Origin of the sequence: Kaistia algarum, from assembly GCF_026343945.1 — a bacterium.
Classification (GTDB): domain Bacteria; phylum Pseudomonadota; class Alphaproteobacteria; order Rhizobiales; family Kaistiaceae; genus Kaistia; species Kaistia algarum.
In genome coordinates this window covers 1,181,982-1,237,584 of the sequence record NZ_JAPKNJ010000001.1, presented here as the reverse complement: position 1 = coordinate 1,237,584, position 55,603 = coordinate 1,181,982, and the positions used below count along the sequence as shown (strand labels likewise).

Below are 55,603 nucleotides of genomic sequence, written 5' to 3'. Positions count from 1 at the left end.
CGGCTTCCTGGTCGCCCGCCGGCAACAATAGGCTCGACGTGTTCGGCTCGGCCGGCATGGTTTCCAACGATATGAGCCTGCGCGGCCAGCAGCTCATCGCCATCGACGAGGCTGCAGGGTTCCGCGCCGCCGGCCTCCGCCACCAGCCGGTCCTGAACGGCCGTGTCACCGGCGCGCTCGCCGAAGAGGTCGCCGCCTTCCTGCGACTGATCCGCGACGGTGGCGAACCGATCGTCGGCCTCGACGACGCCGAGCGCGCCGTGCGCCTCACCGTCGCCGCCGAGGCGTCGCTCGCGAGCGGCCTGCCGGTCCGGCTGGACGGCTGAGATGGCGCGCTATGACGGCCCGGTCGTCGATGCGCACCATCATTTGTGGAGTGATGCGCCGGCAAAATATCCATGGCTTGCTGCCGAACCGGCCCTGGCGTGCCCCTTCATGGCGGATGACTATTTCGCAGCCGCCGCCCCGAACGATGTGGTCGCGACCGTCTGGATCGAGGCCTGCGCGAGCGATCCTTTGGCCGAGGCGAAGGCCGCGGCCGCGCTGCATGCCGCCGAACCCCGGCTGGCGACAGCGATCATCGCCCATGCACCGCTCGACGCATCCGACCTCCCGGAACGTCTGGACCGCCTCCAGGACGCCGCACAGACCTTGCGCGGCATCCGCGATATCGTTGCTGTGCGTCCGGGCCATTCGAGCTTCGCGCGCCACCCCGACCTGCTGCAACGCCCGGCCTTCGCCGCCGGTTTGCGTGAACTGGCGCGCCGCGGTCTTTCGTTCGACCTGATGCTGGAGCCCTGGCAGATGGACGGGGCGCTGGCGCTTGCCGCTGCCATTCCGGATCTTCCATTCATCATCGAGCACGCCGGAAGCCCGGATTTCTCGACAACGGAAGGAACGGCGCTCTGGCGAGATGCCATGCGCCGCGCGTCGGCCCTGCCCAATATCGCGGTGAAGATCTCGGCCCTACATTGCCGGATGCCCGGCTGGACGAACGCGGCGCTGGCGGAGCCGATCCTGTCGCTTGTGGAATGGTTCGGTGTCGACAGGCTGACCTTCGCCAGCGACTTTCCGGTCCACGACCGGACCGTGCCCTTCGCAGACGCTTATCAGACGTTTCGCGCAGCGGTTGCCGATCTCTCTGCGGATGGGCAGCGAGCGCTCTTCCACCAGACTGCACGGAACCTGTATCGACTGTAGCAGCGTGAGTGACGCTTCGGTCGGAAGGAACGAAACGCCGTCATACGATCGTGCCGCCATCGACCAGCATGTCCTGGCCGGTGATGTTGCGGGCCGCATCGGAGAGTAGGAACAGGACTGCGCCCGCTATGTCCTCCGCGGTGCTCATGCGGCCGAGCGCCGATGTCGCGGCGAAGCGCGCGACCCGCTCCTCGTAGGAAATACCTTCCAGCGCCGCTTCCTCGCCGAGCTGGCGCGTCAGGCGCGGACCCTCGACGCCGCCGGGCGAGACCATGTTGACGCGCACGCCTGCGGCTCCAGCCTCCAGCGCCGCCGATTTGGTGAGGCCGCGCAGCGTCCATTTGGTGGCGCCGTAGAGCGAGGCGTTGCGCACGCCCTTGAAGCCGAAAGTGCCGCCGATATTGACGATCGCGCCCATTTTACGCGCGATCAGTTCCGGCAGCATCGCCTTCATGACGAGGAAGGTGCCGAGCACATTGACGTCGAAGAGCTCGCGGAAATCCGCGGTCGTGTGCTCCCAGAGCTTCTTGCCGGTCGGCCCGGTGACCCCGGCGACATTGACCGCGCCGTAGAGACTTGGTCCGAATGTTTTCGAGGCTTCGGCTACGGCGGCCAGCACGTCGGCTTCGTTCGTAACGTCGGTGCGCAGGGCCAGCGCCTGCCGCCCGAGCTCGCGGATTTCCCCAGCGATCGCCTCGATCGGCGCCATGTCGCGGCCGATCAGCACGAGATCGCCACCGGCCGCCGCGATGGCGCGGGTGATCGCTCCGCCCATGCCCTTGGCTGGGCCGGTGACGAGGATGGCGCGGCCTTCAAGCGGCAGGGACATGATGTTGTTCTCTAGTTGCGCCAAGCGGTGAAGCGCTTCTCGACGGCCGTGGTCGCCGAGAAGATGAGAAAGGCGAGCAGCATCGAGACCACCACGGCGGCCCAGAGCAGGTCGTTCTTGCGATAGGACGCGGCATCGAGGATCAGCGTGCCAAGCCCCGGCGCGCCGGAGAGCCATTCGGCGAGCATGGCCGAGAGAATGGCGCTGGTCGCCGCGCTGCGGAGCCCGGCGAAGATGAAGGGCAGGGCAAAGGGGAAGCGCACCTTGAGGAAGGTCTTGGAAGCGCTGGCACCCAGCACATGCATCAGTTCCAGCGCATTCTTCCGCGTCGAGGAGAAGCCCTTCATGGCGTTCACCATGATCGGGAAGAACGAGACGATGACGACGACCGCGATCGCCGTGCCGATGCCGCGCCCGAACACCATGATCAGGATCGGCGCGATGGCGAGCACCGGCGCGGTGCGGAGGCCGATGACGATCGGCAGCACGGCATGGGTCGCCTTGTCCGAGGCAACGAAGAGCGCGGCGAGGCCGATGGCGATGACGAAGGCGACGGCGAGGCCGGCGGCGGCGTTCCGCAGCGTGAAGAAGACGGCAAGGCCGATCTTGCCGGCATTGGCCTCGAAGGCGGATAGCGCTGCCTCGGGTGGCGGCATGATGTAGGGCGGCACGGAAAACGCCATCACCGCAAGCTTCCAGAGGCCGATCAATATCGCGGCGAACAGGAGGGGACCGAGCGCCGAACGGAAGGCGCGGGCGGCGGGCCGGGCCTCGGCGAGCGCGATCTCAGCCATGGGCCGCCCCTCCGCCGATCGGAGCCTGCCTGCCTCCGATGACGATCCGCTCGGCCAGCGCGACCAGCCCATAGGCGGTCGTGGCGACGAGGCAGACGGCGACGATGGTCAGCCAGGCGAGCGGCACGTCGAAGGAGAACAGAGCATAGGTCATCATGATGCCAAGGCCGCGATCGGCGCTGACCCATTCGGCGATCAGCGCGCCGAGCACCGAGAGCGGCGCCGCGATCTTCAACGCCGAAAAAAGATAGGGAAGGGCGGAAGGGAAGGAGAGCTTCCAGAGTCGCTGCCAGCGGGAGGCGGCGAGGATGTGAAACAATTCGGCGACATTGCGATCGATTGCCTTGAAGCCCTGCACGACCCCGACGATAAGCGGAAACAGCGCCGCGATCGTCGCGATGACGATGCGCGAAGCAAGGCCGTTGCCGACCCAGACCATCAGGATCGGCGTGAGCGCGATCAGCGGTATCGAATCGACGACGATGGCGAGCTTCAGGATCGTCGTCTCGGATCGCCGCCACGAAACCGCGATGGCGCCGAGCGTCAGCGCGATCGCCGTAGCGAGCAAGAAGCCGAGCGCCGCCGAGAGCACAGTTGGCACCATGTGGTAGAAGAGGTCGGACCAGGAGCGCGTGAACGCCTCGGCGATCTCGGACGGCGCCGGCACGGTGATCGGCAGGAAGCCGGCCATCTTGACGATCTGCCAGACCAGAATGAGCCCGACGATGATCGCCGCCGGCGCCGCGATCGCCGAGACGCTGCGGCCCGGCCGTGTGCTGCCGGTCAGCGCCGCGCCCTCAGACATCGGCGGCCTCTGGCGCGTCCCTCAATTCATCGCCGAACAGTGCTGCGCGCACCGCATTTTCGAGCCGGTTGAAGGCAGACGTCTGCAGCATGGCGAGATGGCGCGGGCGCGGCAGATCGACATCGATGGTCGTTACCAGACGGCCGGGATGGGCGGCGAGCACGTGAACCTGATCGGCCATGAACACGGCCTCGCCGATCGTGTGCGTGACGAGGATCGCCGTCGTGCCGGTCTCCTCCCAGATGCGCAGGAGCTCCATATTCATACGCTGGCGCGTGATCTCGTCGAGCGCGCCGAAGGGTTCGTCGAGCAGCAGCACCTTGGGCCGCAGCGTCAAGGCGCGGGCGATCGAGACGCGCTGCTGCATGCCGCCGGAAAGCTGAGCCGGCTTGGCATTTTCAAAGCCGGAGAGGCCGACGAGGCGGATCAGATTCTCCGGGCGTGGCCCATCGCCGATCGGTCCGCCGGCGATCTCCAGCGGCAGGGAAATGTTATCGAGCACGCTGCGCCAGGGCAGCAGGCTCGCATCCTGGAAGACGAAGCCGATCTCATGCTTCAGACGCGCCTCGCCGGGCGGCTTGCCACCGATCGTGATCGCGCCGCTCGTCGGCGCCAATATGTCGGCGACGAGCCGCAGCAGCGTGGACTTGCCGCAGCCCGACGGCCCGATCAGAGCCGAGAAGCTGCCCGAGGGAAAAGTCAGCGAAATGTCGTCGATCGCCCGGACCGACTTGCGGTCGATCTCGAAATCCTTGGTGACATGGTCGAGGACGATGGCGGTCATGGCTCAACATTACTCCGGATGACCGTCGGCGGTCCTTAATCCGCTGAATCCTCCCGCAAAGGGATTCATCAGCAAGAGGAGGCCTGCCCCGTCGGGACAGAGCCTCCAACCCTCGTCCAGTCCTCCGTCATCCCGACGAAAGCCGGGATCCATGCAGCCTGAAGCGTTCAGATGTTTTGTGCCTCGGCTGAATGGATCCCGTGTCAGGCACGGGATGACGGCGGAGCATGGAGCGACGGCAGCACCTCGACGCTTTGCAGAGGAATCCTCAATGGGAGGCTCCTAACGCATCACTTCCCGTGGGCGGCGGCGATCAGCTTCTGCGTGACCACGTCCTCGACCTTGACCTGGCCTTCCTTCAGATCGCCGGCCTTGATCGAGAACTCGATGCCCTGCTGGAACACGGAGGGCTCGATCCACAGGAGGCCATGCGTCGCCGCGTCGCCGACCGGGATGAAGTCCTTGTAGACGCCGGCTTCCACCGTCTGTGCCTTCAGATCGAGGCCGCGCTGGCCATATTTGTCGACCATGAGCTTGGCCATGGCGTCGGGATTGTCGAGGAACCACTGCCAGCCCTTGATCTCGGCCTTGAGCCAGCGAGTGATCAGATCGGCCTTGGTGTCGATCGACTCGTCGGTAGCGTAGAGCACGCCGGCATAGCCCGGCAGGCCGAGGTCGTTCATATAGGCGACCTCGATGTCGACGCCGCGCGTCTTCAGCATCACGCCCTGGTTGGTGGCCCAGCCATAATAGCCGTCGACCTGGCCGGCCGCGAGCATGCCCGGATCCGTGCCGACGGGCACATAGTTGACCGAGGACGGGTCGAGACCGGCCGCCTTCATCAGCACGTCCATCTGCGGACGCGTGGCATTCGGCAGGGCGATCGTCTTGCCGGGGAAATCGGCCAGAGTCTTGATCGGCTTGGAGGCGAGCGACATGATCGCGCCCGGCGCCTTCTGCATGATCGCGGCGAAGGCCTTGACCGGCACGCCGCTGATGCGGGTGCGGATTACGCCCTCGACGTCGCTGTCGGAGGTCATCGCCTGGCCGCTCACGACGACGGCCGTGCCGTCCGTGCCGGGGCCGCCGGCGAGGAATTCGGCGTCGATGCCTTCGGCGGCGAAATAGCCCTGGTCGATCGCGGCGAAATGGCCGCCGAACTGGATCGACTTGATCCAGCCAAGCTGATGCACGAAGGCGTCGGCCGCATAGGCCCTCTTGGCCCCGAGCGACATGGCGCCGGGCGCGACGAAGACGCCAGCCAGCAGGCCGCCGCCGGCCTTCAGAAGCGAACGGCGGTTGAGCGCGGGCATGGCAAGCGAGGCAGTGTTCGCGACAAAGGGCAGTTTCTTTTCGGTCATGGCGAGCCTTTCTGGCGTCCCTTCTGGAAGTGACTACTGGCCAAGACAGCAATCTCTGTGCCAAAAGAAACGCGCCGAAAGCGGACTTTCTACAAAATGACGTTTTGCCGACAATTATCGGCAATGTTGGAAAAGTCGGCAGATGTCTCTTTTCTGGGCAGAATCATCATGTCGATAGGCGCCAATGGCATCGAGCATCACGTCGCTCTAGCGGGGCCGGCTGACGGCCCGCCTGTCCTGCTGGTCCATGGCCTTGGTTGGGACCATACGCTGTGGATCGGTCAGATCGAGACTCTGGCCGATCTCGGTTGGCGTGTCATCGCGCCCGACCTGCGGGGCATGGGGCTGACCGAGAAGCCGGAGGCACCCTATTCGATCGACCTCTATGCGCAGGATATGATCGCCGTCCTGGACGCGCTCGGCGTGGAGCGTTTCGCAATGGCCGGCTTTTCGCTGGGCGGCATCATCGCGGCCGCGATGCTGGGCCGCGTTCCGGAGCGGATCGCGGGAGCGGTCATCGCCTGCTGCGGCGTCCATTCGACGGCCGCAGGCGAGGTCGGCACCGAGGCGATGCTGGCGCGTGCCGAAGGTCTGGGTCCGCTAGCTTTCGCGGGCGAGCAGGCGGCGGCGATCTGGCATCCGGACTGGGCGGCGTCTCATCCTGCTGAGGTAGAGCGCTTCATCCACTGGCGTGCGGCTATGGATCAGGCAGCGCTTGTCCGCGCCTTCCGGTCCAGCTACGGCACCGACTATCGGCCGGTCCTCGACCGGACGCGCGTGCCCGTCCGTTTCATTGCTGCCGACAGCGATCCCTTCGCCTCGGTTGCGACGCTGCGGGACCTGCAGGCCCGAGTTGCGGGCTCCGATCTCGTTGTGATCGAGGAAGCGGGCCACATGGCACCCATCGAGCAGCGCGCGGCCTTTGACGCAGCGCTGGTGGATTTCCTCGATCGGGTGCCCGTCAGCGGGGCATAGGCGCCGGCGCCGTGCTGCCGCGTTCCAGCCATTCGCTGGCGAGCACGGTGCGCTCGGCGAGCGCGGCCTCGCCGGCTATGGCCTTCAGCAGCCCCTGCGCGGCCGTCGCGCCCATGCCGACCGTGGGCTGGCGGATGGTAGCAAGGCCGGGACCGCAGAATTCGCCGACCGCCGCGCCGTCGAAACCCATCACCGAAACCTCGTCGGGCACGGCGACGCCTGCCCGCCGGATCGTGTGCATGAAGGCGATGGCGATGTCGTCGCTGCAGCAGACCACGGCGGTAGGACGTTCGTCGAGGCCGAGAAATTCCGCCGCGGCGGCGCTGCCGCAGGCGAAGCCTTCGCGGAATTCATAGGACTGCCCGAAGCGCCGGACGGCAGCCTCGCCGAGGCCCGCCTCGTCCAGCGCCTCCACCAGACCGCCATAGCGCTCGACATCGTGGAAATTGCCGATCGGCCCGGCCACGTAATAAAAGTGGCGATGGCCAGTCGCGATAAGCCGGTGCGTCGCCTCGCGCATCGCCTCTCGCTCGTTCGTCACGACGCTGGGCACGCCCTTGCCGGTCAGATCGAGCAGCACCGAGACGATCGGGATGCCGGCGTCCGAGAGCGTGCGGTTGCCGTGGCGCGGGAGTTCGGAGGCGAGAATGATCGCGCCCCGTATCGTGCCGCCGAAAGCGAGGTCGAGAATGTGCCGTTCCGTTTCCTCGTCGCGATCGAGATTGGCGATGAGAAGATGGAATCCGGCCCTCGTCAGTTCGGTGTCGACGCCCTCCAGGACCTCGGAGACGGTCTGCGAGGCGCCATAGAACAGCGGGCCGGGCAGCACGACCATGACGATGTCGGATCGGCCGACGCGCAAATTCCGCGCCGCGGCGTTGGGGGTGTAGCCGAGCTGCTCGGCCGCCGCCGCAATGCGCTGGCGCGTTTCCTCATTGACCCTGCCCGGATTGGCGAGCGCGCGGCTCACCGTCGAGACGGCGACGCCGGCGAGGCGGGCGACGTCGCTCATCAACGGGCCGGCGCCCTCATGCGTTCCTGCCGTTCTCTTCTTCATGACCCCATTCCACGCGATTCGGCGGCTCGCCGAAACCGATATCGGAATTTTCTGGCAATCGATTGCCAAAACCCGTTGCACATTTTCCGGACTCGGCTAATCTAGGTGCATGGCAATCGATTGCCAACCCATAACGCATTGATTTTTAAATGATCCAGCCGAGGCCGGATCGCGGATGTCCGCTGCGCGGGCGCCGCCTGCATGGATGGAAGAGACGATGGTCGAGGCAAAGAAGCTGAAATTCGGCGTGGATCTGGTGACGTTTTTCCACCCCGATTTCTGGGGCGTCGACAGCTATGACGCGATCATCGCTCATGCGAAGGCCGAGCCGCGCGCGTTCTGGGACAAGATCCTCGACGCAATCCAGGCATCGGGCGTTACCGGCGTCGAGCCGACCTTCTCGCCGTTCAACTGGCGCGATGCGGTGAAGACCTATGGTTCCGTCGAGGCCTTCGCCGCCGAGCTTTCGAAGCGCGGCCTGTCGCTCGCCTCGGGCTTCTTTGCCGAGTTGGAGCATGGCGCCTCGATCGCTGATCCCGCCGTGCAGGCGAAGATCCTGGCGAGCGCCGGCGACTATGCCGCCTTCATCAAGGCCTGCGGCGGCGAGGCGATGGTCATCGGCCTGCCGATGCGCCAGACGCCGGGCGCCGAGCCCGTCCAGTTCGTTGATTGGAAGGCTGCGACGGAACTCGCTGATTTCCTGAACCGCCTCGGCGCGCTGACGGCGAAGCACGGCATCAAGCTGGCGCTCCATACCGAGGCGCATTCGATGTTCTGTTCGAGTCGCGACGTCGATCTGTTTATGCTGCTGACCGACCCGGCCTATGTCCATTTCTGCCCGGATACCGCCCATCTGATCGTTGCCGGCGCCGATCCGCTCAAGGTGATCGAGCGCCATCGCGAGCGCATGGTCATCGCGCACTGGAAGGATGCGATCGGGCCGATGCCGGCGGATACGCCGATCGACGAGAAGATCCACGAGCGCCACAGGCCCTATTTCTGTGGCTTCGGCATTGGCCGCGTCGATTGGCACGCTTTCGTGAAGCTGCTGCGCGACACGCAGTATGAAGGCTGGGCGATTCTCGAGCTCGACGCGGCCCCCGATCCGATCGCCGACATCGCCGACGGCCTTAAATTCATCCGTACGGCGTTGGCGCCGACCTACATCTGATCCCATCCGGAGGCGGCGCCTCCGCCGCCTCCTTCAGCAAGGCCCCGCAAGAGGGCCCCATCCTTGCAGAGGTGAATTCATGACGAGACTGACGAAAGCCCTTCTTTGCTGTTCCGCGCTGCTGATCGTGTCCTCGGTTCATGCCGACGACAAGCTGCCGGCCGAAGTGATGCATTCCTGGACCTCGGGCGGCGAAGCCGCCGCGGTCAAGGTCATTATCGACGAGTTCAACGCGCGCGGCGGTGAATGGTCCGACGCCTCGATCGCCGGCTTCGAGAGCGCCAATGCCGCCTATACGAGCCGCATCCTTTCCGGCAATCCGCCCACCGCCCGCAGCGTCATCTTCGGCCTCGACCAGCGCGAATTGATGGAGCAGGGCCTGCTCAACAATGTCGACGCGGTGGCGACGGCAGGCAAATGGCCGGACGCGGTTCCCGCCAATCTCTATGCGACGCTCGGCTATGACGGCCATATCTATCTCGCGCCGATCTCCATGCATGGCGAGAGCTGGATGTTCTATTCGAAGCCCGTCTTCGACAAGGTCGGCATCGCCGCCGAACCGGCGAGCTGGGACGAGTTCTTCGCTGACATGGACAAGATCAAGGCGGCGGGCCTCGTGCCGATCGCCTGGGGTGGCCAGGCCTGGCAGGAAGTGAAGGTCTTCAACGCGATTCTGCTGTCGCAGGTCGGCGTCGAGGGTTTCGGCAAGGTCTATGCCGGCGACGAGGCGACCCTCAAGTCGGACGGTTTCAAGAAGACGGTCGAGATCTTCGGCAAGATGCGGGACTATGTCGACGCGTCCTCGCCGGGCCGCAACTGGAACGACGCCACGGCCATGGTCATCTCCGGCAAGGCCGGCGTCCAGTTCATGGGCGACTGGGCCAAGGGCGAGTTCATCAATGCCGGCAAGACGCTCGGCACCGACTATGGCTGCGCGCTGGCGCCGGGATCGGACGGCATGGTCATCATCGGCGATGCCATGGCATTCCCGAAGACCGGCAAGGCCGAGCAGGACAAGGCGCAGGCGCTGCTTGCCGAGGTGATCATGGATCCGAAGATCCAGGTCGAGTTCGCCAAGAAGAAGGGCTCGTTCCCGGTCCGCAAGGATGTCGACACTTCCAGCCTCGACGCCTGCGCGCAGAAGGGTGTGGCGCTGCTCGCCGCTGGCAAGGTCGCGCCGGAGCACGCGATCATCATCACCCCGGCCAAGGTCGGCGCCGTCACCGACCTGATCGGCGAGTTCTGGGCCAACCCCGCCATGAGCGGCGACGAGGTGGTGGAGAAATTCACCGCCGCGGTCACCGAGGGCTGATCCCGTGGCTGCCGGGCAGGACGCCGCCCGCCTCTTGCCCAGCCGCGACCCGGCCTCGCCCGCGAAGGGGCGAGGCGCTGGCCGACCCAGGCGCCTCCGCGCGGCGGTCGCCTTTGCGACCCTGGTGCCGACCTGGATCGTTGTCCTCGTCGTCTATGTCGGCACCATGCTCTGGTCGGTGCAACTCTCCGTCACCAATTCGCGCATGCTCCCATCCTCGACCTATGTCGGTTTCGAGCAGTACCGGAAGCTCTTCGCCACCACGCGCTGGCTCATCTCGCTGCAGAACCTCGTCATCTTCGGCGTGCTGTTCATCGCCGGCTGCATCGTGGTCGGAACGCTGCTCGCCATCGCGCTCGACAGGAAGATCCGCTTCGAGAATGCGTTTCGAACCGTGTTTCTCTATCCCTATGCCATGTCCTTCATCGTCACCGGCCTTGTCTGGCAATGGCTGATGAACCCCGAACTCGGCATCCAGACAACGATGCGATCCCTCGGCTGGACCAGCTTCACCTTCGACTGGATCGTGAACCGCGACCTCGCCATCTATGCCGTCGTGCTCGCCGGGCTCTGGCAGGCGTCGGGACTCGTCATGGTGCTGATGCTCGCCGGGCTTCGCGGCGTCGACGGCGAGATATGGCGGGCTGCCCGCGTCGACGGCATCCCGACCTGGCGCATCTATGCCTCGATCGTCCTGCCGCAGCTCGGCCCGGCACTGGCCACCGCCGTGACCCTGCTCGCGATGGGAGTCGTCAAGACCTACGACCTCGTCGTGGCGCTGACCAATGGCGGCCCCGGCTCCTCGTCCGAGGTGCCGGCGAAATTCATCATGGACAATCTTTTCGGCCGCCAGAATCTCGGCCTCGCCACCGCCGCCTCGACCATCATGCTGATCACCGTGCTCGCGATCCTGGCGCCCTATGCCTATGCGCAGTCGATGCGCGCCCGCCGGGCGAGAGGAGGGGTCTGATGGCTGCCATGCCGCATCCACGCGGGCCGAAGCCGGAGGGCGTGACTGCCGGGCGCGCCGGGCTCTACGCCTTCCTCGCCGTTTCGGCCGCGTTCTTTCTGCTGCCGGCCTATGTGATGGTCGTGACGTCGCTGAAGACGATGGACGAGATCCGGCTCGGACGCATCTTCGCGCTTCCCGCCCATTTCGATCTCTCGGCCTGGGTCACGGCTTGGTCCGGCGCCTGCACGGGCCTCACCTGCAACGGCATCGGCGCCGGTTTCTGGAACTCGGTCAAGATCACGGTCCTCTCTGTCGCCATTTCGGTGATCGTCGGCGCGATCAACGGCTATGCCCTGTCCTTCTGGCGCCCGGCCGGTGCGAAGCTGGTCTTTGGCCTGTTGATGCTGGGCGCCTTCCTGCCGTTCCAGATTTTCATCTATCCGCTGGTGCGCGGCTTCGCGGCGATCGGAATCGCGGATTCGCTCGCTGGCGTCGTGCTGGTGCATGTGCTGTTCGGCCTGCCACTGGTGACGCTGCTGTTCCGCAATTACTACGCCGCGATTCCCGTGGAGCTGTTCAAGGCGGCGCGGGTCGATGGTGCCGGCTTCTGGCGGATCTTCCTCGAGGTGATCCTGCCGATGTCGACGCCGATGATCGTCGTGGCCTCGATTTTCCAGACGACGGGCATCTGGAACGACTTCCTGTTCGGCCTGATCTTCGCCGGCCGCGACAATCTGCCGATGACCGTCCAGCTCAACAACATTGTCAACACGACGACGGGCGAGCGCTTCTACAACGTCAACATGGCCGCGACCCTGCTCGCCGCCCTTGTCCCGCTCGTCATCTATTTCGTCTCGGGACGCTGGTTCGTGCGCGGCATAGCCGCCGGCGCCGTGAAAGGATAATCCATGGCCGTCGCAACGATCCCGGATCCCGCCGTATCGGTCCGCGAACTCGACATCGCCTATGGCGGCGCGACGGTGATCGAGCGCCTCTCGCTCGATATCGCGTCGGGCGAATTCCTGGTGCTGCTCGGCCCGTCCGGCTGCGGCAAGTCTACGCTGCTCAACGCCATCGCCGGCCTGATCGACATCGCCGATGGCGAGATATGGATATCGGGCCAGAACGTCACCTGGGCCGAGCCGAGCCAGCGCGGCATCGGCATGGTGTTCCAGTCCTACGCGCTCTATCCGCGCATGAGCGTCGAGCGAAACCTCTCCTTCGGCCTCCGCGTCGCCGGCCTGCCCAAGGCCGAGATCGAGACGCGCGTCGCCAAGGCGGCGGCGCTGCTGCATCTCGGCCCGCTGCTGAAGCGCCGCCCCTCAGAACTTTCCGGCGGCCAGCGCCAGCGCGTCGCCATCGGCCGGGCTTTGGTGCGCGATGTCGACGTCTTCCTGTTCGACGAGCCGCTCTCCAATCTCGACGCCAAGCTCCGCAACGAACTGCGCGTCGAGATCAAGAAGCTGCACCAGCAGCTCGGCAACACCATGATCTATGTGACGCATGATCAGGTCGAGGCGCTGACGCTCGCCGACCGGATCGCCGTGATGAGGGACGGCGTCATTCAGCAGCTGGCCTCGCCCTCCGAGATCTATCACCGCCCGGTCAACCGCTTCGTCGCCGGCTTCATCGGCGCCCCGGCGATGAACTTCGTCGACGGCGCGATCGAGACCGAGGGCGGGCCGCACTTCGTGGCCGGCGACTGGCGGCTGGACCTCGCCGCCTACCCCTTCGGCGCCGCGCCGGTGGCGGGTCCTGCGACGCTGGGCTTCCGGCCGGAGCATGTCGAACTCGCCGCTGCGCTGGATCGCCAGACGATCGCGGCGACGGTTTCCGTTGTCGAGCCGATGGGCGCCGATACGGTGATCTGGGCCGAGCATGCCGGCACGACCTTCTCCATCCGCATCATGAGCGATGTCCGCATCGCGCCGGGCACGGTCCTGTCCCCGGCCCTCGACATCGCCCGCGCCTCGCTGTTCGCAGCGGACGGCACCCGTCTCTGATCTCAACTCTCCGGAGCCTTTCCATGACCCAGCGCGTCGGCCTGATCGGCTGCGGCAATATTTCCGAAATCTATCTTTCCAATGCGGCCCGCTTTCCGGCGATCCGCTTCGTCGCCTGCGCCGATCTGAACCCTGAGGCGGCGAAGGCGAAGGCCGAGAAGCACGGCATCGCGGCGCGCTCGGTCGCCGATCTGCTGGCTGGTGACGACATCGACATCGTGCTGAACCTTACGGTTCCCGCCGCCCATGCCGAGGTCGCGCTCGCCGCACTCGCCAATGGTAAGCACGTCTATACCGAGAAGCCGCTCGCCACGACGACCGCGGAAGGCCGGCTGATCCTGGAGACGGCGAAGGCCAAGGGCCTTCGCGTCGGCGCGGCGCCGGATACCGTTCTGGGCGCTGGCGTGCAGACGGCGCGGCGCCTGATCGACGAGGGCGCCATCGGCGATATCGTCATGGGCACCGCCGCGATCCTGTCGCATGGCATGGAGATGTGGCATCCAAACCCGGACTTCTTCTTCAAGCCCGGCGCCGGTCCCGTGCTCGACATGGGACCCTATTATGTGGCGACGCTGATCACGCTGCTCGGACCCGTAGCAACGGTCGCGGCCATCGGCCGGATCGGCAATGCCGAGCGCATCGTGACGGCGCCGGATTCGCCTTTTCGCGGCAACACCATTCGGGTCGAGACGCTGACCAGCGTCCAGGCGCTGCTTCAGTTCGCGAGCGGCGCGCAGGTGAGCTTCCTCGCGAGCTGGGATGTCTGGCAGCACGGCCAGCCGCCGCTCGAACTGCATGGCACGGAAGGCTCGCTGCGTGTGCCCGATCCGAATTGGTTCGGCGGCGATGTACTCCTCGCCCGGCGCGACCAGCCCTTCGCGGCCGTTGGCACCGAAGCCATGGTCTATGGCGGCCTCAACTACCCGACCTTCGCCGGCGAAGTTGCCAACTACCGGGGCCTCGGCCTCGCCGACATGGCTGATGCGATCGAGACCGGCCGTCAGCACCGGGCCAATGGCGAAGTCGGCCTCCATGGTCTCGCGGTGATGGAGGCGATGCTGCGCTCGGCCACCGAAGGCGGCGCGACGCTCGCCATCGACGATCCCGTCGAGCGTCCCGAAGCACTCGGCGAGGTCGAGGCTGCCCGCCTAACCGGGATCTGACCCGCCCGCGCCGATTGTGATCGCCCGGCCCCCTCGGTAGAGTGCTCCGGCAGGAATGATCGGCAGCGGGGCCTTGGCATGGACGTCGGGACGGAAACGCGGCGGCGCGGCGCGGACGAGGCGGAAGGTCCCGCTGAGGACGGCGGCAAGCGCGTCCGCGGCCACGGCGCCCAGACCGTCTATGAGAAGCTCCGCCGCTCGATCCTCGATCTGTCGCTGGCGCCGGGCAGTCCGCTTGACGAGGTGAGCCTCGCCGCGGAATTCGACATGTCGCGCACGCCGGTGCGCGAGGCCATGGTTCGCCTTGCCGCCGAGGGGCTGGTGACGACGCTGCCGAACCGCAACACCATCGTCTCGCCGATCGATTTCATCCGCCTGCCGGTTTATTTCGAGGCGCTGACGCTGATGTATCGCGTCACGACCCGCTCGGCGGCGGTGCATCGCGGCGCCGGCGAGCTGTCGCGGATCAAGACGCTCGCCGATGCCTATGCCGATGCGGTCGAGCGGGGCGATGCGCTGACCATGATCGAGGTCAATCGCGAGTTCCACGTTGCCATCGCCGAAGCGGGCGGCAATCCCTATTTCACGACCCTCTTCACCCGCCTGCTCGACGAGGGCCGCCGCCTGCTGCGGCTCTATTATTCCTCCTTCGACGATCATCTGCCGCGCCAATATGTCGACGAGCACGGGGCGATGGTGGCGGCGATCGAGGCCGGGGACGCGGAGCGCGCCGATCAGCTGGCGGCTGCCCACGCCGCGCAGATCGTCCGCCAGATCCAGAGCTATATCGCCCGCGACGCGGCGGCGGGCATGGTGCTGACGGATCGCTGACGAGCGGCCGACGGGAGTTCGAGATGCGCGATTTCGGCGAGATCCTGGCGCGTGCGGCGGAGCGGAAAGGCGGGCTGGAACGGCTCGAAGCGCTCCTCGCCGGGACCCCGGTGAAATCGCCAGCCGAGATCGCGGCCATGGCGGACGCCCGTATCCTCGCGGCCATGACCCGGCGCGTCTTCAATGCCGGCTTCTCCTCCAAGGTGATCGACGCGAAATGGCCGGCGTTTGAAGCGGCGTTCCGCGGCTTTGATCCGGCCGCTTGCGCCTTCCTGTCGGATGAGAATTTCGATGCGCTTCTGCGCAATGCCGACATCGTCCGCAATGGCGCCAAGATCCGCAGCGTGCAGGCCAATGCCGCCTTTCTTCTCGATCTCGCGCGCGAGCATGGCAGCGCCGCCCGTTTCTTCGCGGATTGGCCGGATGGCGATTACGTCGGCCTGCTCGACGTCCTGAAGCGCCGAGGCAGCCATCTCGGCGGAGATTCGGGCATCTGGTTCCTGCGCATGATCGGCAAGCCGGCCTTCGCGCTGTCGCCCGACGTCGTCACGGCGCTGATCCGCGAGGGCGTCGTTGAGCGCGCTCCCGGTGGCAAGCGCGACTTCGCGCTCGTCCAGGCAGCGTTCAATGCGTGGTTGGCCGAAACGGGACGAAATCTGACGGAGCTCAGCCGCATTCTGGCGATGAGCGTCGGCGACTAGAGTCGACGTCCTTTCGCGCCGCAGCAGCGCGGTTGCCATTCTGCTGCGCCGCAAATTAACCTTAATAAAAAGTAAACTATGAAAAGGCTGCCATTGAAGCCGGCAGTGGGTCCGCCTGCCTGTTCCGGCTGTTAACGATTTGTTAAGCTTGTTTGCAATGGGGCCTGATGGCCACCCCCATTTGGAGACCAGCATGTCTGTTGCGGCGTTGGCGCCCTCGGCGCCGAGCTTCTCCGAGCGTTTGTTCAATGTTCTGGAGAAGGTAGACTACCGGGTTGCAGTAACGGAGGCGGATCGAGACGCGGTGTTTCGTCTGCGTTACGAGGCGTATGAGCGCGAAAAGGCTGTTGTGCCGAGTTTTTCCAGGCGACTCAGCGATCAATACGATGATCTAGACAATACAATGGTGGTCGCGTTGCATCTGGATGGCCGCATCGCCGCCACCATCCGCATCAGCGTGATGACGGCCGATCAGCCCGATGGACCGGATCGCGCGCCCTTTCTCGACGTTGTCGGGCCGATGCTCGACGCCGGCAAGGTCCTGATCGATCCGACGCGCCACGCGACGGACGAAGCGTTCTCGAATGCCTATCCTGGCTTGATGCCCTATCTGACGACCCGTATCGCCTGGATGGCGGCAGAGCATTTCGATGCCGATGTGATCCTCGCCAGCGTGCGGACCGAGCATCAGGCGTTCTACCGGCGGGTCTTCGGCTGCGAACTCGTCTGCGAGCCGCGCCCCTATCCGCCGCTGATCAAGCCGCTCAGCCTGATGACGCTGGATTTCAAGGCGGCGCGCAACAAGGTGCTCCACCGCTATCCATCCTTCCGCTCGACCTTGTTCGAGCGGCGTATGCTGTTCGAGCCTTTCTTTGGCGCGGATGAGGCGATCCTTCAACAGGACGCCGTCACCCCCAAGGCTCTCACCGCCTGACGCGGCGGTGGCACCCGTCCGCCTTGCTTTGAAGCTGGTGCCGCTCCGTGCACCGGCTCCCCGGCACGCCGCTTGACTTGCGTCTTCCCCACGCCATTTCGGCTTTAACGCTGGGGCCGGCCTTTCTCGGCTCCTGCGCAGGCGGTGGGAGGAGACATGCGCAACGCGGTTATCATCACAACCTTGGGTGCGGCGCTACTGGGCGCCGGCCCGGCCATGGCGCAGCAGAGCTATCCGGGGACAGTCACCAGGGCGAACCCCGGCACCGGCGATGTCACTCTGACGACGGGCAAGACCTATCGCGTCAGCAAGCCTGTATTGCTCTATGGGCTGATGCCCGGCGCCCATGTCGTGATAACGGTCGCGCCCAACGGAACCGTCGGTATCCGGCAGAATGAAGGCTATCGCGACGAGGCGATGAGCCAGCAGCAATGAAGCCCGGTCTCGCGACCGTCAGGGACAACGCCAGGTCAGCTGCCCATAGGCATTGACGACCTGATAGCAGCCGGGACGCGGCGCGACGACCACCACGGGTGGTCGCACCACGACGGGCGGCGGGACGACCACGACCGGCGCCGGGTGATAATAGGGCGTCCGGCGGGCAACGCCGGCATAGCTCATCGGCGTCAGCGGCCGGCCAACGACAGCCTCGGCCTGGGGCATCAGCGAGCCGGAACGGAGCGCAGCCCAATCGACGGGAAGCACGGCGAGGCCGGTCAGCAGGCCAAGCCCGAGCGCGGCGATGCGGGAAAGCTTCAGGGTCATTTCAAATCTCCCTTCGCGGCGGCACTCGGCGGGACCTCGTCCATTTCGCCCAGCGCGGCGAAATCGACCTTCTCGGCGCCCTTTGGCGCGGTGAAGGCGAAGGCATCGGCGGCAAAGTTCGGCGCCGTGTTCCAGCTCTTGATGCGGATCGTATATTCCGGCGCGGCGGCGACGGCCTTGCTGGTGATGACGAATTGGCGGGGGATTGGATGCTCCCCGATTTCGACCCAGAGCTGCCAGTCGGTGTCGAGCGTGCGGAAGGCGAGATGCTCGCACTCGACACCGTCGATCACGCCGCGTCCTATATGCCGGCCATCGATCACGCCGCCCATCAGCGCGTCATAGGCATTGGAGGAGATGAGGTCGGCCGCTGGCAGTTCCGCTCCCGCCTGCCGCAGTCCCGCGACGATATCGTCGATCGTGCCGCCCTCAATGGGCAATTGGGCATAGCGGTTCAGATTGCGGCCGAGCAAGGTGAACAGCTTGCCGTCGCTCACCGCCTCGACATCGGCATAGCCGCCGACGCGGTGGGCGCGGAACTGGTTCGGCCGGTTGAGATCCAGCGATCCCGAGGACGCGAACCGGATCTTCTCGATCTCAGGCGTCACGACCTCGATCGAGGTGTCGAAGGTCATCGCGATCGTCTTCTGGCTCGCGACATAGTCGGACATCGCTTTGACGATCGCCGAAGCGTCGTCGGCAGCATGAACCGGGCCGGCCAAAGCGAGCCCGAGGACGGGCACCACGAGGGCGCCGACGGCGCGGCGCAGGACGCGGGCCACCCGGTTTGCGTAAACAGCACCCATCATCTCACTCCTCCCGAGTTGATACGGCGTGGGCGCATCGACCTAACCACCAATGCCGCGTCTTGGCGAACGAATTTGTCGCGAGGTGAGGCCGCGTCGCTAGTGGCTATGTTCGCTCGCATGGATGCGGCGCGCGATAAAGCCGGCGATCGACGGGCCGAGCAGCACGATCAGGAAGAAGCGCACGACCTGCAGCGCCATGACGAAGGAAATGTCGACGGGCGTCGCGGCGGCGATGATCGCGATCGAATCCATTCCTCCGGGGCTGGTTGCCAGATAGGCGGTGAGCGGATCGACGCCGAGAAGATGAACGAGCAGCAGGGCAAGGCCGCCGCAAAAGGCGATCAGCACGGCGATCGAGAGAATGAGATGCGGCAGGATCCGGGCGGCATGGCGCACGATCGCGTGGGTGAAGCCGAGACCGATGCGCCAGCCGATCAGCGCATAGCCGATCGAGAGCAGCCATTCCGGCAATTGGATCGCCAGCGTTCCGGTCGCATGCAGCGCGGCGCCCACCACCATCGGCACCAGCATGGTGCCGGACGGAATGCGCGAGACCCGGCCGATGAGCGTCCCGATGACGGCTACCGCGACCGTACCGCCGAAGGCGGCTGCGTCGATCGGTGGGAACCAGACGGTCTCGGGACGCGGCGCGCCGGAGAGGTCGACGAAGAAGCCGGCCAGGATCGAAGCGGAGCCGGCGACCATGACGACGCGCAGATATTGCATCAGCGCGACGAGCCGCGCATCGGCGCCGAAAGCCTCGGCCATCAGCACCATCGCCGAGGCGGCGCCGGGCGAGGAGCCCCAGACCGCCGTCGTCCCCGGCAGGATGCGGCGCCGGCTCATGACATAGCCGAGGGAGCTCGAGGCGATGATGGTGGTGGCGACGATGGCGATGAACAGCGGCCAGTCGGAGAGAAAGGTCCCGACGATGCCGGGCGTGATCGCCGAGGCGATCAGCATGGCGACGATCGCCTGTGCGGCGATCGCCAGCGGATCAGGAACGCGGATGGTCGCGCCGCCGACACCGGCCGCGATCCCAGCGGCCATCGGCCCCAGCAACAGCGCCGCGGGCAGGCCGGCGGCAAAAAGCAGGGCCGCGAGCCCGACCGAGCCGGCGACGAGGCCGACCCATTGGAGGGGGCGCGGCCAGAGGCCGATCGGCGGGAAAAAGCGGGAGAGGGACATGGAAGGGCCTTGTGCAGGCGCAGCATAGCATCAACGCGGGAGCGGAGAACCCGAATGCATCGCAATTGGCGATGGCTGGCTTCGTGCTATAGATCTCGCATCTCTTCGTGGATGCCGATCATGATGAACTTCGTTCCCGCCGCACCCGTTCTGCTCGCCTATATCCTGGCGGTGGTGGCTCTGATCCTGACGCCCGGACCGGACATGACGCTGTTCCTCGGCAAGGCGGTCAGCCAGTCGCGCATGGCCGGCGTCGCGGCCATGCTGGGCAATTCCCTCGGGCTGGTCATCCACACCGTGCTGGTCGCGATCGGCCTCGCCGCGCTGCTCGCCGCCTCGGTCACGGCGTTCACGGTCCTCAAAGTCGTCGGCGCGGCCTATCTGGCCTATCTCGCCTATCAGGCGATCCGCCACGGCTCGGCCCTGACGCTGGGCGGCAATCGTACGGCCGCGCCGCTTTACCGGGTCTTCCTGCACGGGCTGACGGTCAATCTGCTCAACCCGAAGATCATCGTCTTCTTCGTGACCTTCCTGCCGCAATTCGTCCTGCCGGGCGATCCGCATGCGAGCGGCAAGCTGATGTTCCTCGGCCTGCTCTTCGTGGCGGTCTCGATCCCCATGAGCCTGCCGATGATCTACTTCGCCGGCTCGATCGCGGATTTCCTGAAGCGCTCGCCCAAGGCGACGCGGGCCGTCGATTATCTGTTCGCCACGGTGCTCGGCGGCTTCGCGGTGCGGCTCATTCTGGCGCAGACGAAATAGGGCGGTTCACGCCCGCGCCGTGCCCCGCTACCAGCCAATAGGCGAAGCCGGCGGCGAGCCCGGCTGCGAGCGGCGGCAGGAATTCCGTGTTGCCTGGAAAGGCGAAGAGGTGGACACCGAGTCCGATCCCGCCGCCGAAGATCATCCAGGCGATCACTGAGCGGATGGCGAGGATTTCCGAGAGCACGATGCCGGCGAGGAAGGGCAGGGCGGCGGTTTGCGCGATGCCGGCGATCAGGATCATCACTGGCTCGACGATGATCGGAATGAAGTGGCCGGGGCCGCCCCATAGATCCTGTTCGCGAAAGCCGAAGGCGGCGAGATAGACGAAGATCGCCGTCGCGATCGCCGCCATGAAGCCGATCGGGATCAGGAACAGGATGCGCAGGAAGGCGCGCATCGGCTACTCGTCCGCGTCGCCGGCCATCATCGCCTCGAGCGCCAGGCGCTCGCGGGCGCGCATTCGCTCGCTCTCGCTCTTCAATTGCCCACAGGCGGCGAGGATATCGCGCCCACGCGGCGTGCGGATCGGCGAGGCATAGCCGGCGCGGTTGACGATGTCGGAGAAGGTCTCGATCGTCTCCCAGTCCGAGCACTGGTAGTTGACGCCCGGCCAGGGATTGAACGGGATCAAATTGATCTTGGCCGGGATACCCTTGAGCAGGCGAACGAGTTCGCGCGCATCGGCCGGACTGTCATTGACGTCCTTCAGCATCACATATTCGAAGGTGATGCGGCGGGCGTTGGAGAGGCCGGGATAGTTGCGACAGGCTTCCAGCAGTTCGGCGATCGGGTATTTCTTGTTGAGCGGCACGAGCATGTCGCGCAGATCGTCGCGCACGGCATGCAGCGAGATCGCCAGCATCGAGCCGATTTCGGCGCCGGCGCGCGGGATCTCGGGCACGACGCCCGAGGTCGACAGCGTGATGCGTCGCTTCGACAGCGACAGGCCCTCGCCGTCGGAGGCGATCAGCAGCGCCTCCTTGACGTTGTCGAAATTATAGAGCGGCTCGCCCATGCCCATCATGACGACGTTCGAGACGAGGCGGCCTTCGCTGGGAACGGATGTGCCGACCGGCGTCGACGTGTCGGGGAAATCGCCGAGCCGGTCGCGGGCGACGAGGATCTGGCCGACGATCTCCTCGGCCGTCAAATTGCGCACCAGCTTCTGCGTGCCGGTATGGCAGAAGGAGCAGGTCAGCGTGCAGCCGACCTGGGAGGAGACGCAAAGCGTGCCGCGGCCGATCTCGGGAATATAGACCGTCTCGATCTCGACCGGGCGGCCGGCGCCGCGCGGGGGAAAGCGCATCAGCCATTTGCGCGTCCCGTCCTCGGACACCTGCTCGGTGACGATCTCGGGACGCTTCAGCGTGAAGGCGCTGGAAAGCGTCGCGCGCATATCCTTCGAGACGTTGAGCATGTCGCCAAAATCGGTGACGCCGCGCGCATACATCCAGTTCCAGAGCTGCGACGTGCGCATGCGAATCTGCTTGCGCTCGACGCCGATGCGAGCCAGCTCCGCACCAATGCCCTCGCGCGAAAGGCCGATCAGCGAGGGCTTTTCGGAATGCGGCGATCGGGCGGCGGGCGGTGCCGTGGTGAGCGGTGCGGTCATCAATGTATCCGGATAAGGGCCGGGGGCGTCCATATCGTGGCGCCGATAGGCCAATTTGGCCGCCTCATACCACAAATCGGCAGTATTCGGGAATGCTTCAGATGAGGGCAGAGCGGCGCGTGATCAAGACGGGGCAGCCAACCGCTGTGAACAATCGGCTTGCCTTCCGTGCATGTCTACTTATCTCTTTCCACAGGAAGAAATATTGTATAATATATCTATGGAAAGAGAGGCGTTATGCGGATTTCGACATCCTCCATTCCGGCCGCCGCACCTGAGGCCGGGCTGGTCTTAACCAAGGCCGCCATCCGCGCCGCCGATCGGCTCCGCGTCACGGCGCGTATCCTCGCCACGATCATCGGTGTCAGCGAGGCGACGATATCGCGGATGAAGCGCGCTGAATTCGCGCTGGAGCCGGGCACCAAGCCGTTCGAACTCGCGGTGCTGTTCACACGGCTATTCCGCTCGCTGGATGCGATCGTGGGCGGCGACGATGCCGTGGCGGCGGCGTGGCTCACCCAACCCAATCTGGCGCTGGCCGCCCGGCCGATCGAAAAGATTCAGAGCGTGATCGGACTTGTCGATGTCATCGCCTATCTGGACGCGCGTCGCGCTCTCGTCTGAGTTCCGGCGATTTGACGGTTCGTGCTGGCGCCTGGTCGAGGCGCAGCACCGCGTCTCGACGCTGAAGCTGACCGATACGCTTGCCGAGCAGGCGATCCTCGAGGATCTGATCGAGGACACCAAGCCGGCGATCCCGCCGGAGTGCCGTCATCTCGATTTTCTGCTGGCGACGCCCTTCCGCTATGGCGCGCCCTATCCGCACGGATCCCGCTTCCGCCGGGCCGGCCGGACCCACGGCGTCTATTACGCAGCCGAGACCGCCGCGACCGCCGTTGCCGAGATGGCGTTCTACCGTGTCCTGTTCTTCGCGGAATCGCCGGCGACGCCATGGCCCTCCGACGCGGCCGAATATACGGCTTTCGCCGTAGCTGTCGCGACGGATCGCCTGCTCGATCTGACGATTGCACCGCTGTCGGCCGATGAAGCGATCTGGACGGACCCGACCCGCTATGCCGGCTGCCAGGCCTTGGCCGATGCGGCGCGCGAGGCGGGTGCGGATGCGATCCGATATCGCTCGGTTCGAGATCCGGCCGGAGGCGCCAACCTGGCGCTCCTGTTCTGCCAGGCCTTCGCCCGCCCGGCGCCGACCGAGCGCCAGACCTGGCGCATGCGATTGAGCGCGTCCGGCGTCCAGGCGCTGTGCGAGTTCCCGCGTCAGGCGCTGGAATTCCCCCGCGCCGCTTTCGCCTCCGACCCGCGCATCACGGCGCTCAACTGGGAACGCGGGTCGCGCTGACGGCAGCGCCAAGCCCGGGCTGCCGTCAGGCAGGAACGGGCAGGCGCTCTTCCTCCCGCTGCTATTCGACCGGGCCGATCATGCTCGAATCCTCGACGCCGAGCGCCTCGGCGGAGAGCCAGAACACTTCGCCCTCGCTCTCCTCCGTATCGAGCCAGAGGAAATCGAGGGCCGGAAACTCCGCCTCGAGGATCTCGCGGCCCGTGCCGATCTCGCACAGGAGGCCGCCGCCAGGGTTCAGATGATCCGGCGCCGCGGCGAGGATGCGGCGGACGATGTCGAGCCCGTCCAGGCCGGAGCCGAGCGCCATGGCCGGCTCATGCCGGTATTCCTCCGGCAGTTCGTCCATCGCGATCCCGTCGACATAGGGCGGGTTGGTGAGGATCAGATCGTAGCGCTTCTCCTCGATCGGCGCGAACAGATCGCCCTCATAGAGCTCGATCCGCCCGCCAAGACCCTTGTCGCCCACATTGATGCGCGCGACGTCGAGCGCGTCCGGCGACAGGTCGATCGCGTCGATCTCGGCATTTTCGAAGACACCGGACGCCAGGATGGCAATGGCGCCGGAGCCGGTGCAAAGGTCCAGCACCGTCTCGATCGAATCCGTATCCTCGACTAGCGAGAACTCGTCCCCGCCAAAGAGGTCGGAATAGAGGATCTCGCCGATATAGGAGCGCGGAACGATCACCCGCTCATCGACATAGAACGGTATGCCGAGCTGGTAGGCGCGCTTCAGGAGATAGGCGAGGGGCTTGCGGGTGGTGACTCGCGCCTCGATCAGCGCGACAAGATGCGCGCGCTCTTCCGGCAGCAATCGCGCGTCCAGATAGGGCTCGAGCTGGTCGATCGGCAGCTTCAGCCCTTCGAGCACCAGATAGGCCGCCTCGTCGAAGGCGGTCGATGCGCCATGGCCGAACGCAAGGCCAGCGGCGTTGAAACGGCTCACCGCATAGCGGAGGATATCGCGGACGGTGAGCAGTGTGTCGGCGGGGGCGGGTTGGGGCAATTGCGTCTCTCAGGCATGGATGAGGTCGCGGCTGGCTCTATCAGGTTGGAGCCGGATGCGCACCCCCGCCGGCCCGGCTTTCGCCGGGCGCGGCCGAATACCTCGCCAGAAGCGCGCCTCAGGTCGTCAGCTTGCCGTTGGGGCTCAGCTTGTCGACCGCGTCGGGCAGATATTGCGCCAGCATACCCGAGATCTGGTCCAGCGGGATGCCGAACTGCGTCGCGAGCTTCTGCAGTTCCGCATTGCCCAGCGCGCCCCGGATCTGCTCGACATCGATCGGCAGATTGCTGCCATTGCCGAGCCAGGAAGCGACCTGCGCCCCGAGCCCGGAGGTTTGCAGGTGATCGAGCACGCCCTGCAGGCTACCGAACTCCGTCTTGGCGAGCGCGTTATTCAGCGTCTGGCCGAGCGAACTCGGATCGCCATCCTTTCCGCCCAGTCCCTGCAGCACGCTATTCAGCAATCCGTCGAACATACCCATGGTCGTTCTCCTTCTGGACCGCTACTGGCCCTTGGCCTTCAGACGCTTGTTGCAGTCGCTCCAATATTGCGGCCACTTGGCGCCGGTTGCCAGCGTGCCCGCCTTCTTGGCGGCCTGCCATTCGGCACCGCAGGAGCGCATGCGCGCCCAAGCAGCCTTCTGGCCCGGTGTCGGTTCACGCTTGCCGGTAACGGCCGGCTTGTTCGGGTCGACCTTGGCAGCGACTTCCGGATCGGGCAGCGGCGCGCCGAGATCCTCGTCATCCGCCTTGGTTGCCTTCGCTGCCTTGGCCTTCGGAGGCGTCGCCTCATCCGGATGGGCGGCGGCATAGTCCTTGGCGCACTGGCTCCAGAATTTCGGCCAGGTCTGGCCGGCCGGAACCTTGCCATCGGCCTTCAGCTTGGCCCATTCATCCGAACAGGCAGCCATGGCTGGCGACTTGCCCTTGCCGCTCGTGGCGGCCATGTCGTCGGCGGGCGCGGGGGCCGTTGCCGGCTTCGCAGCCGCCTTGGTCTTGGCTGGCGGGGGCTCGGCGGGCGGCGGCGCGGTCTTGTCGGCAGCGGCGGCGGCATCGGCGGGATGGGCCGCGGCGTAGTCCTTGGCGCACTGGCTCCAGAACTTCGACCAGGTCTGCCCGGCCGGGACCTTGTCGTCGGCCTTCAATTGCGCCCATTGGTCGGAGCAGGACTGCATGGCCGGAGATGTGGCGGCCGAGGCAGAGCCGGCAGCAAGGAGGCCGAGGGCCAGTCCGGCGCCGGCGAGCGCTAGCCGTAGTGAAAGCGTCATGGTGCGATGTCCTCCGATGCCCAGCGCCGGAATGGCGCTTCGCCGCCCTTGGCGGACAGGGAACATCGCGCCGCCTCCAGTGTCAACGATCCTGATTGCAGCATCGAAGCGCGAAACCGTGCGGCGAAACGAGCCTCGCCGCACGGGTCTTGCCGGAACGCGGCGGTTCTATTTGCCGGCGTCGCCGCCGTTCTTCGCCAGCCAGGCCTTCATGAAGGTGATCTCGCCCTCCTGGGCCTTTATCACCGCCTCGGCGAGCTTGCGGATTTCCGGATCCTTGCCGTATTCGAGCTCGACCTTGGCCATGTCGATCGCGCCCTGATGATGCGGGATCATGCCGCGCACGAAATCGACATCGGCATTGCCACTATAGGGGATCATCATCCCCTGCATCATGGTCTGGTCGGCCTCGCGAAACGCCTTCGTCGAGGGGCTTTCGTCGGAAGACATCCCCTGCATCGGCATCTTGCCGTGATCCATGCCTTCGGCGCTCGCCAGCGCGAGCGGCGTCGTGAAGACAGCCGCGAGAGCTGCCAGTCGGATCCATTTCTTCATGTCACTATCTCGAATATTCGCAGAGCGGGCATGAGCCTTCGGCCGCCGCGGCCCGCGCGCGGTCGGCCTTGCGCAACCTGGAGAATGTCAGGCGCGGGGAGGCGGCAGCTCGGGACCGGGCGCGGCGCCGATCGGCAGGCGGTCCGAAGCCGGGCGCGGCAGGCGGGTCCGGTTGCCGTCCGGCAGACGCAGCGCGATCTCGCCGCTCTGGCTCGCCGCCGGAAGGAGGAGGCAGCAGACCGCAATCTGAATGGGCATCGCCGGGCGATCCGGCACCGCGCCATGCATCGCGCCGCCGGTCAACGCATGCGGACAGCCTTGCATGCCTTCATGGCTCGGCATCCCCATGGCCGGCACAGTACCGGCGATCGCCAGGGACAGGAAAATAAGACAGGCCGTGAGGAAGCGGAAAGCGCGCTGCATGAGGGTGAGATGGCGTTGCCTGTGGCCAAGGTCAAGCGCCGAACCGTGCCGGTGGCTCGCCCGGTCCGGCGCGGCATCCGGCTATTGATTGGTCGCCGGCGGCGCGGCCGGGGCGGTCTCGGCTGGAGCGCTGGCAGGCGCCTTGGCTTGCTCCCGCTCGATCTGTTCGAGGTCGTCCTGCTTGAGATTGTTCATCTCCTCGGCCATGGCGGGCGCAGCCATAAGCAGGAAGGAGGCCGCGAGGAGGGAGAGCTTTGGCAGGGTGGTCATGGGGAACTCCCGAGCGCCGGAAAGCCGTGCCATCCGGTGGTGACGAGCCGAGGCTACCACGCGGGAGGCACAGCCGCCATTGGTGGACAGGGGACGGTCAGCCGAGGCGCCTCTGCAGGAAGACGAGATCGAGCCGGCGGCCGAACTTGAAGCCGAGCTCCGGCATGCGCGCCGTCTCCTTGAAGCCCTGGCGTTCATGCAGGCGGATCGAGACCGCGTTGTCAGCGGTGATGCCGGCGACCATCACGTGCTTGCCCGCGGCCGTGGCATGATCGATCAGCGCCGCCAGCAGCGCCTTGCCGGCACCCTGGCCACGCGCCGCGGCCGCGACATAGATCGAGTTCTCGACCGTGAAGCGATAGCCCTGGAAGGGGCGGAAATCGCCATAGGAGGCATAACCGAGGACGGCGCCCTCCGCCTCCGCGACCAGCACCGGGAAGCCCTGCCGGCTGCGAGCCTCGAACCAGGCCTTGCGGTTGCCCAGATCGACTTTATCGTCGTTCCAGATCGCCGTCGTGTTGGCGACGGCGTCATTATAGATGGCGAGGATGGTGGGAAGGTCCGCCTCGCGCGCCTCACGGATCTGCATGGCTCAGGCCTTTCCGATCGCCTTGTAGAAAATCGTGGCGCCCGACGGGCGGCCGTCCGGCGTCAGGGCATAGCCCGGTATCGTGCCGACCTCCGTCCAGCCGCAGGCGGCGTAGAGCTGGTGGCCGGCGCTGTCCGTCTCGGTATCGAGCACGAGCAGCGTCCGTCCGGATTCAGTTGCCGCGGCCTCGGCCGCTGCCAGGAGCGTCCGCCCGAGGCCGCGCCGCCTGGCGCTCGAATGCACCAGCATCTTGCCGATATCGGCCCGATGCGGCTGGTTGGGCTGCGGGGCGAAGGTCACGACCACCGTGCCGACGATCCGTCCGTCCGATTCCGCGACGATCAGGATGCGCCGCCCCTCGGCGATGAGCGGGATCTGGCCGCGCCAGAACGTCTCGGCCTCGTGCGCCGCGAAGCCGGCCATGAAATTCACCGAGGCGCCGCCCGCCACCGCGTCGGTCAGCAGCGCGCCGAGTTCAGCCAGCGCGCCTTCAGCCTCCGCGGCGGAAAGACGCCTTATCCGGGCGCCCGGTTCACTTGCCCGGTACGAAGCTTCTTCCGGCATGGTCCTCGCGCCCGTCTCTTTTGCCTGAGTTCCTATCGCCCCGCCGGCTTGCCGCTGTCAATTGGCCGGATAAGCCCGCTTTCGGCGCTTTGCGGGGCGATGGCGTGATGCTATGGAGCGCGCCATGACGAAAGCGCCCCTCGCCAATATCCGCAATTTCTCGATCGTGGCCCATATCGACCACGGAAAATCGACCCTCGCCGACCGGCTCATCCAGTTGACCGGCGGGTTGTCGGATCGCGAGATGACCAATCAGGTGCTCGATTCGATGGATATCGAGCGCGAGCGCGGCATCACCATCAAGGCGCAGACCGTCCGGCTCGACTACAAGGCCAAGGACGGCAAGACCTATGTCCTCAATCTGATGGACACGCCCGGCCACGTCGACTTCGCCTATGAGGTTTCGCGCTCGCTCGCCGCCTGCGAGGGCGCGCTGCTGGTCGTCGACGCCTCCCAGGGGGTCGAGGCGCAGACGCTGGCCAACGTCTATCAGGCGATCGACAATAATCTCGAGATCGTCACCGTCCTGAACAAGGTCGATCTCCCCGCCGCCGAGCCGGAGCGCATCCGCGCCCAGGTCGAGGAAGTGATCGGCATCGACGCCTCGCGCGCCGTGCTGATCTCGGCCAAGACCGGCCTCGGCGTCGAAAACGTGCTGGAGGCGATCGTCACCGATCTGCCGCCGCCCCAGGGCGATCCGGATGCGCCGCTGAAGGCGCTGCTGGTCGATAGCTGGTACGACACCTATCTCGGCGTGATCGTGCTGGTGCGCGTTATCGATGGGCACCTGAAGAAGGGCGCGCATATCCGCATGATGCGCGCGGACGCCGCCTATGATGTCGAGCGCGTCGGCTTCTTCACGCCGAAGATGATCGCCGTCGACAGCCTTGGCCCGGGCGAAATCGGCTTCTTCACCGGCTCGATCAAGGAAGTCGCCGATACGCGCGTCGGCGACACCATCACCGACGACAAGAAGCCGACGGCCGAGGCGCTGCCGGGCTTCAAGCCGGCGCAGCCGGTCGTGTTCTGCGGCCTGTTCCCGGCCGATGCGGCGCAGTTCGAGGAACTGCGCGCCGCCATGGGCAAATTGCGCCTCAACGACGCGTCGTTCTCGTTCGAGATGGAAACCTCCGCCGCGCTCGGCTTCGGCTTCCGCTGCGGCTTCCTGGGCCTCCTGCATCTGGAAATCATCCAGGAGCGGCTGGAGCGCGAGTTCAACCTTGACCTGATCGCCACCGCGCCGTCGGTCATCTACAAGATCCTGCTCACCGATGGCTCCGAGATGGAGCTGCACAATCCGGCCGACATGCCGGATCCGATGAAGATCGAGGAGATCGCCGAGCCCTGGATCCGCGCCACGATCCTGACGCCGGACGAATATCTCGGCGCGATCCTGAAGCTGTGCCAGGACCGGCGCGGCGTGCAGGCCGACCTTTCCTATGTCGGCAACCGCGCCATGGTCACCTATGATCTGCCGCTCAACGAAGTCGTGTTCGATTTCTACGACCGGCTGAAGTCGATCTCCAAGGGCTATGCCTCGTTCGACTATCATTTGACCGACTACAAGGCCGGCGACCTCGTCAAGCTGCAGATCCTCGTCAACGCCGAGCCGGTCGACGCGCTCTCCATGCTCGTCCACCGCAGCCAGGCCGACAAGCGCGGCCGCGCCATGTGCGAAAAGCTGAAGGATCTGATCCCGCAGCACCTCTTCGTCATCCCGATCCAGGCGGCCATCGGCGGCAAGATCATCGCCCGCGAAACCGTCAAGGCGATGCGCAAGGACGTGACGGCCAAATGCTATGGCGGCGACATCACCCGCAAGCGCAAGCTCCTCGACAAGCAGAAAGAGGGCAAGCGGAAGATGCGGCAGTTCGGCAAGGTCGATATCCCGCAGGAAGCGTTTATTGCGGCGTTGAAGATGGATGAGTGAGGGGGGAGAGCTTCTGCTCGCTTGTCTTCGGTCGACGCCAAGCCGACGATCGCAGCGTCTATTAGTGCGATGGCCACAGGATGCTTATCCCCGTTCAGGAGATCGTGTCGTTCGGTTAAATCGCTCTGTCGAGCCAAACGCCTACTTTGAGTTGAAGTTCCCCAAATGTTGCGGCAATCTAGCTGTAGCAAAAAAGGGGGATGCATGGCCAAATCTACTGCGAAGCTAGAAGACGCAAGTTTTCCTCTTACCAAAGCGAAATTGAAGCGATTGATCATACGGAATTTCCGGTGCATCGGGCCGGATCCCGTGAGCATCGATCTCGACGATATCGTCGTTCTCGTAGGTCCGAACAATGCTGGGAAGAGTACCATTCTTCGTGCCTACGAAGTTGTGATGCTGCATGGCAGCACCGAGGGGAGACTTAAGCTCGAAGATTTTCCCGGGGAGCGTCTCGATTCCGATCAGTTGCCGGAGATCGAACTCCAAACCTATATTTGGGATGATCTGCCGGCCGCCCAATGGCTTCATGTAGAGGAGGGAACCGGGAAACAATACATTCGCGAGCGTTGGCGGTGGGAGGAGCCGGGCAAAGACCCCAAGCGTCAGGGACACCGTTCCGGAGCCGACGATTGGGATGATCGCGTTCCATGGGGCGCGCCAGGCGTGGCCAATAGTCGACGGCCTATCCCTCATCGGGTCGATGCTTTTGCAAGTCCCGACGAACAAGGCGACAAAATCACAAAGCTATTGCAGGAGATTCTTACCGAACGCGCTACGCGAGCGAACGGCGATGAGGTGTCCAGCATTGAAAAGCTGTCTGAACAAATACGGCTGCTCCAAAAGGAGATAGCCGAGCAGAGTAAGGACGATATTGACGAGATCCAGAAATCCCTATCAGATTACATAGGTGATATTTTTGTTGGTTTTAAAGTTCAGCTTGACACCCGTTCTGAACAAATTACCGACAAATCGATAAATCTATTCGGCACGAAGCCGATAATCCGTATGGGCCTCGATGGCGGACACATGGCGCCGCTCGACAAACAGGGTAGCGGAGCGCGCCGGACACTGCTCTGGTCCGCGCTAAAACTCGCCGCGGAGAGACAGCCCGAGCAAAAGAAGGGGAAGAAAGTCGAGAAGTCGGAGAAAGTTGCAGGCGAAGAAGAGACAGTCGAACCGCGTCGCCCACATGTGCTGCTGCTAGATGAGCCAGAGATCTGCCTGCATCCAGCAGCCATTCGCGATGCGTGCCGTGTGCTCTATGATCTAGCCGGCAGCAAGACCGGCTGGCAGGTCATCGTGACGACGCACGCGCCGCCGTTCATCGACGTTTCGCGCGACAACACGACGATCGTTCGAGTTGAGCGCAACGAAGGAGGCGCAATCGCTGGCACAACCGTCTTTCGGCCGGATAGGGTAAAGCTCAGTGAAAACGACAAAGAACTACTAAAGCTCTTGAACCGATGGGATCCTTACGTGGCTGAGCTTTTCTTCGGCGGCCGCACGATCGTGGTCGAGGGTGATACAGAGTTCTCTGCTTTCCGGGAGCTAGCCGACCAGGAGCCGGCGCGTTATCGCAACGTCTTTGTGGTGCGCGCGCGGGGAAAATACATCATTCCGATACTCATGAAGATACTGAATCATTTCGGTGCACCTTATTCGGTGCTCCACGATACGGACCGGCCGACCAACCAAGATGGCAGTGCCAACAGCGCTTGGACTGCCAATCAGGCAATCCTAGCGGCGGCTAACGCAGCCCCTGATCCTACAAGAGTTCGTCTTGCAGCCAGTGTGATAGACTTCGAACATGCGATGTTCGGCACGTCTGAGTCGAGCGACAAACCGTTCAAAACTGTGATGCTCATTCGCCGGGACCAGTCCGCACGACAGCGGGTCAAGGAAGCCCTCGATTTCCTTTTATTCGAAACAAATGAATCGCCGGCTGGTATCGTGCCTTGGACCTCGATCGATCAGCTTGAGCGTGCCGCCGCAGCCGACGCGTAATGCGCCGTCTCCGTGGAACGGGGACGGCGGCGGCATCCGCCCGGTGTCAGCTCGCACCCGCCCCGAAAACACAAGGGCGTTTTCGATCCGCCCTCCAGGGGCGGGTTAAAGAGGAGACTGTGCCGGGTGCTGCGGCTTTGGGGGTGGCAGGCCTGTCTGCGCTTTCCCGCCTTGCGTTGTAGAGTGCCTTCAAACAACGCACGGCGCCTAACCCGCCCCTGGAGGGCGGGTCGAAAGTGCGGAGCACTTTCGGGGCGGGGGTAGCTTCGGCGCTTGCCGAAGCGTTCTTGGCCGGCTGGTTGGGTGCGGTGTGGGGATTGCTGTTGCGGTCCGAGACCGGCCCATCGGCCTCAGCCCCCGCCCCGAAAACGCCGAGGCGTTTTCGACCCGCCCTCCAGGGGCGGGTTAAGGGGGAGACTGTGTCGGGCGCCTCGGCTTGGCTAAGGATCGTCTCTTCACGCGGAGCCTGGACCCAGCGCCACGGTTTCGACGATCACGCGGCACACACCCTCCAGATTGCTTACCACATCAACGTTGGTGAAGCGCAGAACGCGGTAGCCCTGGGTTTGTAGCCATGCGGTACGGCGGAGGTCGGCGGCGATGGTCTCGTCCTCGAAATGCTGGCCGCCGTCGATTTCCACGATCACGCGATGCGCGGGACAGAAGAAATCCACGATGAACGGGCCGATCGGAACCTGACGACGGAATTTCAGTCCTTCGAGTTTCTGGTCGCGAATCTCCGACCAGAGCCGAAACTCGGGCTCCGTCATTTTCTTTCGCATGGATCGGGCGAAACCACGCAGGCGCGGATCGGCTGGATGGCCTGGCATGGTGCACACCTTGTTCAACCTCGAAGTGTGCCATAGGGCTTTGTATCCGCAACCCGCCGCTCCGCAACGACGCACGGCGCGTAACCCGCCCCTGGAGGGCGGGTCGAAAGTGCGCAGCACTTTCGGGGCGGGGGTAGCTTCGGCGACTGCCGAAGCGTTCTTGGCTGGCAGGCTGGATGCGTTGCTGGTCGTTGAGGCCTGAGACCGGCTCGTCCGCCTCAGCCCCCGCCCCAAAACCGCTGACGCGGTTTTGACCCGCCCTCCAGGGGCGGGTTCAAGCGGAGACCGTGATGTCGGGGAGCGTAACCTATTGGTGTCGCAACTCAATCAAAAGAATCTATCCCCGCCCCCTCCCACCGGGCGCATACTCCCTTCATCCCCGCCTATCGAAGAGGGCGAACCGGTCGTTCCGTTTGCGGGCGGGGCTCGGCGGGCTGTGAAGGCGGGGTGTAACGAACCTCAGCCATCATGGCGGCCGGAACTCCGATGCGCCGGGTCCGTACACGCGGGCCAGTGGCGGGCGTCCGCCTTTCCGTAAGGAGGATCCGGGCGTGGGAATTGCCGCCGGGTGACCCAGCACCGAAACACCCACGGTCCGTCGGTACCGGTTGGAAAACCTGTCGGCGCGGGGCGCCGGCTGCCCGTCACGGGCGGCTCGGGCAACCCACTCGAAATTCATCGCCGGCGCGCCGCCCGCGCGCGGGCCTCCGGCCGCCCCGCGCGACCTCTTCGGTTCACCCTGGCGGCGACAAGCCGGCGGGGATTTTCGGGCTGGGGCTGTGGTGCGTCTTGAAAGCAAGGCCCTCACCCCGGCCCTCTCCCGCGTCGCGGGCGAGGGGGCGCTGACGATCAGCCGGGAGCTTGATGAAGCGCGCAGACCGGACTCCCTCTACCGCTTGCGGGAGAGGGTTGGGGGTGAGGGCTTGCTTTGTCGGGAAGAGAAGCACGCTTCGGCTTTGCCGAAGCTAGCCCCTCCCCGAAAACGCGATGCGTTTTCGACCCTCCGGCAAGGGGAGGGTTCAAGAAGGCGCGCGCCGCATCGCCGCCGCCAAACAAAAAGGGCAGACACGAGGCCTGCCCTTCGAAATCAGGGAGCTCGGAAAGGCTCAGTTGGTTTTCGGCTGGGGCACGACGCGCAGATAGGGCTTCACGGTCTTCCAGCCGCCGGGGAACTTCTCCTTGGCCGCCTCGTCGGAGACGGAGGGGACGATGATCACGTCGTCGCCCTTCGTCCAGTTGACCGGCGTCGCGACCGAGAATTTGGCGGTGAGCTGCAGGCTGTCGATGACGCGCAGGATCTCGTCGAAATTGCGCCCCGTCGAGGCCGGGTAGGTCAGCGATAGCTTGAGCTTCTTGTCCGGGCCGATGACGAAGACCGAGCGGACCGTCGCCGTGTCGGAGGCGTTGGGATGGATCATGCCATAGAGATCGGCGACCTTCTTGTCATGGTCGGCGATCAGCGGGAAGTTCAGCGTCGAGCCGGTCGCGTCCTTGATGTCGGCGACCCAGGCGCCATGGTTCGAAAGCTGGTCGACCGAAAGGCCGATCACCTTGACGCCGCGCTTGTCGAACTCGGGCTTCAGCTTGGCGACCTCGCCGAGCTCGGTGGTGCAGACCGGGGTGAAGTTCTTCGGATGCGAGAACAGCACGCCCCAGCCGTTGCCGAGCCATTCATGGAATTTGATCTTGCCTTCGGTGGTGTCGGCTTCGAAATCCGGGACGATGTCGCCAAGATTGAGTGCCATGATCGAACTCCTTGCCAAGTCGCTTATAGCGGGTCCGGAAGGCGGGCGGCAGCGAACGCCGTGCCCGATCCTTCGGATGTCAGTCCCCTTTTTATCGCGCCGCCGGAAACCCGGCAATCGCGGAATTGACGCCCGTTTGAGGATGGATTGCTAGAAAATGTCACAATAACGTAATATCGTTCCGACGATGGCGCCGATCTCCGCGCTATGCGCAAAAATCGTCCGCATGTGAGGCGCGTGCAGATGACGAATGAATCGTTAACGCGAATGCGCGATGATGCCCGGCGGGCCGGGATGATGAGGATGACAGGCATGATCGCGCGGCGGATCGGAACCTTGCTGCTTGGATTTTCGTTTGTCGGCCCGGCTCTGGCCGACCCAATCGACACGACCCCGGCCAAGATCCTGTTCTCGCAGATGAACACGCCGATCCCGCTGGAGGCCCGCTCGATCGGCTCCTATGCCAAGGGCTGCCTCGCCGGTGCCGTGGCGCTGCCGGTGAGCGGCCCCGACTGGCAGGCGATGCGCCTGTCGCGCAACCGCAATTGGGGTACGCCGGAACTCGTCGCCTTCACTGAGGATCTCGCGGCGAAGTCGAAGAAGCTCGACAGCTGGCCCGGCCTCCTCGTCGGCGACATGGGCCAGCCGCGCGGCGGCCCGGCGCTGACCGGCCATGCCAGCCACCAGATCGGCCTCGATGTCGACATCTGGCTGACGCCGATGCCGAAGCGCCTGCTCTCAGCCGACGAGCGCGAGACGATGGCACCGGTCAACATGGTCAACGAGAAGGCGCGGACGATCAACGCAGCCGGCTGGACGAGCGGCCAGTTCAGGCTGATCCGGCGCGCGGCGCTCGACCCGCATGTGGCGCGCATCTTCGTCAATCCGGCCATCAAGAAGCAGCTCTGTGTCAGCGCCGGCGCCGATCGCGCCTGGCTCGGCAAGGTGCGGCCCTGGTGGGGCCATACCTATCATTTCCACGTCCGCCTCGATTGCCCGGCCGATATGGCGAGCTGCGTGCCGCAAAAGGCGCCGCCTGCCGGCGATGGCTGCGGCGCCGAGCTTGATGCATGGCTGCAGCCGCCCAAGCCCGTCAAGCCGACGAAGCCGACCAAGCCGGCCGTCAAGCCGCGCCCGCTGATGCTGACCGACCTTCCGGCCGCCTGCCGCGAGGTGCTGCTCGGCGCCCCGCCCGGCATCAAGCCGCAGCCGACGCTCGCCATTTCCGCGCCCCGGTCGGCGCCGGTTCAGGCGGCCGATACATCCGCGGACGATGCGACCGAAAATCCGGTCGATGCGGCCGTTCCGCCGCAGAGGCCGAACGGCACGCTCTATTGAGGCCTCAGCCGGCCGGCGACACCCAGTGCCGCATGGTCGGCAGGCTGCGCTCATAGGGCAGGGCGACGGGCAGCCGGGCGCCCAGTTCGGCCGCGGCGCGCCAGGGCCAGCGCGGGTCGGCGAGAATGGCGCGGGCGAGCGCCACCATGTCGGCGCGCCCCTCGGCGACGATCGCCTCGGCTTCCGTCGGCTTGGTGATCAGCCCGACGGCGCGGGTTGAAATCCCGGCCCGGCTTTGGATCGCCTCGGCGAGATGCGTCTGGTAGAGCGGCTTCAGCGGGATATGGGCGTCGTGAACATTGCCGCCCGAGGAAGCGCAGATATAGACGGCGCCGGCCTCCTTCAGGGCACTGGCGACCTCGACGGCTTCGTCGATCTCGAAGCCGCTGGCCGTCCATTCGCTGGCCGAGAGGCGGACGCCGACGAACATCGTCTCCGGCAGGGCGGCGCGCACGGCCCTGGTCACCTCGACGATGAGGCGCATGCGGTTTTCGAGGCTGCCGCCATAGCGATCCTCGCGCCGGTTGGAGATCGGCGAAAGGAATTCATGCAGCAGGTAGCCATGCGCGCCATGGATCTCGACGAAATCGAGCCCGGCGCGTTCGGCCCGCTTGGCGCTCGAAACGAAATGTCCGATCAGGACCTCGATGCCGGCCTCGTCCAGCGCCTCAGGGACCTGCCAGCCGGGAGCAAACGGAATGGCGGAGGGCGCAATCGTCGGCCACGGATCCTCGTCGGCAGCGAGCGATCCGCCGCCCATCCAGGGCAACCGTGTCGAGGCCTTGCGGCCGGCATGGGCGAGTTGGATGCCGAACACGGCGCTGGGCAATGCCCATCGACGGGCGATGGCGAGCTTGGCGGCGATTGCTGCCTCGTTCGCGTCGGAATAGAGGCCGAGGCAACCATGGGTGATGCGGCCGCGCCGCTCGACGCCCGTCGCCTCGAAGGTGATCATGGCCGCGCCGGAGAGGGCGAATTGCGACCAGTGCTGGATATGCCAGTCTGACGGCGTGCCGTCATCGGAGGAATACATGCACATGGGCGCGATCGCGATGCGGTTCGAAAGGGTCACCGGGCCGAGGGCGAGCGGCGAGAAGAGAGCGGAGGTCATGACGGTTCCATGCGGGGAGGGGAGAAGGCGGAACAGGAATGCGGCAGAGGTTTCACCCCGAGGCGACGCGCCACCAGCCGGCAATGGCATGCCGCGGCCGATGGGCCGGCAGCACCTCATGCGGGATATGCTCGGACAGCATCAAGACGACCCGGCCGGCGCGCGGGACTATCTCCAGCGCCGGCGGCTCGACATCCTCCGGCGAATTCCAGAGCCGCAGTGCGCCGCCATGTTCGGGCAGCCAATCGGGATCGAGATAGGTCACGAACGAGACCACGCGGTTGCGCGTCCCCGCGAGAGCGTCGAGATGGCGCTTGTAGAAGCCGCCGACAGGGTAGGCGATGAAGTGGCACTCGAAATGAAACAGACCGAGGAATAGCTGCCTGTTGATCGCAACGCGGATCGTCTCGGCCAGCGCGAGCAGGTCGCGCTCGGCCGCGTCTTCGCCGTTCAGCCAATGGATGGCAGCCTGTCGGATGGCGTGGACGACCTGGCGTCCGCCCTCGCGGCCAACTCCGGCCGTGGCGAGCGCGCCCTCCGACTGGAGTTTCGCTAGCCGCGCGAGCAGGCGGCCCGCCAGCGCCGCGCCGATAAGGTTATCGGCGACGGCATAGCCGTCCGAAGCGAGGCGGCCAATAGCCGCCTCGATCGCATCCGCCCGCTGTTCGGGACCGTTTACGATTGCGCTCACGCGGCGGCGACGCCCGTGCCGATCGGACAGGCAACGCCGGTGCCGCCGAGGCCGCAATAGCCGGCCGGGTTCTTCGCGAGGTATTGCTGATGATAAGCCTCGGCGAAATAAAAGCTCGGCCGCTCGATGATCTCGGTGGTGATCGCGCCGAGGCCGCTCTTGGCAAGCTCGGTCTCATAGAGATCGCGGACGCGTTCAGCCGCCAGCCGCTGCGCATCGCTGCTTACATAGATCCCGGAGCGATATTGCGTACCGACATCATTGCCCTGGCGCATGCCCTCAGTCGGGTTGTGACTCTCGAAGAAGCGCTTCACCAGCGTCTCATAGGAGATCCGCTTCGGATCGAACACGACAAGGACGACCTCGTTGTGGCCGGTGAGGCCGGAGCAGACTTCCTCATAGGTCGGGTTCGGCGTTTCGCCGCCAGCATAGCCGACCGCCGTCACATGGACGCCGTCCAGCGTCCAGAACGCCCGCTCGGCGCCCCAGAAGCAGCCGAGACCGAAGACAGCCGTCTCCAGCCCGGCCGGATAGGGGCTGGCCAGGGCGCGATGGAGAACGAAATGCAGGCCCGGCTCGACAATCGGCGTCGCCCGGCCGGGGAGTGCGGCTCCAGGGGCGGGCATGCGGGTCTTGCGGGCGAAGAGGTCGAGAATGTTCATGGCTAGTCTCCGCGTTGGGGGTCGGAGGAAAGAAGCATTTGCAGTGATCAGGCGACGGCGGCGCGGAACGGCAGCGGCTTGCCGGCAATAACCAGAAGGGCACCGACCGCCCCGAAGAACAGCCAGACCGGCAGTGTTAGCAGGAACTGGATCAGGGGATACCAGACCCAGCTGCCGACATAGACTTCGACATGGCTAGCCACCGCTGCCTGCGCGGCGGCAAGGCTGGAGGGATCGAAGGCGAACCAGGCCTGGCCAAGCGGCGTCACCGTAAGCGTCGAGGCGGCGATTGATTTTGTCCCGTCCACCACCAGCGCGATCACCGCGCCGGCAATGGCGAAGAGACCGGCAAGACGGACGAGGAAGCGGAACATGAGATGCCTTGCACCGCGATGAGCGTTTTCAGGATGGCCTACAGATAGGGTGACTTGGTCGTTTCGGCAATCGGCTGGGGAACAGTTGGCCGCATTCGGCAGGAAGCCGTATCCATATCCCCCCGTGCCCTTGCATGGTTCGCTCGCTTCGTGATAGCGCAACGCTCGTTCGCGCTTGCCGGCTCCACCGGCAATTCGCTGCGGATCGCCCTGCCTGTACGGCAGGCGACCCGAAGCCGGCGAAACGCGACAGCCGGGCTAACGCGCCCGGACGACGGAGGGGTGGCCGAGTGGTTGAAGGCGCACGCCTGGAAAGTGTGTATACGGGAAACCGTATCGCGGGTTCGAATCCCGCTCCCTCCGCCAGGTTTCTCCGATCACTTTCGTGATAACTAATTGTAAATTCATGTTAATCTGCTTTTGGCTCGAGCTTGTCGAGCCTAGCGGCGCAATCTTTGCTACACATTCTGCTGCACAATTTGCTAATGTCAGACCCAGTGTCGGTGGCGCGGGAGATACGTGGTGGCGGCTGAAGTTCCAATCCGGCGCGGCGCTACCTTCCATCTCCGGAAGCGTGTGCCGAAGCGTTATGCCGCCATCGAGCCTCGATCCACAGTTTGGATATCGCTGCACACGGATTCGGAGACTGTTGCCCGGAGCAAGGCTCCGATCGCCTGGCAGCATCTCGTCGATGGCTGGGAGGCGCGACTGGCTGGCGATAGTGCAGATGCTGAGGAGCGCTTTGCTGCCGCCAGGGATCTCGCATCTGCTCGAGGCTTCCGGTATCTGCGGGCGAGCGAGGTGGCCAGATTGCCCCTGGAGGAGCGCCTGGCTCGCATCGAAGCGATTCCAGTGCTCGGCGACAAACCCGATGCTCCAACCGCGGCTGCCGTTCTGGGTGGCGTCGACGAGCCAGGGATCACGGTTACGCGCGCCTTGGAATTGTTCTGGACGCTTGCCGCCGACCGCACGCTTGGCAAGAGCGAGGATCAGCTCCGTCGTTGGAAAAATCCCCGCAAGAAGGCGATCGCCAATTTCGTTCGACTGATTGGGGACAAGCCGATCCACGAGATCACGCCGGACGACATGTTGGACTTTCGGCAGTGGTGGCTCGACAAGATCACGGATGAGGGTCTAACTCCGAACAGTGCCAACAAGGATCTGGTTCATCTCGGTGATACGCTGAAGACTATCAACCGCATGAAGCGGCTTCGACTGGTCCTGCCCCTATCGGATCTTGCGATCAAGGAGGGTGAAGCCCGGGTTCGGCCACCCTTCTCTTCGGACTGGATCCGCCGCCGCCTGCTGAAGCCGGGCGCCCTTCGAGGCCTCAATAAGGAGGCGCGCTGTATCCTGCTCGGCATGGTCAATACCGGGTATCGGCCGAGCGAGGGCGCCGGGCTTTTGCCGCACCACATTCGGCTGGACGCCAAAGTTCCCCATATCAGCATTGAGCCGGAAGGAAGGCAGCTGAAGAGCCGGAATGCCCGCCGCGTCATCCCCCTGGTCGGCGTCAGCCTTGAGGCCTTCCGCGAATGTCCGGAAGGGTTCCCTCGATACCGCGCCAGTCCGTCTCTTTCGGCGACGGTGAACAAGTTCCTCGACGAGAACGGACTGCTCGAGACGCCGGAGCACAGCCTGTACGGGCTGAGGCACTCCTTTGAGGATCGGATGATCGCCGCGAAAGTCGACGACGGTATCCGACGTGATCTGTTCGGCCACGGTCTCGGTCGCGAGCGATATGGCAGCGGCGCGACGCTGGAACATCTGGAGCGTGTCGTTCAGGCCTTTGCCCTCTGAGATCGGGCGATCAGACGCGCTCTCTCGATGGGATCATTGGCGACCTCGAGTTCGGCGATGTCCTGCTCGAGAGCTTCAAAGATCGGCGCATAGACGCGATCCTCGATCACGAGCCACGCGATCTTTGCACGCGCGGCATAGAGCCGTTGCAGCTTCCGCTTTTCCTCGATCTCCAACTCGGCGCTCCGTCGAACATGACTATCCGACACCCCACTATAGCGAGCGGTCCGACGGCAACGCACAGAAAGTCTGAAGAATACTTTCGGAATTTCTTCTGCGTTTCGACCTGCTCGACGCTATAAGGTTGGGTTTGTCTGGCGCGGCCGGTCCAGGTTCGCCATTCTCTTGAGGCAGCGAGGAGGATGCGAGTGCCACCGTCGGCGGACAGTGGCGCCGCCACGCGACGTCATCGTCATGCATCTTGGGGATACGAATACCCTGATGGAGTGCCGTCGTCGCGCTCAGGCGACCACCGGGGGGCACGGTCTCAGTTCTTCCGACAGATGCATCAGGCCGCCCGTACCGGCGACTATGAACCTGGCCGCTCTGGCGCGGCGAAGCCTAATAGCTATTCACCCAGAATTTGCCTGAGGTCTTCTAGACATGGGCAATCAAGTCCTGCGGAAAATTCCACCGGAGAACGAACAATCTGCGTCGCTACTCTGTGCGCATCAGCGTGGCCTGTCGAACTGCCGTTTTCTCGTCATCTGCGCTTGTCTTTGAGCTGCGGCAAGATGGTTTACACCGCATCGATTTTTTATCGGCTGTCAACTTAGCGTAACCTTTTGTCAGCCTTTCGGAAGCACCGGCTCGTATTCGAATACGAGGGAGGTCGTTTCGGTGGTTTACATCTCGGTTGACGGCAGACGATCGGCGGGCGCTCGTTCAGGTTGGGATTGAGGTCGCAGTCAGATGACGGGTGGACAGATGCGACCTTGTCACGACGACGATATTCCGGGTTCAACCTGGGATGCGGATCATGATCACCCACGAGTTTGTTCTCTCTTGAATCGTATGTTTCCCAGGGCCGGCAGTGACCTTGCCCTCTGGAATGCCCTCGGCTTATGCAGGACTCCGTCCTGGTGGTGATCGACGACTTCACCCGCGAGTGCCTGGCGCTCGTCGTCGACACGTCGCTGTCGGGCACGCGGGTGGCGCGGGAACTCGACGCCATTGCCCAAGCGCGCGGACGGCCGCTGATGATCGTCTCCGACAACGGAACCGAACTGACATCGCGGTCGATCCTCCAGTGTCAGGAGGACAACCACGTCGAGTGGCACTACATCGCGCCCGGGAATCCTACCCAGAACGGCTTCGTCGAAAGCCTGAACGGCCGCTTCCGGGACGAGTGCCTCAACGAACACCTGTTCTGCGGCATGGCAGCGGCACGCCGCATCATCGAAGAATTGAGGATCGACTACAACGAGCGCCGGCCGCACACGAGCCTGCGCGGCCTCACCCCGAACGAGTTTGCAACCCGGTCCAGATCGGACCAAAAAGAACAGAGTCCAGTTATGAACGAGGGCTCATCGGGGACAAGGTCAGTCGCGATCCATTTGATCTTGCCACCTTTAATCGAATAGCAGAACCGAGCCGTCCGATTTCCAGTCTGGGGCGCCAAGTTCCTCGCGCAGGAACATCGCCTCGATTGCGAGCCGAACTGCGTCGCCTCCTCTTAGTGACTGGTCGGCCCCCTCCGATACCATCCTTTGAAGCTGATCGGAGTCATCATCGGTATCTCCCATCGGCCAAAGGGCGGATTCGGCCAGATTACGTTTCCTCTGCATCAGGCTATTGAGGAGACAGTCGAAGGAATTTTCGCGGTAGCCGCTATGGATCGCCATCGGCAGGTGTACGGTAACCGGTTTGGTCTGACCGATGCGATGCACTCGGTCGTTGCACTGCTCTTCGACCGCTGGGTTCCACCATCGAGAAAGATGAATGACGTGCGTCGCCGCGGTAAGTGTGAGGCCCGTGCCTGCCGCCTTGGGACCGAGCACAAGCAGGTCGAAGCCCGGTTCCCTTTCAAGGGCCTGGAATCGGTTGACGATTTCCTGCCGGGATTTGATCGGCGTGTCACCATTAATCAGGTCGATTCTGCTCAATCTGAACTCAGCCTTGGCTAGTTCGATGAATCGATACTGCATCCGCCGGTGCTCGATGAACACCAGCGCTCGTTCTCCCGCGTCGCGTATGCGCCCTATCAAATCGAAGCATGCGGACAATCGCGCTGAGGATCCGATGAAATCTCCGTCGGGTTGGCGGCCCTCCAGGTCTGGATGGACCGAGACGGCACGGATGTGATGCAGCATTTTGAGTGCGGCCCCCCGACCGCCCTGGGCCAGCTTCAGTCGCGCATCCTCGTAGGCCAACTCCTGCGCCTTTGGCATAGCACGGGGGTAGAGCCGCCGGCTCTTGCCCGGCAGGTCCTTCGCGACCTGAGACTTCAGCCGGCGGATCCCGGTGGGTGGAACACGCTCCTGAGTCTTGAAGATGCGGGTGTGCAGGTCAGCCATATTGGCTGTGTCTGGACGGCGGTAGCGCTCCAGGAAGTTGCTTTCGGTGTCCAGTCTGCCGGGCGCCACTTGATCCATGATCGACCAGATATCGAGCACGGAGTTCTCGATCGGGGTGCCGGTGAGACCGATGGTAAAATCCGCCTTCACGCCACGCGCAGCGGTCGAGCGCATGCTTCGATTGTTCTTGAGGGTCTGGATCTCGTCGTAGACGGCCGCCGCAAACGGAATGGTCGCGAGAGAGTGCTGGTAGTTCGTGAGCGTAGTATAGGTGGTGAGTACCCAGAGGCGATGCGCACGTCCTTCCGCAACCGCTTCGTGCAGAAATCCGAGATCAAGCTTGGCCGAGCCGCTGTCGATGTCCTTGCCGCCCTCCCCAATGCGCTTTCGCGAGCTGGTGCCGCTGCCATAGAGGCGGATGACGTGGCCCAAACCGGGATCGCCGAGGTGTCGCTCGACCTCCTGCTCCCAGTTGATCAGCAGCGAGGTGGGCGCCACGACCAGCAACGGTCTTCGTGTGGTGGCCTCGATCATGTTCGACTGCAACCAAGTCAGGAACGTTATGGTCTGCAGGGTTTTTCCTAAGCCCTGCTCGTCGGCGTTGAGAACGCCCGGCAGTCCAGCCTCCCAGGCAGCGACTTGCCACTCGAAGCTCTCCACCTGGTGCGGCTTCAGCGGGGTTCTCACCAATGAAGGGGGGCTGCGTGAAACTACCTTTCGTGGTTTCAGTTCGGCAAACCACTGCAGCTCGCGCAAATTGCTCTTGCTGTCGAGCACGACTGGCCCGGCTGCACCGAGCAGTGGATCTTCCTCCGGATCAGATTGCTGGTCAGTGGCAGCGATTCTGGTTTCAATGGTCCTGAGCGTCTCCGGGCGCGCGGGAATTTCGATCCCGTCGCGGACGATTACATCCTGCTCGGAGGCAAGCGCGTCAGTCACGTCGTCCCGGAGCTGTTCGAGTGCGGGCTTGGGCAAGTCAGCCAGATATTCCCCCAGCTTCCGCCCGAAATCCTCGGGCATCCATGTGCCGCCACCACTGGTGCCGGGCGGCGCTGGCTCCTTCTCAAATATCTTCAGGCCGACGACCCGGCTTGAAAACTGCGCCGTCTCCACCAGAACCGGGCCAGCGGCTGCCTCGATCGATTCCTCGATGCTGGCAGCATCTAGGTTGTCGAGCAGGCCGCGGCGCTCAAGTTCACCCTCGATGGCGGTCGTTATTGCGGGGCGGGGATTTGAAATGAACTCCCGTCGTTCACCGCGCGAGCCGCGCTGCTTTTCCGCCATAACTCGAAGTGCCGGCATGGCACCACGATCCACGATCAGGTAGCTGCCTGGCTTGAGCCGATAGGCGGCGAGCGCCCCACGATCGCGCAACCGTTGCTGAAACATGCGCAACGCGTCGCCGCTCAGTTCACCAAGCGCCTCGTCGATCTCACCATCCCGCGCTGCATCCTCCTCCTGTAGGCGTTCGCGGGAGAATGGCACCACCTCAAAGTCGGTCGCATCCTCGTTGGGCGAGACGGAAAACGCGTCGGCCAGGCGAACCTCCAGGCTCGAAAGAAAATCCGTCATCGACATGCGGGCGGCATTGTCCCCTCGGCTCATCTGCAAGCCGGGCTCCAGCGCTTGCCGGAAGCGTGCCAGCGCCTCCCAGTCGGCTGCGTCATCCGCCTGAGGACTCGCTCCATCGGCAACCTCGATCGCCTTCAGCATCCAATGGGGGATCAGCCGCGGCCCTTGAGCAGTCTCGAGGATAGCTCCGACGCGTGGCGGCGACTGGCGATGGCCGCCCTTGCTCCATCGATACACCAGCTTGAAATTGCTCGCGCCGACTATCCCCTCGACCTCCGTGCTGAAGGTCAGGTCGACTGCCTTGGGTAGGCTCAAAGTCGCAGCAGTCGAAGCATCAACTTGCGAGGCAACCTCGTGGGATATCCAGATGTTGTCGTCGGACAGGCACATGTTGTCGGGATCATCGGCACTGAGCTCTCGAAGATCCGCGATCGCAACGATCAGGTCGCGCTCAGTCGCCGGCAATCGTCGGAGGTCTCGTGCCGGTGGCTTCCGGAGCAGGTGGAGCAGCCCACCCCGTTCGGCCGGAAGTCGTAGTGTGATTCCCGCCGGGTCGTAGTGAAGCTCAAGTGCCATCGGCCTAAATCCTCTCCCGCACCCAGCCCTGCCAGTCTCCCAAGTGCATCTTGGCCTGCGCGCCTCTGATCGATCTGATCAGTTCGCAGTCATATCCGTCTTGATAGAGCTTGGGCCTTCCCGCTGCTGACTCGTCGAAGACGTGCACCTTATAGTTGTGCGACCCCTCGACAACGATCTTCGATCCTATCTTGAGGATCAGCAGGCAGGTGCGAATTCGACTGCCGCCGGCAATCTGCCGTCCAAATTTCAACCCCGGTCGCCCTGCTGCCCGCTGTCGGGCCAGACGCGCGCCCTCGTCGCTAAGCGCGACCCAGGCGCTCGTGATGCGTCTCTCCTGATGGAGCTTCATCCAGAACTGCCGGCGTGGAGTCCACATGTGACTCGTCTCGACGTCAGACACGATGTCCATGAAGAACCGGATATTCTCACCCGTCAGCCATCGGGAGAGATGCTCCACTAGGTCGTCCGCGACGCCATTCCATGGCGCCTCCTTGCCTCGCGTCCTCGGATCGCCGTAAAGGCCGGTGATTCGCGTCGTCAGCTCGGACCGTAGATCGGAAGGCGGATCGGACGTTCTCCAGGGCATCAGGAGGGCGGAGATGGCCTCGGACGCGCCCTCCGCCTTCGGCTGCGCGCCCTCTGGTTTCAGCCAGTTGAGCAGCTTGTCGATGGCAGGGGGCTCCGCCAGATCTGGTGCAAGGGCCTTCACAAATGCCAGATGAGCGTGCGTCATTAGGCCAGGGGCGTGAGGGCTCCTGAGGTTGATGGACTTCAAATTACTCCACGGCTGGGGCATCGACAGCATCAGCTGGCTCACCTGTTCATGCGCTGAAACACCGTCGAGAAGGCGTGGCACCGCTTGCAGCAGCACGCTCCAGCGGCCGCCGAGCGCGTCGGCCACCCGGCTCAGGCTTCGGGCAAGCGCCACCGTATGGGCTGCGCGCGGCACGTAGGAGCCAATATAGACTGCCACCATCGCCCGTCGGAACGACGCGCTGTCGTTGGCGATGATCTCGTCGAGATAGAACTGTCGTAGCTTGGCAAGATCCGGCCGCTCTCGGCGCTCGTTGTCGAATAGTGCAACCGCGGCAGTGGTGACAAACGAGGTATGCACGTCTCGCCAGTCTTCTTGCTCCAGCCGCCGGAGCATCTCTTGAACGAGGCGCTCCCGGTCCTTCTCCGGCGGCTCCTTCACGGCATCCGGCCAGCGCGCCAACACACGTTCGGCCGCAGCAGCGAGTGGCGCGAGCCCAGACAGCGGCCGTGGCTGATAGGGAGCGTGCCGCCTCAGGACCTCGGACAGGCTCATGGAGAAGTCTCCGCTGGGTCGGCGCCGAGCCGCTCCCGGATCCGAACGATCTCGTTGGAAACCGCCGGCGTATACATGATGATCCGGAGGTCAATGCGCCGGTTGGTTGCCCGGCCAGTCTTGGTCTCGTTCCCTGCAATCGGCCGCATATCTCCGTATCCCGCAACCGACAGCACGGGCTGCTGGCGGAAGTTCAGATGTTTGTCGAGGTTCGGCTGGCGGTCGATCATGGCGCCGAAGGTCTCGTTGGCGCGATTGGTGGAGAGCTGCAGGTTGCTCCTTGGATCGCCAGTCGAATCTGTGTGGCCCTCGATCTGCACCGCCTCGATGATTGCGGCATTGGCGTTGCAGTCATTCGCCCAGTGGGCGCTCGGACCGAGCGTGTAGCAGGGCAGGATCTGCTCAAGCCGCGATGCGATTGATTCGACGATAGAGCGCTTCTCGGGGCGCAGCACGGCCTGCCCACTCTCGAATAGGCCGTCGCCCTGGAAGCGCAGCGCGTCATTCTCCTCGCTGAGCATCACCTGCAGATCGGGAAAGTCGATTTTCAGTTGGTCGCGCAGCTGCTCAAGGATGCGCTTCCTTACAAGAGCTGTTTGCGCCAGATATTGTTCAAGCGGATCCTTGGCTTCGATCTGCGCCAGCAGGCGGGCGATTTCTTCTTTGAGTGCTTCGATCTCATGCTGCGCCGCTGTCAGTTCGGCGGCAGCCTTGTCGCGCTGCGCCACCACCTGGTCATACTCGACGCGCGACACGCTTTCGCGCGGATCGAACCGGCTGGCGAAGAACGCCAGCATGATCATCAGGATGAACAGAAAGCTAACCGTCATGTCGGTCATCGAGACGAAGACCGACTCCTCTTCATCCTCACGGCTGCGGCGGCGGAATGCGGTGCGCATTATCGAGCCCGCGATCGGGGTATGAACTCTTCGGCCGATTCGACCACCGATTTCAGCGTGTCGATCGCAGGCTGCATTGTCTGCTGCAGCTCCTGAACATGGTGCCGCATTCCGTCCACGGCGCCGGCCACCTGCTGGGTGTAGATCTCGAAGGCGCGTCCCAGCTTGCCGTCGATATCGTCAATGCGCGCGCCCTGCTCGCGCAACCGATCCAGCGCTACACCGATGCCAGCGAGGGCGTTCTCGATCGCCCTTTGCTCGCTGCCGAGCACGGCCTGCGCGGCGGCCAGCGCGTCGGCGGCCGAACGTGCGGTCGAATCGGCCGACCGAGTGATGGAGGCTCCCACGCTCTGCGTGGTCTCGGCGAGAGACGAGACCGAGGCCTGAATGCCGCCGATCGCGGAGCGGATGGGGTCGGCGGCGGTGCTGAGATCCTGGGAGGCGGCGCGGAACGTTGTCGCCGCGAGCACGGAGGCATCCGCGCCGGATCTCACTCCGTCGGCGAGCAGACGGAAATCTGTGCTCGCCGCGGCGACCTGATTCACTACGCCCGCCATCTTGTTTGCAATCTCATCAAGCGGCCCGAGGATTTCGAAGGCCGCTTTTTCGGAGGCCTCGCTCGCGATGCGGCCAAGCTCTTGACCCGCAGCCTCGATATGCCCACGAGCGACCTCCCCACCTGTCCTACTTGCGTGCTCAAGCTGCTGGCGAAACCCCTCGCCGGCCTGTCGGAGGTCGGATGCCGCCGCGCTCATCGCCGCTGCGCCGGCCGATGTGTTTTCGCGGATGCCTTCCAGCGTCTGGTTCATCACACCGAGCAATTTTTCAGCCCCGGCATTAAAGGTGCCGCCCGTATCCCGGGCGGCCTCGCCGAGCGTGTCGCGAATGCCCCCTACGGCCTCTGACACGCGCGTCAGCGCAATGTTCAGCTCGTCTCCGACCTTCCCGGAACTCTGATCCATGCGGGCCGAAAGCTCGGCAATTCGATCCCCGGCCTGGGCGAGATGGCGACTGGCATCGTTCAACGCCTTGCCGACATCGTCCGTGAAGCGGGCGCTGAGGCTGTCCACCATCGCGCCGACCCCATCGGCACCGGCCTTGCCGACCTGGTCAATCAGCGGCCGCATCGCCGTTTCGATACTGGACGAGATGGCCCTCGGGATCTCCTCCTTCAGCGGGCGGCCGAGCTCGGCGACCAGCTCATGGCCGAGCGTCTGCATGAATTCGCGCTGCGCCCGGACCGCGGCCAGCTGATCGGCCGCAAGTCGTTCGAGACTCAGGAAGGATAGACGCTCCTCAATCCCGGCGGACAGCGTGTGGGCGACATCTTCCGCTCTGCCGATGCCGAACCGCAGCACAATGGTGAAGACGATCGAGCACGCCAAGCCCGTGAGCGACATGATGAACTTGGCCGACGCGACGGTCAGCAGCACATTGAGCTGCTCGGCACCGATGGTGCCGCCACTGCCACTCGCCATCGAATCGAGCGCAGAGACGAGGCCGAGGAAGGTCAGGAACAGGCCGATCGAGACGAAAAGGCCCGGCATATGCCGCCAGAACCCGGCGCCGAACCCTAGATCCTCCAGATTGAAGAAGGCGGAGGGTCGAACCGAATTGTGATAGATCGGTCGGCCACCCTCGTCTTGAAGGATGAGTGTTTCGGCAAATTCGTTCCAGGCTGCGGCGATCTTTCGGCCCGACGCGGACCGAAAGCCGTTGATCTCGCGCTGGAGCGCGTCGAACCGAGCGCTCAGTTGCTCGCCGTCATTGAACTGGCGGATCGCCCGGTTCAGCCTCCGCATGGCAGCTACATGTGCGCGCGTCTCCCGCAAGAACAAGGCGCAACAGATGAGCAACGCTGCGACAAGGGCCAGAGTGACGAGACCGGGAGCATAGTCCTCTCGGAGATAAGCGGCCCCGCTTAGCACAATGGATCGAACGATACGTCCGATCTGCTGGATTAAGTCCATAAACAAGCCCCCACTACCAGACACAAAGCTATCGCTACGAACTGGCCAACCGCAAGCTGTACCGAGCGGTCGGAGGGCGCATTCCTGTTTCAGGTTCCCCCGCTCAAGCAGAAAATTCGGCGCGGGCGCTGCTCTTCAAGTTGAGCGATGCCAAGAACTGAGCGCATCAACCAGCTAATTGGGGACATGCGCGCAGCGACCCTCCGCTTTCGATCGCCGTGACGGGAATCACGGCCTGCAGCAGTTCGAGGATCAAAATGCCGGGCTCACAGTCAAATCCGCAGCCTGATCCTGTCTCCCCGCAGGGGAGCCCTCTAACTGAGGGGTCAACTTTGCGCGCCGAACGACAGCCGTATATTGAATGGGACCTCGAATAGCATATGGCAGTCGGGGGGCAGGAAGAGGTTGAACAGTTTCTATGAGCGGCCGATCCTGAACTCGCCCTACCGCGCGCCGGACCTGCATCATCCACTCGACAAGAACGGTCAGCCGCTCGAGGGAGAGCCGCGCCAGGGGCGCCGCCCCTCCCGGTTCATCGTTCCCGTTCCCGCATCGCGCAAGCGGGCGTCGGCCAATCAGGCATCCCTCGATCTTGAGACCTATACCGAGAACGCGCTGATCAACGAGATCAGGGCCTATGTTGACCAGTGGCGCACCTTGCGCAATCCAATTGACTGGGGCGTCACTTCCGTTTCCCAGAGGCTGCTGGAGCACTGGCGCAGACCAAGTGGTTGGTCGGCTCAACAACCGTTCTTCTGTCAGGTCGAAGCCGTCGAGACGATCATTTGGTTGACCGAGGTCGCGCCGAGGCGCGCGGCCACAAAAGGCCTGTTAGATCAGATCGAGAGGCACAATCAGGAGGCCAATCCAGAGCTCTTTCGTCTGGCCATGAAGATGGCCACCGGCAGCGGCAAGACGACGGTCATGGCCATGCTGATAGCATGGCAGGCCGTCAATGCCGCCCGCAAGGAATCGAAGGATTTTTCTCGCGCCTTTCTGATCGTCGCGCCCGGGATCACGATCAAGGATCGGCTCCGCGTGCTCCAGCCCAGCGAACCCGATAACTATTACGAAACACGCGAGATCGTGCCTCCAGAGATGCTGCCCGACATCCGTCGCGCGGAAATCGTGATCACCAACTACCATGCCTTCCAGCACCGCGAGATGATGGCACTGCCGAAGGTCGCGAGCAGCTTCCTGCAAGGCAACGATCCGGTTCCGCTGAAGACGACGGAAACCGACGCGGAGATGCTGAAGCGGGCTTGCGAAAAGCTGCTCAACTATGACCGCGTCAACGTCATCAACGACGAGGCTCATCACTGCTACCGGCACAAGGTGGGCGCCGACGCCGAAGGCGCGCTGACCGGCGACGACAAGCGGGAAGCGGTGGAGAACGAGGAGGCGGCACGGCTCTGGATCAACGGGATCGAGGCGCTGGACCGCAAGCTGTCCAAGGGCGTGCGCGCGGTCTACGACCTTTCTGCAACCCCCTTTTTCCTGCGCGGCTCCGGCTATCACGAAGGGACGCTGTTTCCATGGGTCGTGTCCGATTTCAGCCTGATGGACGCGATCGAGAGCGGCATCGTCAAGCTTCCGCGCGTCCCAGTCAGCGACAACCTCGTGCGGTCCGATACTGTCGTCTATCGCGACTTGTGGAAGCAGATCGGCAAAGATCTACCGAAGACGGCGGCCGGCGCCGCCAAGCTCAGCGCATTCGACCTGCCGCCCATGCTCAGGACCGCCCTGACAACGCTCTACAGCCATTATGAGGGCGAGTTCGATCGCTGGGAGCGGGCCAGTATCGCCGTGCCGCCGGTCTTCATCGTCGTCTGCCAGAATACCGCCATCTCCAGGCTGGTCTTCGAATGGATCGCGGGCTTCGAGCGCGGCGATGCCGAGGAAGGCGAGCGGGCGGCCTTTCATGCCGGCCATCTGGAGCTGTTTCGCAACTATGACGACCAGGGCGGCCGGCTGCCGCGTCCATGCACGCTCTTGATCGACTCGCGCCAGATCGAATCCGGCGATGCGCTCGATAAGGGCTTTCGCGACGCCGCCGGCGCCGAGATCGACCAGTTCAAGCGCGAGGTTGCGGCGCGCGCGGGCGCCGGCGCTATCGGAGCTGAGGTCGGAGAGAGCGCATTGCTGCGCGAGGTAATGAACACGGTCGGCCGCCCTGGCAGACTCGGCGAGCAGATCCGCTGCGTTGTCTCGGTGTCGATGCTCACCGAGGGCTGGGACACCAACACCGTGACGCATATCCTTGGTGTCCGCGCCTTCGGCACCCAGCTTCTGTGCGAACAGGTCGTCGGTCGCGGCCTGCGCCGTCAATCCTATGACCTTAATCCCGCCACCGGCCTGTTCGACGTCGAATATGCCGACATCATGGGCATCCCCTTCGACTTCGCGTCCTCGCCGCAGGTCGCCAAGCCGACCAGGCCGAAGCCGGTGACGCGCGTGCACGCGATCAGGGAACGCGCCGCCTTGGAGATCGTCTTCCCGCGCGTCAGCGGCTATCGGCGCGACCTTCCGTCCGAGAAGCTCGACGCGGTTTTCACCGAGGACAGCCGGCTTGTGATCACGCCCGAGGATATCGGCCCAACATCCGTCGTCATGGAGGGGATCGTCGGCGCGGGCGTCACGATCACGCCGGATGTGCTGGAGCGGCTGAGGCCCTCGGAGATCAGCTTCAACCTCGCCAAGCACCTGCTCTACACCAGCTTTCGCGACGACGATGGCTTCCCGAAGCAGCACCTCTTTCCGCAGATCCAGCGCCTCGCACGGCGCTGGCTTGACGAGGGCTACCTCGTGACAAAAGGCGTGCCGGTCGGCGCGATCCTCTATCAAGATCAGCTGGCGCGCGCCGCGGAGAAGATCGACATCGCGTGCACGCGTGCCGGCGGCGGGCGTCTGCTGGCCGTGCTCGACCCCTATAATCCCAAGGGCTCGACGCGCCATGTCAACTTCATCACGTCGAAGCCGTGCTGGGCGACCGGAGCTCGGCCGCCGAAGAGCCAGATCAGCCATGTCGTGCTCGATTCGAGTTGGGAGGAGCAACTGGCGCTGACGCTGGAAGGCCATCCGCGCGTGCTCGCCTATGCCAAGAACCAGGCGCTTGGCTTCGAGATCCCCTATCTCGACGGCGGCATCACCCGGCGCTACCTGCCCGACTTCCTCGTCCGGCTCGACGATGGCGGCGAGGAGCCAATCAACCTGGTGCTCGAGGTAAAGGGCATCAAGGACGAGACCGACAAGGCCAAGGCGGAGACGACGCGCGATCTCTGGGTCCCCGGCGTCAACGCCCTCGGCGGCTTCGGCCGCTGGGCCTTCGCCGAATTCCGCGACTGGACGATGATGGAAGAGGATTTCGCGGTGCTGGTTGAGAAGTTGATGGGGCGCGCGAGATGAGCAAGATTCTATGGGTCAAATTCGGTTGGTCTGAATACTATCGAGGCGGGCCAGTCGGCGGCAATTTTGGTTGGCTCAAGCAGCACATTGGCAAAGAAGACGAAGGCCGCGGGCACGAGGCGTTCAATTTCATGCCAGATGCCAGCGGCACATACTATTGCTATGTCCCCCCTCAGGGCGAGGGTCATGCGCCTTCGCATGACGATCGCGACGGCTGGACTGTCGTCTGTCTTTCAAAGCACCCCAAACATAAGGGCATCCACGTTGTGGGCTGGTATGAGGATGCTACCTTGATCGGACGGGAGGTGTCGCCCAACCCGGTGGCGGAAGCGCAGGGCGAGCCGCACTCGTCTTATTGCATCACGAGCAAGCGGGCCTTTTTCGTGCCGCCGGACTTGCGCATCGACCCCTTCTCGGATCCCTCCGTGAAGCAGGGGAAATACTCGTTCCTCGCGGGGGCCGGCGTGAAAGCGAACGACAACAAAGCCCGCGTTCTCGCACTTCTTGAACAAAGGATCGCGGCGCTCAGGCCCATCGCCATCTCTGGTCCCGATGATGAGCGAGCCCCCGACCCCGAGAATGGGCCGGATCCGCTTGCCGGCTTTGGGACGACCGAACACCGAAAGGCCGTCGAATGCGCTGCCGAAACTGCCGTGAAGAAGCACTACGAGAGCCTTGGATACAAGCCGAATCGCGTTGCTCATCTCAATCGCGGATATGACTACGAGTTTACGAAAGACGATTCCCTTCTCATCGTCGAAGTAAAAGGGACGTCGCTTGCGACGGCCTGCCTTTTTCTGACAAGGAACGAGTATATCCGTCGAGTCGACGATGGATGGCGGCTCGCCATGGTGACGGATGCGCTCGGTGAGCGGCCGCACGTCTCGGTTTACGACCTCCATGAGTTTCATCGGACATTCGATCTTGAACCTCTCGTCCTTATCGGTCGACCGATCTTCGAACCGAAGGTCGCCGCCTGATGGCCCGTACGCCGAAAAAGCCGCCCTCCCGTATCATCGACGTGCTCAAGCACGAGGCGGCAAGCCGGACGAATATTCCCACCGCCGAGATGGAGAGCTTCTTTCGGCGCGAGGAGGATGCGCATCCTTTGCCGCCGAAGCATTACGCGCGCGCTCGGCCTCTGGCGGAGGGTGAAACCCGCACGGCGGAGGAGCCGCGGCAGCCGGAGCTGATCTGGAACGGCGCCAGGATCACCATCACCGAGGCGCAGATGAAGGAGCTGGCCGAGACCGGCTCGCTCACGCTTTCGGATGCGCAGCTCGTCTGGCGCGGCAAGGATCGGCAGGACTGGACCGACCTCGTCGTCAACGTGCCGCCGCTCTACATCCAGGAGAAGATCCACCCCAAGGCGATCCTCGACGATCTCAAGCGCCGCACCGCCGCAAAGCGCGAGGCGGAGGCCGACGCGCCGGACCTCTTTGCCGATTTCAACGGCTTCCCCACGGATTGGGCCGAGGACGGCTTCTACAAGCATGACGGCCACTGGTCGAACCGCATGATCCTCGGCGACAGCCTGCAGGTGATGGCGAGCCTCTCCGAGCGCGAGAGCCTCAAGGGCAAGGTGCAGTGCATCTATTTCGATCCGCCCTATGGCATCAAGTTCAACTCGAACTGGCAGGTCTCGACCCAGTCCCGCGACGTCAAGGACGGCAAGCAGGTCGATATTTCGCGCGAGCCGGAGCAGGTGAAGGCGTTTCGAGACACCTGGAAGGACGGCATCCACTCCTACCTGACCTATCTGCGCGACCGGCTGACCGTCATGCGCGACCTCTTGACGGAGAGTGGCTCGATCTTCGTCCAGATCGGCGACGAGAACGTCCATCGAATCAGGGCGGTTATGGATGAGGTGTTTGGGGCGGAGAACTGCGTTTCGGAGATCGGTGTCCCCAAGACGAGCGGCGCCACGTCAGAGCACATCGCCGGTGTGATGGACCTAGTGCTCTTCTATGCCCGCCACAAGGACTCGTTGAAATTTCGTCCTATCTACCGCGACAAGTTGGATATGGTCGGTACATCTGGGTACGGGTGAGCGCAATATCCTGATGGGCAACGTGTTTCTCTATCCGAAGCGTCAGGCGATTACCGTGTGTATGCTCAAGGAGACATGACGAGCCAACGGCCACCCGGTTCATTTCCAGTGAAATTCCAGGGACGGACCTTCACGCCTAAATCCAATTATTGGAAGACTGGTGAAGTCGGGATGTCTCGGCTAACCAAGGCGACCCGGCTCGACCCGATGCGTGACACGATCCGCTATGTCCGGTTCCTTGATGATTTCCCGGCTATACCAATTAACAACTATTGGGCGGACATTAGCGGAGCTGTCCAGAGTCGAACAGATCCAAAGGTATATGTGGTCCAATCATCGCGCGAACTAATTCAGCGATGTATTGTTATGGCCACCGATCCCGGCGATCTCGTGCTCGATCCGACTTGCGGCTCCGGCACCACGGCCACTGTCGCGGAGCAATGGGGGCGGCGCTGGATTACCATGGATACCAGCCGCGTCGCCCTGACGCTGGCGCGGACAAGGCTGATGGCGGCGCGCTATCCCTGGTATCTGCTCGCCGACAGTCGCGAGGGCCGCGCCAAGGAGGCCGCGCTGACGAAGCGTCCTCCGGCCGAGACGCCTGTTTACGGCGACCTCCGCCAGGGCTTCGTCTATGAGCGCGTGCCGCATGTCACGCTGAAATCCATCGCCAACAATCCGCTGATCGACGAGATCTGGGAGAAGTGGCAACAGGTGCTGGAGCCGCTGCGCGGCGAGCTCAACACGGCGATGGACAAGGCCTGGGAGGA

The 55,603-nt window shown here is 64.3% G+C and carries 54 protein-coding genes, 1 tRNA gene and 1 pseudogene (2 of these 56 only partly in view); 26 read left to right on the top strand and 30 right to left on the bottom strand.

From position 1 onward, the window contains the following. A protein-coding gene (locus tag OSH05_RS05975) for a Gfo/Idh/MocA family protein (RefSeq protein WP_104217115.1) crosses the window boundary here: on the top strand, positions 1-326 show its end. 721 nt of this gene lie to the left of the window's left edge; only the last 326 of its 1,047 coding nucleotides appear in the window; its start codon lies beyond the left edge, outside the window; it ends in the stop codon at positions 324-326. A gap of 1 nt (position 327) precedes the next feature. Next, entirely contained in the window at positions 328-1,200 is an 873-nt protein-coding gene (locus OSH05_RS05970; protein WP_104217116.1) for an amidohydrolase family protein, read from the top strand. Positions 1,201-1,240: 40 nt separating this feature from the next. Here the strand turns inward: OSH05_RS05970 and OSH05_RS05965 are convergent, their stop codons facing one another. From OSH05_RS05965 to OSH05_RS05945, 5 genes are all read right to left on the bottom strand, one after another. Next, positions 1,241-2,029 carry an SDR family NAD(P)-dependent oxidoreductase gene (locus OSH05_RS05965; RefSeq protein ID WP_104217117.1) on the bottom strand — a complete coding sequence of 263 codons (789 nt, stop codon included), beginning with the start codon at positions 2,027-2,029 and terminating at the stop codon, positions 1,241-1,243. Positions 2,030-2,040: 11 nt separating this feature from the next. Then, positions 2,041-2,823: an ABC transporter permease gene (locus tag OSH05_RS05960; protein ID WP_165801427.1), complete on the bottom strand. Its 783-nt coding sequence runs from the start codon at positions 2,821-2,823 to the stop codon at positions 2,041-2,043. Next, the gene (locus OSH05_RS05955) at positions 2,816-3,628 is read right to left on the bottom strand and encodes an ABC transporter permease (RefSeq protein ID WP_104217119.1); all 813 of its coding nucleotides are present in this window, start codon (positions 3,626-3,628) and stop codon (positions 2,816-2,818) included. The genes OSH05_RS05960 and OSH05_RS05955 overlap by 8 nt, the downstream gene beginning before the upstream one ends. Next, positions 3,621-4,412 carry an ABC transporter ATP-binding protein gene (locus OSH05_RS05950; protein WP_104217120.1) on the bottom strand — a complete coding sequence of 264 codons (792 nt, stop codon included), beginning with the start codon at positions 4,410-4,412 and terminating at the stop codon, positions 3,621-3,623. The genes OSH05_RS05955 and OSH05_RS05950 overlap by 8 nt, the downstream gene beginning before the upstream one ends. 290 nt (positions 4,413-4,702) lie before the next feature. Further along, positions 4,703-5,773: an ABC transporter substrate-binding protein gene (locus OSH05_RS05945; RefSeq protein ID WP_104217121.1), complete on the bottom strand. Its 1,071-nt coding sequence runs from the start codon at positions 5,771-5,773 to the stop codon at positions 4,703-4,705. Positions 5,774-5,941: 168 nt separating this feature from the next. Between OSH05_RS05945 and OSH05_RS05940 the strand changes: the two genes are divergently transcribed. Beyond that, the gene (locus OSH05_RS05940) at positions 5,942-6,748 is read left to right on the top strand and encodes an alpha/beta fold hydrolase (protein ID WP_165801428.1); all 807 of its coding nucleotides are present in this window, start codon (positions 5,942-5,944) and stop codon (positions 6,746-6,748) included. Here OSH05_RS05940 and OSH05_RS05935 read toward each other — a convergent pair. Continuing rightward, positions 6,735-7,805 carry a LacI family DNA-binding transcriptional regulator gene (locus OSH05_RS05935; RefSeq protein ID WP_266352094.1) on the bottom strand — a complete coding sequence of 357 codons (1,071 nt, stop codon included), beginning with the start codon at positions 7,803-7,805 and terminating at the stop codon, positions 6,735-6,737. The two genes, OSH05_RS05940 and OSH05_RS05935, sit on opposite strands and share 14 nt — an antisense overlap. Positions 7,806-8,022: 217 nt before the next feature. Here OSH05_RS05935 and OSH05_RS05930 point away from each other — a divergent pair, with 217 nt between their 5' ends. The 10 genes from OSH05_RS05930 (at position 8,023) to OSH05_RS05885 (ending at position 17,307) form a co-directional block, all read left to right on the top strand. Next, on the top strand, positions 8,023-8,976 hold the full coding sequence (locus OSH05_RS05930) for a sugar phosphate isomerase/epimerase family protein (protein WP_104217123.1): 954 nt from the start codon (positions 8,023-8,025) through the stop codon (positions 8,974-8,976). Between the two features lie 79 nt (positions 8,977-9,055). Then, positions 9,056-10,288: an ABC transporter substrate-binding protein gene (locus OSH05_RS05925; RefSeq protein WP_104217124.1), complete on the top strand. Its 1,233-nt coding sequence runs from the start codon at positions 9,056-9,058 to the stop codon at positions 10,286-10,288. 34 nt (positions 10,289-10,322) lie between these two features. Beyond that, entirely contained in the window at positions 10,323-11,258 is a 936-nt protein-coding gene (locus OSH05_RS05920) for a carbohydrate ABC transporter permease (RefSeq protein WP_407660382.1), read from the top strand. Further along, complete coding sequence (locus OSH05_RS05915; protein ID WP_104217125.1) at positions 11,258-12,145, top strand: carbohydrate ABC transporter permease; 888 nt, start codon at positions 11,258-11,260, stop codon at positions 12,143-12,145. Before OSH05_RS05920 ends, OSH05_RS05915 begins: the two co-directional genes overlap by 1 nt. Before the next feature lie 3 nt (positions 12,146-12,148). Continuing rightward, positions 12,149-13,243, top strand: a complete 1,095-nt coding sequence (locus OSH05_RS05910; RefSeq protein WP_104217126.1) for an ABC transporter ATP-binding protein — start codon at positions 12,149-12,151, stop codon at positions 13,241-13,243. Between the two features lie 23 nt (positions 13,244-13,266). Next, positions 13,267-14,406, top strand: a complete 1,140-nt coding sequence (locus OSH05_RS05905; protein ID WP_104217127.1) for a Gfo/Idh/MocA family protein — start codon at positions 13,267-13,269, stop codon at positions 14,404-14,406. A gap of 78 nt (positions 14,407-14,484) precedes the next feature. Further along, entirely contained in the window at positions 14,485-15,237 is a 753-nt protein-coding gene (locus tag OSH05_RS05900; protein WP_104217128.1) for a GntR family transcriptional regulator, read from the top strand. Between the two features lie 23 nt (positions 15,238-15,260). After that, complete coding sequence (locus tag OSH05_RS05895; protein WP_104217129.1) at positions 15,261-15,938, top strand: DNA-3-methyladenine glycosylase I; 678 nt, start codon at positions 15,261-15,263, stop codon at positions 15,936-15,938. Positions 15,939-16,131: 193 nt separating this feature from the next. Continuing rightward, complete coding sequence (locus OSH05_RS05890) at positions 16,132-16,872, top strand: N-acyl amino acid synthase FeeM domain-containing protein (protein ID WP_133163036.1); 741 nt, start codon at positions 16,132-16,134, stop codon at positions 16,870-16,872. Between the two features lie 156 nt (positions 16,873-17,028). Next, positions 17,029-17,307, top strand: coding sequence for a hypothetical protein (locus OSH05_RS05885; RefSeq protein ID WP_104217131.1), 279 nt, complete (start codon positions 17,029-17,031; stop codon positions 17,305-17,307). A gap of 18 nt (positions 17,308-17,325) precedes the next feature. On the opposite strand, the gene OSH05_RS05880 is transcribed toward OSH05_RS05885, so the two are convergent. From OSH05_RS05880 to OSH05_RS05870, 3 genes are all read right to left on the bottom strand, one after another. Then, entirely contained in the window at positions 17,326-17,637 is a 312-nt protein-coding gene (locus OSH05_RS05880; protein WP_104217132.1) for a hypothetical protein, read from the bottom strand. Then, positions 17,634-18,446, bottom strand: coding sequence for a DUF2092 domain-containing protein (locus OSH05_RS05875; protein ID WP_104217133.1), 813 nt, complete (start codon positions 18,444-18,446; stop codon positions 17,634-17,636). The genes OSH05_RS05880 and OSH05_RS05875 overlap by 4 nt, the downstream gene beginning before the upstream one ends. Before the next feature lie 96 nt (positions 18,447-18,542). Continuing rightward, entirely contained in the window at positions 18,543-19,634 is a 1,092-nt protein-coding gene (locus tag OSH05_RS05870) for an AbrB family transcriptional regulator (RefSeq protein ID WP_104217134.1), read from the bottom strand. A gap of 120 nt (positions 19,635-19,754) precedes the next feature. Between OSH05_RS05870 and OSH05_RS05865 the strand changes: the two genes are divergently transcribed. Beyond that, complete coding sequence (locus OSH05_RS05865) at positions 19,755-20,396, top strand: LysE family translocator (protein ID WP_323181374.1); 642 nt, start codon at positions 19,755-19,757, stop codon at positions 20,394-20,396. Here OSH05_RS05865 and OSH05_RS05860 read toward each other — a convergent pair. Together OSH05_RS05860 and rlmN are read right to left on the bottom strand one after the other, a co-directional pair. Next, positions 20,374-20,796: a hypothetical protein gene (locus OSH05_RS05860; RefSeq protein ID WP_104217135.1), complete on the bottom strand. Its 423-nt coding sequence runs from the start codon at positions 20,794-20,796 to the stop codon at positions 20,374-20,376. The two genes, OSH05_RS05865 and OSH05_RS05860, sit on opposite strands and share 23 nt — an antisense overlap. A gap of 3 nt (positions 20,797-20,799) precedes the next feature. After that, a complete protein-coding gene (gene rlmN / locus OSH05_RS05855) occupies positions 20,800-22,011 on the bottom strand; it encodes a 23S rRNA (adenine(2503)-C(2))-methyltransferase RlmN (RefSeq protein WP_104217136.1) in 1,212 nt (403 codons plus the stop codon). A 237-nt stretch (positions 22,012-22,248) separates the two neighbouring features. Between rlmN and OSH05_RS05850 the strand changes: the two genes are divergently transcribed. Together OSH05_RS05850 and OSH05_RS05845 are read left to right on the top strand one after the other, a co-directional pair. After that, complete coding sequence (locus OSH05_RS05850) at positions 22,249-22,635, top strand: MbcA/ParS/Xre antitoxin family protein (RefSeq protein WP_104217137.1); 387 nt, start codon at positions 22,249-22,251, stop codon at positions 22,633-22,635. Continuing rightward, a complete protein-coding gene (locus OSH05_RS05845; protein ID WP_104217138.1) occupies positions 22,595-23,371 on the top strand; it encodes an RES family NAD+ phosphorylase in 777 nt (258 codons plus the stop codon). The genes OSH05_RS05850 and OSH05_RS05845 overlap by 41 nt, the downstream gene beginning before the upstream one ends. A gap of 61 nt (positions 23,372-23,432) precedes the next feature. Here OSH05_RS05845 and prmB read toward each other — a convergent pair whose 3' ends face one another. From prmB to OSH05_RS05805, 8 genes are all read right to left on the bottom strand, one after another. Beyond that, complete coding sequence (gene prmB, locus OSH05_RS05840; RefSeq protein ID WP_104217139.1) at positions 23,433-24,377, bottom strand: 50S ribosomal protein L3 N(5)-glutamine methyltransferase; 945 nt, start codon at positions 24,375-24,377, stop codon at positions 23,433-23,435. A 118-nt stretch (positions 24,378-24,495) separates the two neighbouring features. Next, positions 24,496-24,858, bottom strand: coding sequence for a YidB family protein (locus OSH05_RS05835; RefSeq protein WP_104217140.1), 363 nt, complete (start codon positions 24,856-24,858; stop codon positions 24,496-24,498). A gap of 21 nt (positions 24,859-24,879) precedes the next feature. Next, the gene (locus OSH05_RS05830; RefSeq protein WP_266352086.1) at positions 24,880-25,644 is read right to left on the bottom strand and encodes a hypothetical protein; all 765 of its coding nucleotides are present in this window, start codon (positions 25,642-25,644) and stop codon (positions 24,880-24,882) included. A gap of 168 nt (positions 25,645-25,812) precedes the next feature. Continuing rightward, positions 25,813-26,199, bottom strand: coding sequence for a CopM family metallochaperone (gene copM / locus OSH05_RS05825; RefSeq protein ID WP_104217142.1), 387 nt, complete (start codon positions 26,197-26,199; stop codon positions 25,813-25,815). 87 nt (positions 26,200-26,286) lie between these two features. Further along, positions 26,287-26,622, bottom strand: a complete 336-nt coding sequence (locus tag OSH05_RS05820) for a hypothetical protein (RefSeq protein WP_104217143.1) — start codon at positions 26,620-26,622, stop codon at positions 26,287-26,289. 81 nt (positions 26,623-26,703) lie between these two features. Next, positions 26,704-26,892, bottom strand: coding sequence for a hypothetical protein (locus tag OSH05_RS05815; protein ID WP_104217144.1), 189 nt, complete (start codon positions 26,890-26,892; stop codon positions 26,704-26,706). 97 nt (positions 26,893-26,989) lie between these two features. Further along, positions 26,990-27,481, bottom strand: a complete 492-nt coding sequence (locus OSH05_RS05810; protein WP_104217145.1) for a GNAT family N-acetyltransferase — start codon at positions 27,479-27,481, stop codon at positions 26,990-26,992. A 3-nt stretch (positions 27,482-27,484) separates the two neighbouring features. Next, a complete protein-coding gene (locus OSH05_RS05805) occupies positions 27,485-28,045 on the bottom strand; it encodes a GNAT family N-acetyltransferase (protein ID WP_104217146.1) in 561 nt (186 codons plus the stop codon). A gap of 124 nt (positions 28,046-28,169) precedes the next feature. Here OSH05_RS05805 and lepA point away from each other — a divergent pair, with 124 nt between their 5' ends. Both lepA and OSH05_RS05795 read left to right on the top strand, forming a co-directional pair. After that, positions 28,170-29,975, top strand: a complete 1,806-nt coding sequence (gene lepA, locus OSH05_RS05800) for a translation elongation factor 4 (protein ID WP_104217661.1) — start codon at positions 28,170-28,172, stop codon at positions 29,973-29,975. A gap of 165 nt (positions 29,976-30,140) precedes the next feature. Beyond that, positions 30,141-31,982 (top strand): ATP-dependent nuclease, encoded by a 1,842-nt coding sequence (locus OSH05_RS05795; RefSeq protein ID WP_323181373.1) that lies wholly within the window; start codon positions 30,141-30,143, stop codon positions 31,980-31,982. A 455-nt stretch (positions 31,983-32,437) separates the two neighbouring features. On the opposite strand, the gene OSH05_RS05790 is transcribed toward OSH05_RS05795, so the two are convergent. Together OSH05_RS05790 and OSH05_RS05785 are read right to left on the bottom strand one after the other, a co-directional pair. Next, positions 32,438-32,812, bottom strand: coding sequence for an endonuclease domain-containing protein (locus OSH05_RS05790; RefSeq protein ID WP_104217148.1), 375 nt, complete (start codon positions 32,810-32,812; stop codon positions 32,438-32,440). A 1,106-nt stretch (positions 32,813-33,918) separates the two neighbouring features. Beyond that, the gene (locus OSH05_RS05785) at positions 33,919-34,557 is read right to left on the bottom strand and encodes a peroxiredoxin (RefSeq protein WP_104217150.1); all 639 of its coding nucleotides are present in this window, start codon (positions 34,555-34,557) and stop codon (positions 33,919-33,921) included. A gap of 303 nt (positions 34,558-34,860) precedes the next feature. Between OSH05_RS05785 and mepA the strand changes: the two genes are divergently transcribed. Beyond that, positions 34,861-35,895, top strand: coding sequence for a penicillin-insensitive murein endopeptidase (mepA, locus tag OSH05_RS05780; protein WP_104217662.1), 1,035 nt, complete (start codon positions 34,861-34,863; stop codon positions 35,893-35,895). A gap of 4 nt (positions 35,896-35,899) precedes the next feature. Here the strand turns inward: mepA and OSH05_RS05775 are convergent, their stop codons facing one another. From OSH05_RS05775 to OSH05_RS05760, 4 genes are read right to left on the bottom strand one after another with little or no spacing between them, the layout of a single operon-like run. After that, the gene (locus OSH05_RS05775; RefSeq protein ID WP_104217151.1) at positions 35,900-37,006 is read right to left on the bottom strand and encodes an NADH:flavin oxidoreductase/NADH oxidase; all 1,107 of its coding nucleotides are present in this window, start codon (positions 37,004-37,006) and stop codon (positions 35,900-35,902) included. Between the two features lie 52 nt (positions 37,007-37,058). Beyond that, positions 37,059-37,697, bottom strand: a complete 639-nt coding sequence (locus OSH05_RS05770; RefSeq protein WP_165801430.1) for a 2OG-Fe(II) oxygenase — start codon at positions 37,695-37,697, stop codon at positions 37,059-37,061. Continuing rightward, complete coding sequence (gene msrA, locus OSH05_RS05765; RefSeq protein ID WP_104217153.1) at positions 37,694-38,359, bottom strand: peptide-methionine (S)-S-oxide reductase MsrA; 666 nt, start codon at positions 38,357-38,359, stop codon at positions 37,694-37,696. Before msrA ends, OSH05_RS05770 begins: the two co-directional genes overlap by 4 nt. Positions 38,360-38,406: 47 nt before the next feature. Then, on the bottom strand, positions 38,407-38,733 hold the full coding sequence (locus tag OSH05_RS05760; protein ID WP_104217154.1) for a hypothetical protein: 327 nt from the start codon (positions 38,731-38,733) through the stop codon (positions 38,407-38,409). Between the two features lie 276 nt (positions 38,734-39,009). On the opposite strand from OSH05_RS05760, the gene OSH05_RS05755 reads away from it, so the two are divergent. Beyond that, positions 39,010-39,099 (top strand) — tRNA-Ser (locus OSH05_RS05755). Between the two features lie 153 nt (positions 39,100-39,252). After that, positions 39,253-40,533: a DUF6538 domain-containing protein gene (locus OSH05_RS05750; RefSeq protein ID WP_323181372.1), complete on the top strand. Its 1,281-nt coding sequence runs from the start codon at positions 39,253-39,255 to the stop codon at positions 40,531-40,533. On the opposite strand, the gene OSH05_RS05745 is transcribed toward OSH05_RS05750, so the two are convergent. Next, positions 40,515-40,709, bottom strand: coding sequence for a hypothetical protein (locus OSH05_RS05745; protein WP_104217156.1), 195 nt, complete (start codon positions 40,707-40,709; stop codon positions 40,515-40,517). The genes OSH05_RS05750 and OSH05_RS05745 overlap by 19 nt on opposite strands. A gap of 900 nt (positions 40,710-41,609) precedes the next feature. Here OSH05_RS05745 and OSH05_RS05740 point away from each other — a divergent pair. Next, positions 41,610-42,116: pseudogene (locus tag OSH05_RS05740) on the top strand (integrase core domain-containing protein); the annotation flags it as partial. Here the strand turns inward: OSH05_RS05740 and OSH05_RS05735 are convergent. The 4 genes from OSH05_RS05735 to OSH05_RS05720 all read right to left on the bottom strand — a co-directional run bounded on the left by OSH05_RS05735 (position 42,105) and on the right by OSH05_RS05720 (position 48,955). Further along, complete coding sequence (locus OSH05_RS05735; protein ID WP_104217157.1) at positions 42,105-45,197, bottom strand: DEAD/DEAH box helicase; 3,093 nt, start codon at positions 45,195-45,197, stop codon at positions 42,105-42,107. The pseudogene OSH05_RS05740 and the gene OSH05_RS05735 overlap by 12 nt on opposite strands. Before the next feature lie 4 nt (positions 45,198-45,201). Next, positions 45,202-46,509: an EH signature domain-containing protein gene (locus OSH05_RS05730; protein WP_104217158.1), complete on the bottom strand. Its 1,308-nt coding sequence runs from the start codon at positions 46,507-46,509 to the stop codon at positions 45,202-45,204. Beyond that, entirely contained in the window at positions 46,506-47,240 is a 735-nt protein-coding gene (locus OSH05_RS05725; protein WP_266352080.1) for an OmpA family protein, read from the bottom strand. The genes OSH05_RS05730 and OSH05_RS05725 overlap by 4 nt, the downstream gene beginning before the upstream one ends. A gap of 167 nt (positions 47,241-47,407) precedes the next feature. Beyond that, on the bottom strand, positions 47,408-48,955 hold the full coding sequence (locus OSH05_RS05720; protein ID WP_266352079.1) for a hypothetical protein: 1,548 nt from the start codon (positions 48,953-48,955) through the stop codon (positions 47,408-47,410). An 828-nt stretch (positions 48,956-49,783) separates the two neighbouring features. Here OSH05_RS05720 and OSH05_RS05715 point away from each other — a divergent pair. From OSH05_RS05715 to OSH05_RS05700, 4 genes are all read left to right on the top strand, one after another. Beyond that, positions 49,784-52,783, top strand: coding sequence for a BPTD_3080 family restriction endonuclease (locus tag OSH05_RS05715; RefSeq protein WP_104217161.1), 3,000 nt, complete (start codon positions 49,784-49,786; stop codon positions 52,781-52,783). After that, complete coding sequence (locus OSH05_RS05710) at positions 52,780-53,763, top strand: protein NO VEIN domain-containing protein (protein WP_104217162.1); 984 nt, start codon at positions 52,780-52,782, stop codon at positions 53,761-53,763. Before OSH05_RS05715 ends, OSH05_RS05710 begins: the two co-directional genes overlap by 4 nt. Beyond that, on the top strand, positions 53,763-54,833 hold the full coding sequence (locus OSH05_RS05705) for a DNA methyltransferase (RefSeq protein WP_104217163.1): 1,071 nt from the start codon (positions 53,763-53,765) through the stop codon (positions 54,831-54,833). The genes OSH05_RS05710 and OSH05_RS05705 overlap by 1 nt, the downstream gene beginning before the upstream one ends. A gap of 75 nt (positions 54,834-54,908) precedes the next feature. Further along, positions 54,909-55,603, top strand: the start of a protein-coding gene (locus OSH05_RS05700; protein ID WP_104217164.1) for a DNA methyltransferase. Its footprint extends 1,222 nt past the window's final position; only the first 695 of its 1,917 coding nucleotides appear in the window; it begins with the start codon at positions 54,909-54,911; its stop codon lies off the right edge, out of view.

Excerpts from the sequence above, each read along its gene's own strand:
- OSH05_RS05895 (WP_104217129.1), top strand. The coding sequence starts at position 15,261 with ATGCGCGATTTCGGCGAGATCCTGGCGCGTGCGGCGGAGCGGAAAGGC.
- OSH05_RS05945 (WP_104217121.1), bottom strand. The coding sequence starts at position 5,773 with ATGACCGAAAAGAAACTGCCCTTTGTCGCGAACACTGCCTCGCTTGCC.
- OSH05_RS05835 (WP_104217140.1), bottom strand. The coding sequence starts at position 24,858 with ATGGGTATGTTCGACGGATTGCTGAATAGCGTGCTGCAGGGACTGGGC.
- OSH05_RS05960 (WP_165801427.1), bottom strand. The coding sequence starts at position 2,823 with ATGGCTGAGATCGCGCTCGCCGAGGCCCGGCCCGCCGCCCGCGCCTTC.
- rlmN (WP_104217136.1), bottom strand. The coding sequence starts at position 22,011 with ATGACCGCACCGCTCACCACGGCACCGCCCGCCGCCCGATCGCCGCAT.
- OSH05_RS05955 (WP_104217119.1), bottom strand. The coding sequence starts at position 3,628 with ATGTCTGAGGGCGCGGCGCTGACCGGCAGCACACGGCCGGGCCGCAGC.
- OSH05_RS05860 (WP_104217135.1), bottom strand. The coding sequence starts at position 20,796 with ATGCGCGCCTTCCTGCGCATCCTGTTCCTGATCCCGATCGGCTTCATG.
- OSH05_RS05890 (WP_133163036.1), top strand. The coding sequence starts at position 16,132 with ATGTCTGTTGCGGCGTTGGCGCCCTCGGCGCCGAGCTTCTCCGAGCGT.
- OSH05_RS05720 (WP_266352079.1), bottom strand. The coding sequence starts at position 48,955 with ATGCCGGGCCTTTTCGTCTCGATCGGCCTGTTCCTGACCTTCCTCGGC.
- OSH05_RS05815 (WP_104217144.1), bottom strand. The coding sequence starts at position 26,892 with ATGACCACCCTGCCAAAGCTCTCCCTCCTCGCGGCCTCCTTCCTGCTT.
- OSH05_RS05885 (WP_104217131.1), top strand. The coding sequence starts at position 17,029 with ATGCGCAACGCGGTTATCATCACAACCTTGGGTGCGGCGCTACTGGGC.
- OSH05_RS05905 (WP_104217127.1), top strand. The coding sequence starts at position 13,267 with ATGACCCAGCGCGTCGGCCTGATCGGCTGCGGCAATATTTCCGAAATC.
- OSH05_RS05710 (WP_104217162.1), top strand. The coding sequence starts at position 52,780 with ATGAGCAAGATTCTATGGGTCAAATTCGGTTGGTCTGAATACTATCGA.
- OSH05_RS05850 (WP_104217137.1), top strand. The coding sequence starts at position 22,249 with ATGCGGATTTCGACATCCTCCATTCCGGCCGCCGCACCTGAGGCCGGG.
- OSH05_RS05880 (WP_104217132.1), bottom strand. The coding sequence starts at position 17,637 with ATGACCCTGAAGCTTTCCCGCATCGCCGCGCTCGGGCTTGGCCTGCTG.
- OSH05_RS05930 (WP_104217123.1), top strand. The coding sequence starts at position 8,023 with ATGGTCGAGGCAAAGAAGCTGAAATTCGGCGTGGATCTGGTGACGTTT.
- OSH05_RS05795 (WP_323181373.1), top strand. The coding sequence starts at position 30,141 with ATGTTGCGGCAATCTAGCTGTAGCAAAAAAGGGGGATGCATGGCCAAA.
- OSH05_RS05805 (WP_104217146.1), bottom strand. The coding sequence starts at position 28,045 with ATGCCGGAAGAAGCTTCGTACCGGGCAAGTGAACCGGGCGCCCGGATA.
- OSH05_RS05865 (WP_323181374.1), top strand. The coding sequence starts at position 19,755 with ATGATGAACTTCGTTCCCGCCGCACCCGTTCTGCTCGCCTATATCCTG.
- OSH05_RS05705 (WP_104217163.1), top strand. The coding sequence starts at position 53,763 with ATGGCCCGTACGCCGAAAAAGCCGCCCTCCCGTATCATCGACGTGCTC.
- mepA (WP_104217662.1), top strand. The coding sequence starts at position 34,861 with ATGACAGGCATGATCGCGCGGCGGATCGGAACCTTGCTGCTTGGATTT.
- OSH05_RS05730 (WP_104217158.1), bottom strand. The coding sequence starts at position 46,509 with ATGAGCCTGTCCGAGGTCCTGAGGCGGCACGCTCCCTATCAGCCACGG.
- OSH05_RS05925 (WP_104217124.1), top strand. The coding sequence starts at position 9,056 with ATGACGAGACTGACGAAAGCCCTTCTTTGCTGTTCCGCGCTGCTGATC.
- lepA (WP_104217661.1), top strand. The coding sequence starts at position 28,170 with ATGACGAAAGCGCCCCTCGCCAATATCCGCAATTTCTCGATCGTGGCC.
- msrA (WP_104217153.1), bottom strand. The coding sequence starts at position 38,359 with ATGAACATTCTCGACCTCTTCGCCCGCAAGACCCGCATGCCCGCCCCT.
- OSH05_RS05965 (WP_104217117.1), bottom strand. The coding sequence starts at position 2,029 with ATGTCCCTGCCGCTTGAAGGCCGCGCCATCCTCGTCACCGGCCCAGCC.
- OSH05_RS05950 (WP_104217120.1), bottom strand. The coding sequence starts at position 4,412 with ATGACCGCCATCGTCCTCGACCATGTCACCAAGGATTTCGAGATCGAC.
- OSH05_RS05900 (WP_104217128.1), top strand. The coding sequence starts at position 14,485 with ATGGACGTCGGGACGGAAACGCGGCGGCGCGGCGCGGACGAGGCGGAA.
- OSH05_RS05915 (WP_104217125.1), top strand. The coding sequence starts at position 11,258 with ATGGCTGCCATGCCGCATCCACGCGGGCCGAAGCCGGAGGGCGTGACT.
- OSH05_RS05910 (WP_104217126.1), top strand. The coding sequence starts at position 12,149 with ATGGCCGTCGCAACGATCCCGGATCCCGCCGTATCGGTCCGCGAACTC.
- OSH05_RS05870 (WP_104217134.1), bottom strand. The coding sequence starts at position 19,634 with ATGTCCCTCTCCCGCTTTTTCCCGCCGATCGGCCTCTGGCCGCGCCCC.
- OSH05_RS05785 (WP_104217150.1), bottom strand. The coding sequence starts at position 34,557 with ATGGCACTCAATCTTGGCGACATCGTCCCGGATTTCGAAGCCGACACC.
- OSH05_RS05775 (WP_104217151.1), bottom strand. The coding sequence starts at position 37,006 with ATGACCTCCGCTCTCTTCTCGCCGCTCGCCCTCGGCCCGGTGACCCTT.
- OSH05_RS05790 (WP_104217148.1), bottom strand. The coding sequence starts at position 32,812 with ATGCCAGGCCATCCAGCCGATCCGCGCCTGCGTGGTTTCGCCCGATCC.
- OSH05_RS05970 (WP_104217116.1), top strand. The coding sequence starts at position 328 with ATGGCGCGCTATGACGGCCCGGTCGTCGATGCGCACCATCATTTGTGG.
- OSH05_RS05845 (WP_104217138.1), top strand. The coding sequence starts at position 22,595 with ATGTCATCGCCTATCTGGACGCGCGTCGCGCTCTCGTCTGAGTTCCGG.
- OSH05_RS05830 (WP_266352086.1), bottom strand. The coding sequence starts at position 25,644 with ATGACGCTTTCACTACGGCTAGCGCTCGCCGGCGCCGGACTGGCCCTC.
- OSH05_RS05935 (WP_266352094.1), bottom strand. The coding sequence starts at position 7,805 with ATGAAGAAGAGAACGGCAGGAACGCATGAGGGCGCCGGCCCGTTGATG.
- copM (WP_104217142.1), bottom strand. The coding sequence starts at position 26,199 with ATGAAGAAATGGATCCGACTGGCAGCTCTCGCGGCTGTCTTCACGACG.
- OSH05_RS05760 (WP_104217154.1), bottom strand. The coding sequence starts at position 38,733 with ATGTTCCGCTTCCTCGTCCGTCTTGCCGGTCTCTTCGCCATTGCCGGC.
- OSH05_RS05735 (WP_104217157.1), bottom strand. The coding sequence starts at position 45,197 with ATGGCACTTGAGCTTCACTACGACCCGGCGGGAATCACACTACGACTT.
- OSH05_RS05940 (WP_165801428.1), top strand. The coding sequence starts at position 5,942 with ATGTCGATAGGCGCCAATGGCATCGAGCATCACGTCGCTCTAGCGGGG.
- OSH05_RS05820 (WP_104217143.1), bottom strand. The coding sequence starts at position 26,622 with ATGCAGCGCGCTTTCCGCTTCCTCACGGCCTGTCTTATTTTCCTGTCC.
- OSH05_RS05810 (WP_104217145.1), bottom strand. The coding sequence starts at position 27,481 with ATGCAGATCCGTGAGGCGCGCGAGGCGGACCTTCCCACCATCCTCGCC.
- OSH05_RS05875 (WP_104217133.1), bottom strand. The coding sequence starts at position 18,446 with ATGATGGGTGCTGTTTACGCAAACCGGGTGGCCCGCGTCCTGCGCCGC.